The sequence below is a fragment of the Pseudomonas sp. NPDC089408 genome, from assembly GCF_044749445.1.
Lineage (GTDB): Bacteria > Pseudomonadota > Gammaproteobacteria > Pseudomonadales > Pseudomonadaceae > Aquipseudomonas.
Map to the genome: position 1 here is coordinate 1 of NZ_JBIVHY010000029.1, position 49,716 is coordinate 49,716.

Consider the following 49,716-nt stretch of genomic DNA (forward strand, 5'->3'; position numbering starts at 1 on the left):
CCCCCCCCCCCCCCCCCCCCCCCCCCCCCCCCCCCCCCCCCCCCCCCCCCCCCCCCCCCCCCCCCCCCCCCCCCCCCCCCCCCGCTCCTACAGGGGACCGCACACGGTTTAGAAACCGACTGTTGCCGAGAGTAGGTAGGTGCGCGGCGTCGACAAGGTCAACCCCGGCTCGCTGTCATCCGATGCCCCCGCCGAGCTCCAGTAGCGGTCATCCAGCACGTTCTCGACACTGGCACGCAAGGTCACTTCGGTAGCATCCACCTTGAACGCATACCGCGCCCCCACGTCATAGCGTTCCCAGCCATCGATCTGCTTGCTGTTGTTCTGGTCCAGGTACTGCGAACTGGAGTGAATGCCGCGCGCCGTCAGGGTCAGGCCGTTAACCCCGGGCACGTCCCACTCGCCCCCCAGGTTGACGTTGTACTCAGGCGTGGCCGGCGCGCGGTTGCCGTCGTAGGCGCCGCCGACGGTGTCGGTCAGCTCACTGTCGATGTACATCAGCCCACCGAGCACCCGCACGCCCTGGATGGGCTCACCGAACACGCTCAGCTCGATACCGCGGTTGTCACGCTTGCCATTGGGGCCAAACACCCGCGAAGTGGCGTTGGTCTCGTAGGCTGGCTGGCGAATACGGAAGGCGCTGGCCGTAACGGCCAACTGGCCAAAGTCATACTTGGCCCCCACCTCGACCTGGCGGCTGGTGAACGGCGGGAAGATCTGGTCTTCGTTGACCGAGGTCGACGGGGCGATCTTGCCCTGGCTCAAGCCTTCCATGTAGTTGGCGTACAACGACAGCTGGTCAGTGACCTTGAGCAACACTCCGCCTGAAGGCGAGACCTTTTCCTCGTCGTAGGCGGTGTCGCCTTTGACGCCGTCGCTCCAGTCATCCACCTGCACCCGCTGCCAGCGCGCGCCCAGGGTCAGTAACAAGCGGTCGTCGAGAAAGCCCAGGGTGTCGGCCAACGCCACGCCGGAGAAGCGGTTTTCCGTGTACACCTCGGGGTCGATGCGGGTGGGCGTGCCCGGCGTCGGCGTGGTAACCGGGTTGTACAGGTTGCTGGGCGCCGAAGCATAGCGCGCACCGCCGTTGGTGAAGTCCATGTAGAAATAGCTGGCGGCGAGGTTCAGCTCGTGGCTGACCGGCCCGGTGTGAAACCACTTGCGCAGGCCGGCCATGGCGGTACGCACCGACTCGTCGCGGGTGAAATCGCGCGGCTGCACGGTAAAGTCGCCGGCATCGTTGATGATCGACACGTTATGGCGCAAAAAGTCGTGGTTGCTCTTGCGCGCACCGACCGCGCCATAGGCCAGCAGCGACTCGCTGATATCGTACTCGGCATGCAGCGCACCGAAGGTGTCGTTGGTGCGCGCCTTGCTCCAGGCCTGGGCATAGTTGTGGCGCACGTCGCTGGCATCCGGCACCTTAGCATTGGTGCCGATCAGCACGCGCTCCTGTGGCGCATCGGTATCGCGCTCGGTGTGGCCCAGGTCCGCCGACAGGCGCAGGCGCTCGCCCCGAAAATCCAGACCCAGCACGGCCATTTCGCGATCAACGCTCTGATGATCCCATTCGGTGTCACCCGACTGCTTCACCCCATTGAAACGCACGCCAAACGGGTCGCCCTCACCAAAGCGGCGGCCAACGTCCACTGCGCCGCCGGCTTGGCTGCCGGAGGCAAAACTGCCGGTGAATTCGGTAATCGGCCTGTCGCCAGCCCGTTTCGGCTGCACATTGATACCGCCACCCACGCTACCACGCGGCGAAATGCCATTGAGTAGCTGGCTGGGGCCTTTGATGATGTCGACCCGCTCGGCCATTTCCATGTCGATCGAATAGGTCGGCAGGATGCCGTACAGGCCGTTGTAGGCCACGTCGCTGTTGAACAGGCTGAAGCCGCGAATGGTGAACTGCTCAAAGCGCCCACCGGCCGGGTTGGTGGCACGTACCGAAGGGTCACTGGCAATCAGCTCGCCCAGGGTCCGGGCTTGCTGGTTTTTGACTACATCACGCGTGTAGCTGGTGATGCTGAACGGGGTTTCCATGAAGTCACGCGAACCCAGCAGGCCTTGCGCGCCCTGCCGTGCCACCTGGCCACCGGCGTAGGGTGGCGCTTCACCACTGGCGGCGAGGCCGCCGACGATGCTGGTGGGGGCGATCTCCAGGGCGCCACCGGCCTGCGGCGCAGGCACCAGGGTGAAAGCGCCCTCACCCACCGGCAGCAGTTGCAGGCCGCTGCCGCGCAGCAGCTGGGCGAAACCTTCGTCGATGCTGTAAGTGCCGGACAGGCCGTTGCTCTGCCGGCCTTGCACCAATGCCGGGTCCAGCGAAAGGCTGACACCGGCCTGATCGGCAAAATGGGTCAACGCGGCGCCCAGGCTGGCCGGTGCTACCTGAAAGGTGCGGCGCGCGGGCTCATCGGCCCAGGCCGGTGAACACAACAGCAGGCTCATGGCGAACAACGGGTGTGCGGCGCGCGCCAGTGGGCGCAGGCGGCAAGACTTTACTGCAGGCATTGAACAAGGCTCCCCTTTATTTTCTACTACCGGTAATGACCGGCGAGTGAAAAAAAGGGGACAGCCTCACACACGATTTTCTCGCACAGACAGGTTGACCCAGTAACGCGTGCGTGACTGCACTTGCAAAGGCAGGCTGGCAGCCAGCAACGCCAGCACCCGGTCGGTGTCGTCGAGGCGGAAGGTGCCCGTCACCCGCAGGCGCTCCAGCTCCGGCGCCCAACGCAACAGCCCGGGGCGATAGCGGCGCAGTTCGTGCAGCAGCTCACCCAAAGGGCGGTCGTCCAGCCGCAGCACACCTTCGCGCCAGCCCAGCGGCCAGGCGTCCAGCGCGCCCGTAGGGCCGGCGCCGGTCACCTGCAAACGAGCCTGCTGCCCGGCCTGCAACCACATCGCCGGGCCCTTTGACGGCTGCAGCTTGGCTGCCCCATCGACCACCGACACCCGGCAGGCGTCATCGAACAGACGCAGACAGACCTCACCGTCATTGAGTGCCACCTGGCCGAAAGGCAGCTGCACATTCAGGCTCAAGCCAGCAGGCACCTTGACCGCGACTTCGCCGCGCAGCAGGGTCAGGCGTCGGGCGCCAAGGTCGATATCGACCGCGCTGTCAGTGTTCAACTGCACGAAAGTGCCATCGCTCAGCAGCACCTGCCGGCGCTCGCCTACCGAGGTGCTCAGGTCGGCGGTCCAGGCTGGCAGCGGTAGTTCACGGCTGACCAGCCAAGCCGCCGGCAGCAGCGCCGCCACGCCCAGAGCCTGTTTGAGCAGCGCGCGGCGGCCGGCATCCGGGCGGTCGAGGGTGGCCATGGCCAACGCCCCGGGCAAGCCGGAAAAACGCGCACGCAAGCGTGATGCCTTTTGCCAGGCTTCCTCGTGCAGGCTGCTACTGGCCCGCCACTGTGCCAAACGCAGCAAGTCGCTTTCGCTGGCATCGCCAGCGTCCAGCAGCGCCAGCCAATGGGCAGCGGCACGCACCGCTTCGCGGGTTTCGGGGCAGTGCCTGGTCATGCCAGCTCGGCCAACAGGCAATGCTCGTAGGCTTGCGCCATATAGCGTTTGACCGAACGCTCGCAAACGCCCAGGCGCTTGCCGATTTCGGCATAACCCAGGCCCTCAAGCTGGCTCCAGAGAAAGGCCTTGCGCACGGGCACCTTCAGGCCGTCGAGCAGTTCATCCAGTGCTTGCAAGGTTTCCAGCAGTATCCAGCGCTGCTCTGGCGAAGGCACGTGTTGCTCGGGCAGCTGTGCCAGGGCATCCAGGTAGGCTTGTTCCAGGCTACGGCGCTGGTGGAAGTTGCTGAGCAGGCGCTTGCCAACGGTCAGCAGGTAGGCGCGCGGCTCACGAATGTCTGCCAGCGGCTGGGCACTGGCCAGGACGCGCAGGAAGGTATCCTGGCTGAGGTCGGCAGCATCCCAGGCATTGCCCATGCGCCGGCGCAGCCAGTTTTCCAGCCAACTGCGATGCTCCCGATACAGGGCAGGCAGGCTAGGATCGGTTGGCGGCGCGGCGTCGAACATGAGGAGGCCCTGCGGCAGCGTAAATAAGATTAATTCTAATTTACGTGGTACCGCAGAACCAAGCGGTTTGTTACCGGTCAGGCAATTGCCGCGTCTACCAGCACCTGGGCTTCCTGGACCAGGCGCTGCAGGTGCGCCTCGTCGATGAAACTTTCGGCGTAGATCTTGTAGATGTCTTCGGTGCCCGACGGGCGTGCGGCGAACCAGCCATTGGCGGTCATCACTTTCAGCCCGCCGATTGCCTGGCCATTGCCCGGGGCGTGGCTGAGGATTTGCACGATCGGCTCACCGGCCAGTTCGGTCGACTTCACCTGCTCGGGCGCCAGCTTGCTCAGCAGGGCCTTTTGCCGTGCATCGGCCTTGGCCTCGACACGGGTGGCGAACGGCTTGCCCAGTGCTTCGGTCAGGTCGGCGTAGGCCTGGCTCGGGTTGCGCCCGGTGCGGGCGGTCATTTCGGCGGCCAGCAAGGCCGGGATCAGGCCGTCCTTGTCGGTGGCCCAGACCGAGCCATCGCGGCGCAGGAACGAAGCACCGGCACTTTCTTCGCCTCCAAAGCCGAGCGAGCCGTCGAACAGGCCCTGGGCGAAGAACTTGAAGCCCACCGGCACTTCGTACAGCTCACGGCCCAGGCGCTGGGTGACGCGATCAATCAGGCCGCTGGACACCACGGTCTTGCCTACCGCGGCATCGCTGCGCCATTGCGGGCGGTGGCGGTACAGGTAGTCGATAGCCACGGCCAGGTAGTTGTTCGGCTGCAGCAGGCCGTCGGCGGTGACGATGCCGTGGCGGTCGTGGTCCGGGTCGCAGGCAAAGGCCACGTCGAAGCGCTCGCGCAGGCCGATCAGGCCCTGCATGGCGTACGGCGAGGATGGGTCCATGCGGATCTGGCCATCCCAGTCGACGGTCATGAAGCGGAAGGTCGGGTCGACTTCAGTGTTCACCACTTCCAGGTCAAGCTGATAATGCTTGGCAATTGCCGACCAGTAGCGCACCCCTGCCCCGCCCAACGGGTCGACGCCCAGGCGCAGCTTGGCATTGCGGATGACGTCGAAGTCGATGACGTTTTCCAGGTCGGCCACATAGTGGCTGACATAGTCGTGGCGCTGGGTAGTCGAGGCCTGCAGCGCCTGGGCGTGGTCCATGCGCTGGACACCCGCCAGGTTCGCCGCCAGCAGCTCGTTGGCCTTGGCCTCGACCCACTTGGTCACGTCGCTGTCGGCCGGGCCGCCATTGGGCGGGTTGTACTTGAAGCCACCGCTTTGCGGCGGGTTGTGCGACGGGGTGATGACGATGCCATCAGCCAGGCCCTGGGTGCGGCCACGGTTGTAGCAGAGAATGGCGTGGGACACGGCGGGTGTCGGCGTGTATTCGTCATCCTTGGACAGCATCACCTGCACGCCGTTGGCGGCCAGCACTTCCAGGGCGCTGGCGGTGGCCGGTGCCGACAATGCGTGGGTATCGGCGCCGATGAACAGCGGGCCGTCGATGCCTTTTTCCTGGCGGTACAGGCAGATGGCCTGGGTGATGGCCAGCACGTGGTACTCGTTGAAACTCAGTTCAAGCGAAGTGCCCCGGTGCCCCGAGGTGCCGAAGGCCACCCGCTGGGCCGCCACGGCAGCGTCGGGGCGGCCGGTGTAGTAGGCGGTGAGCAGCCGGGGAATGTCGACCAGCACACTGGCCGGAGCCGGCTTGCCTGCCAAAGGACTGAGCGTCATGCAAAAACCTCGAGTTCAACGGATGATGATGTTGGAGCGTGCAGTGTACTGAGAGTTGCAGGGGTGTGCGATGGGCGGCACAAAAGAAACCCCAGACCACGCGAACCCTTGTAGGAGCGGCCTTGTGTCGCGATCGGGGCGCGAAGCGGCCCCACACTTTCAGCTTCGCAGCGAGCCTTGCCGGGGCCGCGCTGCGGCCCTATCGCGACACAAGGCCGCGCCTACAGGGACCGAGCATACCGTTCATATGGAGAATGGCGAGCTAAAGTAGGAGCCATACCCCTGGACAGCGAGACCCCATGGCTTTCCACCGCCTGACACATACCCACCCCCGCCTGAGCCTCGCCGCCGCCGTCGGCCTGCTGGGCGCCTGGCTCATCCCCGCTGGCGACAGCGTGCAGCACATCCTCGCCGGCTGGAACCTGGGCGTGTGGCTGTACCTGCTGCTGGTGTTGTACCTCAGCTACAGCGCCAGCCCGGAAAAAGTGCGCAAGGTCGCCCGGGTCGAAGACGAAAACGCCGGCCTGGTCCTGCTTACCGTGTGCATCGCCGCCATCGCCAGCCTTGCCGCTGTCACCTTGCAACTGGTGTCCAGCCGCGGCCTGCAAGGCAGCGCGCTGGCCCTGCATTACCTCTACACCGGCCTCACCGTGGCCGGCTCATGGCTACTGATCGGCTGCATCTTCAGCCTGCACTACGCCCGGCTGTTCTACACCGGGCAAAACCATAAACCACCGCTGCGCTTCGCCGACGGCGAACGCAACCCCGATTACTGGGACTTCCACTACTTCTCGTTCACCATCAGCGTAGCCGTGCAAACGTCCGACGTTGGCGTTGCCGGGCGGGGCCTGCGGCGGGTGGTGCTGGCGCACTCGCTGGTGGGGTTCGTGTTCAATACGGCGATTTTGGGGTTCACCATCAATATCGCTGCCGGGCTGCTGGGCTGAACGAGCCGTTCGTCTGAAAGCGCTGAGCTACGAGCACCTGAACAACACGGAAAATGACCGAGAAAACAGACGCCATCCTGCGAGGAAAACGTTTGCCATGCCCTTTCCCGAAAAAGCACGGCGATGAGAAGGATGTGACCGTTGTCATGCATTAGTACATTTGTCGTATTTGCAACCGAGAATCGCGCGTGGCAGGTGCTATGTTTACCTTCCCGGCGGCCGCATCGATGTGGCCACCCGCTCACCACGTCCAGGTACGGACAAGGAGGCTGGCATGAACAAGATGACGTTCCCCAACGCCTGCCAGGTGATGCGCTGGCACTTCCACCCGCTGGGCTTCGAGGCCAGCATGGATGCGCCACGCAGCATGGTCGCGCGGCTGTTCGACCGCGCCACCGGTGAAACCGTGCTGGCGATTGCCGGCATCCCCTGCGCGTCAATCATGGCCGCCGCCGATGTAGAACGCATCATCGAGGCCGTCGAGGCGGAGATGGATTGCTTTATCCCCGCCTTTACCTTGCGCGACGCGGTCTAACCTACAGCGGTGTTTGCCTGGCCCATGGCCTGCAGCTTGCCCATGAACTGCTCGGCCGGCACTGGCTGGCCCAGCAGGTAGCCCTGCAGCGAATCACAGCCCAGACGCGTCAGGAAGTCTTGCTGCTTGTCGGTTTCCACCCCTTCGGCAACGATTCGCAGGCCCAGCGCCTGGCCCAGTGCGACGATGGCCGAGACGATCGCCGCATCGTCACTGTCCTGCTCCAGGTCGCGCACAAAGCCGCGGTCGATCTTCAGTTCGTTGGCCGGCAGGCGCTTGAGGTACATCAGGCTGGAGTAGCCGGTACCAAAGTCATCGATGGACAGGTCCACGCCCATGTCGGACAGGCGCTGGAGCACGGCCAGGCTGGCGTCGGCGTCGTGCATGGCGGTGGTTTCGGTGATTTCCAGGGTCAGGCAGTTGGCCGGCAGGCCGTTCTGCTGCAGGGCTCGGGCCACGCTCTCGACCAGCCCGGCGTGGCAGAACTGGATAGCTGACAGGTTCACCGCCATGCGCCAGCCCTGATGGCCCTGGTCCAGCCACTGGCGCATTTGCCGGCAGGCTTCATCCAGCACCCACTCACCAATGGGAATGATCAGCCCGGTCTTTTCCGCCAGGCCAATGAAACGGTCGGGCAGCAACAGGCCTTGCTGCGGGTGCTCCCAGCGCAGCAACGCTTCCGCGCCGATCGGCTGGCAGGCCTGGGCGTCGAACTTGGGCTGGTAGTGCAGGCGGAACTGGCGTTGCTCCAGCGCCTGACGCAGGTCCTGCAGCAGTTGCAGTTGCTGGCGGGCGTTGCTGTTCATCGACACGTCGAAGAAGCTGTAGCCGTTCTTGCCGGCGCTCTTGGCGTGGTACATGGCGGCGTCGGCATTGCGCAGCAGCTCGTGCTGGTCCTGGCCATTGCCTGGGTAGACGACGATGCCCAGGCTCGCCGACAGTTGCAGGTCGTGCTCAGCCACACGGAATGGCCGTGACACCAGGTTGACCTGCTTGACCGCCACATCCATGGCATCGTCCGGCTCTTGCAGTTCCACCAGCAGCACGAATTCGTCGCCACCGATGCGCGCCAAGGTGTCCTGGCTGTGCAGGTGGCCGCGCAGGCGGGCGGCCACGGCCTTGAGCAGCAGGTCGCCAATGTGATGGCCAAAGGCATCGTTGACCGGTTTGAAGCCGTCCAGGTCGATGAACATGAGGGCAAAGCAGCCGCCCTGCTCCGCCACCTTGGCGATGGCCTGCTCGATACGGTCGGCCAGCAAGGTACGGTTAGGCAAGTCCGTCAGGGTGTCGTGCAAGGCCAGTTGAGTGAGTTCCTGGTTGGCCAGGGTCAGCGAACGGGCCAGCTCGGCGGTGCGTGCCTCCAGGCGGGCATCCAGCACCGAGGTCAGCAAGGCCACCGCCAATACCGCCAGGGTGGTGATCAGTACCAGGTAAATCAGGCCATCGCCTTGTAACCCACTGCCCAGCGCGCCACAGAAGCTGCCATCGGGGAAGTTTGCCGCGGCCATGCCGGTGTAATGCATGCCGACGATGGCAAACCCCATTACCACGGCTGCCAAACCGCGTATCTGCCGCACATAAGGGGTGTGCGCACGCAAGCGGAAGGCGATCCACAAGGCCGCCGCCGAGGCCCCTACCGCTATCAGCAATGAGGCGCCGAACAGCGTTGGGTCATAATCGATACCAGGCAGCATGCGCAGCGCAGCCATGCCGGTGTAATGCATGCAGGCAATGCCGGCGCCCATGATCAGCGCGCCAAAGGCCAGCTGTAACGCCGGAAGGCTGGGCTGGCTGACCAGCCACAAGGCAAAGCCTGAGGACAGCACGGCAATCAGCAGTGAAAACGCGGTCAGGGCCAGGTCGTAGCCCAGGTCGATGGGCAGGCTGAAGGCGAGCATGCCGATGAAGTGCATTGACCACACACCAATGCCCATGGCCAACGCACCACCGCCCATCCACAGGTAGGCAGCGCGGCCTTTGGCCGTGGCGATGCGGCCAGTCAGGTCGAGGGCGGTATAGGACGCCAGGATCGCCACGCACAGCGAAATCAACACCAGCGAAGAGGAGTAGCTACCGGTCAGCATGGGAGGTTCCAGCATTGGGACGAGGGTCCCGGAAAAAGCTGACGATTGTACTCAAGCTTTGGCGAAACGCACGGGGTTTTTGCGAATGGGAATGGATCCAATAGTCAGACAGGTATCGGCCTTCACGCGGTCCCTGGAGCGGCCTTGCGTCGCGATCGGGCTGCGAAGCAGCTCCAAATTTTGATTCTCAAGCGTAAACCGCTGGGGCCGCTTTGCGGCTCGATCGGGACGCAAGGCCGCTCCTACAGGGAGTTCGCCGTTGCAGGTTGAATTATTCCTGCTCGGCAAACGCCTGTTCAGCATCCCAGCCACCGCCCAGCGCGGCCACCAACTGCACACTGGCCACCAAGCGCCCTTGCAGCAGGTTCAGCACGCTGCGCTCATTGCTTAGCGCAGTGGTTTGCACGTTGACCACATCCAGGTAGCCAATCAAACCGGCACGGTACTGGTTCTCGGTCAGGCGCAGCGACTCGCGGGCGGCATCCAGGGCCTCCTGGCGCACCACCGCTTCATCGCCATATACCTTCAACTGCACCAGCAGGTTTTCCACTTCCTTGAAGCCGTCCAGCACGGTCTGCCGGTACTGCGCCACGGTCTGGTCATACACTGCCACCGTGCGGTCGACGTCGGCGCTGCGCTTGCCGGCGTCGAACAGGTTCAGCGCCAGTTGTGGGCCTACCGACCAGTAGCGGTTGGGCAGCTCGATCCAGTTGGTGAAACTGCTGCTGGAATAGCCACCGCTCATGCTCAGGCTTAGGTCGGGGAAGTACGCCGCCCGCGATACGCCGATATTGGCGTTGGCCGCCATCACGTTGCGTTCGGCAGAAGCGATGTCGGGGCGCCGTTCCAGCAACTGCGAAGGCAGCGAAACCGGGATTTGCGGCAGCGCCGGAATGTCCTTGCTGTCGGCCAGGGCAAAGTCGGCCGGGGTCTTGCCCAGCAGTACGGCGATGGCGTTCTCGAACTGCGCGCGCTGCCAGATCAAGTCGATCAGGTCGGCCTGGGTGCTTTTCAGCTGGGTACGTGCCTGGGCCACGGCATCCGGGCCGGCGACACCGGCGCGGTACTGGTTTTCGTTCATCCGCAGCGAGCGTTCATAAGCCGCCACGGTGGCCTCCAGCAAGCGCTTCTGCTCGTCGATCACCCGCAGTTGCAGGTAGTTTTGCACCAGCTCCGACTGCTGGCTCAAACGGATAGAGGCAAGGTCGGCGAAGCTGGCTTCGGCGCTGGCCTCGTTGGCATTCAGGGTTTCCCGCAGCTTGCCCCACAGGTCGATTTCCCAGCTCACGCCCAACTGCGCGTTGTAGGTGTTGCGAATACCACTGCTGTTGTTTGACAGGCTTGAGCTGGAACTGCCGGTACCTTGCGCCGAGCGGTTTTTGCTGGCGGTGAGGTCGAGACTGGGGAACAGCGCCGCACGGCTGCTGCGCACCAGCGCCTGGGCCTGACGGTACTGGGCCTCCGATTGCGCCACGGTCTGGTTGCTGCGGTTCAACTCTTCGACCAGCGCATTGAGCCCGCTATCGCCGTAGATTTCCCACCAGGCGCCGCGGGCGATGGCGTCAGACGGCGTGGCCTGGGTCCAACCCTCGGCATGCTTGAACTGCGCCGCCTTGCTGGCAAGCTCGGGGCGATGATAGTCCGGGCTCAGGGTACAGGCACTGAGCAGCGCCACGCACAACCCGGCGCCAAGCAGGCGCGAGCCACGGCCACGGGTCAGCGCTTGCAGGGCACGGTGAAGTGGGGTCTGGGCAAAAGTCATAGCGGGGTTTCCAGGGCGGCGTCGGTGCGCACGCCGCGCCAACGGTTGAAACGGTGGCGCAGGCGGTCGAGGTACAGGTAGACCACCGGCGTCGTATAAAGGGTAAGGACCTGGCTGAACACCAGGCCACCGATGATGGTCAGGCCCAGCGGCTGGCGCATTTCCGCGCCTTCGGCGTGGCTCAGCAGCAGCGGCAAGGCGCCCAGGATGGCCGCCAGGGTGGTCATCAGGATCGGCCGCAGGCGCAGCAGGCAGGCGCGGCGTATCGACTCTTCCGGCGACAGGCCCTGGTGGCGCTCCAGCTGCAGGGCCAGGTCGATCATCAGGATGGCGTTCTTCTTCACCACGCCAATCAACAGGAACAGCCCCAGCAGCGAAATCAGGCTGAACTCGCCACCGGTAACGTACAGCGCCAGCAAGGCACCGACGCCGGCCGAGGGCAGTGTCGAGAGGATGGTCAGCGGGTGAATGTAGCTTTCGTACAAAATGCCCAGCACCAGGTACACCAGCAGCAGCGCCCCGAGGATCATGAACGGCTGGCCCTGCTGGGTCTTGGCGAAGGCATCGGCCGTGCCGCCCAGCTTGGCGATCACTTCCTCAGGCAGGCCAAGCGTGGCCACCGCCCGCTCCACCGCGGCCAAAGCCTGGTCAGGGCTGTAACCCTCGGCGACGTCAAAGGCGATGTCCTCCGAGGCGAACTGGCCTTCATGGCTGACCCGGTCGTTGGCCAGGCTGTTCTCGTAGTGGGCGATAGTCGACAGCGGCACGCGCGCGCCGTCGGCGGTAATCACCTGCACCTGCTCTAGGGTACTTGGGTCCCAGGCGTATTTCGGGTTGATCTCCAGCACCACCTGGTATTGGTTGAGGCTGTCGTAGATGGTGGAGATCTGCCGCTGGCTGTAGGCGTTGTTCAGCACCGTGGTGACCATGTCCATGTCGATGCCCAGGCGCTTGGCCTGGTCGCGGTCGACCACCAGCGTTACCTGCTGGGTGCCGGCACCGTCGCGGGCGTCGATGGCGGTCAGTTGTGGCAAGGCACGCAGGGCCGCAACTACCTTCGGGAACCACTCGCGCAACGCGGTCAGGTCGCCACTTTGCAGGGTGTACAGGTACTGCGACGAGGTCTGGTCGCGCCCGCCCCCACCCAGTTGCAGGTCCTGGTCGGCCATCAGGAACAGCCGCCCGCCCGGCACCTTGGGCATTTCCCTGCGCAGGCGCTCGATCACTTTCTGCGCGTCCAGCTTGCGCTCGCTGATCGGCTTCAGGCGCACCAGCACCATGGCGTTGTTGGTGCCGCTGTTGCCGCCAATGAAGCCGGCAACGCTCTGCACGGCGGGGTCGGCGAGCAAGGCGCGGCGGTAGATTTCCATTTTCGGCTGCATCACGCTGAACGACAGGCCATCATCACCGCGGATAAAGCCCATCAGCTGGCCGGTGTCCTGCTGCGGCATCAGCGTCTTGGGCACCACCACGTACAGGGCAATGTTGATGCCGATGGTGGCCAGCAGGCTCAGCAGGGTCAGGCGCTTGTGGCGCAAGGCCCAGCCCAGGCTGCGGTCATAGGCGTCGACCATGCGCTGGTGCAGCTTGTCGCTCCAGCGCTGCAGGCGGGTCTGCTCGGCCTGGTGTGGCTTGAGCCAGCGGGCGCAGAGCATCGGCGTCAGGGTCAGCGACACCACCAGCGAGACGATGATCGCCGCCGCCAGGGTGATGGAAAACTCCTGGAACAGGTTGCGCACGATGCCACCCATGAACAGGATGGAAACGAACACCGCCACCAGCGACACGTTCATCGACAGCAAGGTAAAGCCCACTTCCTTGGCACCGAGGAAGGCCGCCTTCATCGGCGGCTGGCCGTCCTCGATGTGCCGGGAGATGTTCTCCAGCACCACGATGGCGTCATCCACCACCAGGCCGGTGGCGAGGATCAGCGCCATCAGCGACAGATTGTTGAGCGAGAAGCCACACAGGTACATGACCGCGAAGGTCCCCACCAGCGACACCGGCACCGCCAGGCTTGGGATCAGCGAAGCGCGCAGGCTGCCGAGGAACAGGTAGACCACCAGGATTACCAGCACCACCGCGATCAACAGGGTGTGCTCGGCCTCCTTCAAGCTGGCCTTGATCACGGGCGAGCGGTCCATGGCCACGTTCAGTTGCACGCTGGCGGGCAGCAGCGACTGCAAGGCCGGCAGTTGCGCCTTGATCTGGTCCACCGTCTCGATGATGTTGGCGCCGGTCTGGCGGTTGACCACCAGCAGCACGGCAGCCTGGTCGTTGAAGAAGCCACTGTTGTAGCGGTTCTCGACCCCGTCGGTGATGGTGGCCACGTCGGACAGGCGCAGGATGGTGCCGTTCTGCTGGCGAATCACCACTGGCTCGTAGTCTTTTGCCGTTTCCAGCTGGTCATTGGCGCGCACTTGCCAGTTGCGCTCGGCATCCTCGACAAAGCCCATGGGCCGGCGCTGGTTGGCGTTGGACACGGCAGTGCGCACTTCATCCAGCGACAGGCCGTACTGGTTGAGCAGTTGCGGCTCGACGGCTATCCGTACTGCCGGCAACGAACTGCCGCCGATCTGCACCTCCCCTACCCCGGACACCTGGGCCAGGCTCTGAGACAGGATGGTATCGGCCAGGTCGTACAGCTGGCCTTTCTGCAGCACGTCCGAGGTCAGCGACAGCACCATGATCGGCGCCTGCGACGGGTTGATCTTCTTGTAGGTGGGCATGCTGCGCATGCCGCTGGGCAGCAGGTTGCGGGTGGCGTTGATTGCCGCCTGCACCTCGCGCGCCGCGCCGTCGATGTCACGACCCATCTCGAAACCGATGATCACCCGGGTCGAGCCCTGGTTGGAGCTGCTGGTCAGCGTAGTGACGCCGGCGATGCTGCCCAGCTTGCGCTCCAGTGGCGTGGCCACGGTAGAGGCCATGACCTCGGGGCTGGCGCCAGACAGGTTGGCCGACACCACGATCACCGGGAAGTCCATTTCCGGCAGCGGCGCAACTGGCAGCAGCTTGAAGCTGACACCGCCCAGCAGCATGATCGCCAGGCTCAACAGCATCGTCGCTACCGGGCGACGAATGAAGGGTCCCGACAGGTTCATTTGTAGCTCCAAGCGGTAAGCTGCAAGCTACAAGTGGGAATGTGAACGTGCGCGAACTCAGGGTACACACCCATCAGCTTGCAGCTTGCAGCTTGCAGCTTGAGGCCACTCATGCAAGCTCCTCCGACAAGCCCTGTTTACCAAAACGACGTGCCAGGCGGTCGAAGTACAGGTAGATGACCGGGGTGGTGAACAGGGTCAGTACCTGGCTGACCAGCAGCCCACCGACCATCACCAGGCCCAGCGGCTGGCGCAGCTCGGCACCGGAGCCGGTGGCGAGCATCAGCGGCACTGCGCCAAACAGCGCGGCCAGGGTGGTCATCAGGATCGGCCGGAAGCGCAGCAGCGCCGCCTGGTAGATGGCATCACGCGGGCTCATGCCCTGGTGCCGTTCGGCCTCAAGGGCGAAGTCGATCATCATGATCGCGTTCTTCTTGACGATACCGATCAGCAAAATGATACCGATGATGGCGATCATGCCCAGGTCGTTACCGCTGATGAGCAAGGCCAACAAGGCGCCAACCGCTGCCGATGGCAAAGTCGAGAGAATGGTTACCGGGTGGATGTAGCTTTCGTACAGCACGCCCAGCACGATGTACATGGTCACCACCGCGGCCAGGATCAGCAGCAAGGTGCTCGACAACGAGGCCTGGAAGGCCTCTGCCGCACCCTGGAAGCGGGTCTGCACGCCCAGCGGCATGCCGATGTCCTTTTGTACCTGCTCGATCACCTGCACCGCCTCGCCCAGCGACGCGCCGTGGGCCAGGTTGAAGGACATGGTCACTGCCGGGAACTGGCCAATGTGGGAAATGGCCAGTTGCGCCTGGCGCTGCTCGATACGCGCCAGGGCCGACAGGCGCACCTGGCCGCCATCGGTGGCCTTGACGTGGATCGACTCCAGCGCTTGCGGGCCGATGACCGCTGCATCCTTGGCCTGGAGCACCACGCGGTACTGGCTGGCCTGGGTGTAAATGGTCGAGATCTGCCGCTGGCCAAAGGCGTCGTACAGGGCGTTGGTGATCTGCGCCACGGTAATGCCCAGGCGGCTGGCCATGTCACGGTCGATCACCAGGTACACCTGCAGGCCCTTGTCCTGCAGGTCGCTGGCCACGTCGGCCAGTTCCGGGCGCTGTTGCAGCGCCTGCACCAGCTTGCCGCTCCATTGCGCCAGCAGGTCGGCATCCGGCGACGACAGGCTGAACTGGTACTGGGTACGGCTGACGCGGTCTTCGATGCTAAGGTCCTGCACCGGCTGCATGAACAGGCGGATACCGACCAGCTTGTCGACCTGTGGCTGCAGGCGGCTGATGACTTCGCCGGCAGTGACATCGCGCTCGCCATGGGGCTTGAGGTTGATCAGCAGGCGGCCGCTGTTGAGCGTGGCGTTGTCACCATCCACACCGATGTAGGACGACAGGCTCTGTACCGCCGGGTCCTGCAGGATCACCTTGCTCAGCGCCTGCTGGCGCTCGCTCATGGCGGCGAACGAGGTAGACTGCGGCGCTTCGGAGATGCCCTGGATAACCCCGGTGTCCTGCACCGGGAAGAAGCCCTTGGGCACCACCATGTACAGGAATACCGTCAGCGCCAGGCTCGCCACTGCCACCATCAGGGTCAGTGGCTGGTGCTTGAGTACCCATTGCAGGGCGCTGCCGTAGTGCTTGATCAGCCAATCGATCCAGGCGCCACTGGCGCGGTAGAAGCGGCCTTGTTCTTCTTCCTTGGGTTCACGCTTGAGCAGGCGCGCGCACATCATCGGCGTCAGGGTCAGCGACACCACCAGGGAAATCAGGATAGCCACCGCCAGGGTGATGGCGAATTCGCGGAACAGGCGGCCGACCACGTCGGCCATGAACAGCAGCGGGATCAATACTGCAATCAGCGAGAAGGTCAGCGAAATCAGGGTGAAGCCGATCTGCCGAGCGCCCTTGAGCGCGGCCTGCATGGGCGTCTCGCCCTCTTCGATGTGGCGGGAAATGTTCTCCAGCATGACGATGGCGTCGTCGACCACAAAGCCGGTGGCGATGGTCAGGGCCATCAGCGTCAGGTTGTTGACCGAGAAACCGGCCAGGTACATCACCCCAAAGGTGCCGATCAGCGACAGCGGTACGGCAATCGAGGGAATGAGGGTGGCGCTGAAGCGGCGCAGGAAGACGAAAGTGACCATGACCACCAGGACGATGGCGATCAACAGTTCATGCTGCACGTCCTTCACTGCGGCGCGAATGGTCTGGGTGCGGTCGGTGAGTACCGAGACGTCAAGGCCGGCTGGCAGGTTGTCGGTGATCGACGGCAGCAGGTCCTTGATGCGGTCGACCACTTCGATCACGTTGGCGCCGGGTTGGCGCTGGATGTTCAGCAGTACGGCGTGGTTTTCGTTGGCCCAGGCGGCCAGGCGCTCGTTCTCCGCGCCGTCGACGATTTCTGCCACGTCCTTCAGGCGCAACGGTGCACCGTTGTTGTAGGCCAGGATCAGGTTGGCGTATTCCTCGGGGGAACGCAGCTGGTCGTTGGCATCGAGCATCGACACACGGGTCGGGCCGTCGAAGTTGCCCTTGGGCTGGTTGACGTTGGAGGCGCCGATCAAGGTGCGCACGTCATCCAGGTTCAGGCCGTTGGCCGCCAGGGCATCGACGTTGACCTTGATCCGCACTGCCTGGCGCTGGCCACCGGCAATGCTGACCATGCCCACGCCACTGATCTGTGCGAGCTTCTGCGCCACGCGGGTGTCGACCAGGTCGTTGAGTTTGGGCAGCGGCATGGTCTTGCTGGAGATGGCCAGGGTCAGCACCGGGGTATCGGCGGGGTTGACCTTGTTGTACACCGGTGGCGCCGGCAGGTCGCTGGGCAACAGGTTGCTGGCGGCGTTGATCGCGGCCTGCACCTGTTGCTCGGCCACGTCCATGTTCATGTCGAGGTTGAAGCGCAGGGTCAGCACCGACGCACCGCCGGAGCTGGTCGAGGCCATTTGTTCCAGGCCGGGCATCTGGCCGAACTGGCGTTCCAGCGGCGCGGTGACGGCGCTGGTCATTACCTGCGGGCTGGCGCCAGGGTACAAGGTCATGACGCGGATGGTCGGGTAATCCACCTGTGGCAAGGCGGACACCGGCAGCAGCTTGTAGGCGATCAGGCCGGCCAGGACGATGGCCAGCATGCTCAGCGTGGTGGCGACCGGCCGCAGGATGAACAGGCGCGAGAGGTTCATGCGCCCGCCTTGCCTGCTGCTTCACCGGTTTGCGCAGAGCCCTTGGCATCCTGGCCTTGCAGGTGCTGGCCGGGGGTGGTCGGCACTTGCGAGCTGTCTTCGACCACTTCCACCTTGGTGCCTTCACGCAGGCGGTCGGTGCCTTCCAGCACCAGGCGGTCGCCGGCCTTCAGGCCGTCGAGGATGACACTGTTCTCGCCATCGCTGGCGCCGACCTTGAGCTTGCGCACGTTGACCGTGTTCTCGGCGTTGACCACGTAGGCGAAGGTGCCGTCGTTGCCGAACTGGATGGCCGCTGCCGGGGCCATGACCACTTGTTTGAGGGTATCGGCCAGCAAGCGCACATTGACGAACTGGTTGGGGAACAGCGCCTGGTCCTTGTTCTCGAAGCGGCCCTTGAACTTCAGGGTGCCGGTGGTGGTGTCGATCTGGTTGTCGATGCTACCCAGCACACCGCTGGACTGCAGCTTGCTGTCGCTGCGGTCCCACGCCTCGACCGGCAGGCTGGCACCACTGCGGTAGCGTTCCAGCACGGTGCTCAGTTCGGTCTCCGGCAAGGTGAAGGCGACGCTGATCGGCTCGGTCTGGGTAATCACCACCAGGGCGGTAGTGTCGTTGGCAGCCACCAGGTTACCCAGGTCTAGTTGGCGCAGGCCCACACGGCCATTGATTGGCGCGCGTATTTTGGTGAAGTCCAGATTGAGACGGGCGTCGTTGACCTGTGCCTGGTTGGTCTTGACCAGGCCCTGGAACTGCGCCACCTGCGCTTCAGCGGTGTCGAGGGTTTGCTTGGCGATGCTGTCTTCCGCGAACAGGCCTTTGTAACGGGCCAGGTCGACCTGGGCGTTTTTCAGTTGTGCCTGGTTCTGCGCCAGCGTGCCTTCTGCTTGCTGCAAGGCGATCTGGTAGGTACGTGGGTCGATTTCAGCGAGCAGGTCGCCAGCCTTGACCTGCTGGCCTTCCTTGAAGTGAATTTTCACCAGTTCGCCAGCCACGCGGCTGCGCACGTTGACCGTGTTGGTCGCCGTGACCGTGCCCAGGGCTTTGTAATACAGCGGGAAGTCGCCAACCTTTACCGGTTCGACGCGTACCGGCACCGGGTCGGTGGAGCCGCCGAAGCCCGGGCGGCCGCCCATGCCCATGCCTTTACCGCCGCGCCCGCCACTGGCTTCTTTATGCACAGGCGTCGCTGCAGGCCACAGCCACCAGGCGAGGGCCGCCACCAGCAGCAGGATCAGCAGGCCGACGAGCCAGCGACGGGGGGAACGGGAATTGGACGCTTGCATGGGTTGAACGAACCTTGTTCGGAATGACGACTTGGGAGGGTGAACGATAAGCACTGGCATCGTTTTAGCAAAGAGGCTTTACCAGAGGTTTACCTTTGCCTGACGTTGCCAAGACACGGAATTTTAAATGAAAACGGCCCGGAACGTGTTCCGGGCCGTTACAGGGTGTTGCTTGGAGCGGCGGAGGACTAAAAGGTTTCCGTTGCCTGTGCTGGCCTCTTCGCGGCGGTTCGACGCCTCGATAAACCCGCTCCTACAACGAGCGCACAATGTTCAGGACATGTAATCACGTCGTAGGAGCGGGTTTACCCGCGAAGAGGCCGGTACAGGCTACAGATACCCGCCCTGCCCCAACGCAACCCTTACTTCAGTACAGCCAGCGCCGCATCGTAGTTCGGCTCGTCAGCAATTTCGCCAACCAGCTCGCTGTGCAGCACCTTGTCATTCTCGTCCAGCACCACCACGGCGCGGGCGGCCAGGCCGGCCAGCGGGCCGTCGGCGATGGCTACGCCGTAGCTTTCGAGGAACTCGCGGCCACGCAGGGTCGACAGGTTCTTCACGTTTTCCAGGCCTTCGGCGCCGCAGAAGCGGGCTTGGGCGAACGGCAGGTCAGCCGAGATGCACAGCACCACAGTGTTGGCCACATCGTTGGCCTGGGCGTTGAACTTGCGCACCGAGGTAGCGCAGGTCGGAGTGTCGACGCTTGGGAAGATGTTCAGCACCTTGCGCTTGCCGGCGTAGTCTTTCAGCGACTTGTCAGCCAGGCCTTCACCTACCAGGGAGAAAGCCGGAGCCTGGGCGCCGGCCTGTGGCAGGTTGCCGTTAACCTGAACCGGGTTGCCTTTGAGAGTCACTTGAGCCATGACGAAATCCTTATGCGAGGTTTGAAAAGGATACTGAGTTAAGCATGAAGGCGACCGGGTGCCTATGGGGCAGGTGAAATTGTTGTAATACCTGACAACACTTGTGGACAAAAAAATGCCCGGGTGGCGACAAGCGACCCGGGCATCCCTTATGGAAGGCAGCGTATCAGCCTAGCAGGCCGTACACCACGGAGGTCAACGCAACCAGGCCAACCACCACCACGAACACGTTGGACGCTGCACCGCTGTACTTACGCATCGACGGTACACGGCGAATGGCGTACATCGGCATCAGGAACAGCAGCACCGCCAGAATCGGGCCGCCCAGCGACTCGATCATGCCGAGGATGCTCGGGTTCAGGGTGGCGACGATCCAGCACACCACTAGCATCAGCGCGGCAACCACGCGGTCCAGGGCCTTGGCACCCGGGCGCGCGCCGGTCTTGGCGATAATGCCCTTCAGGCCTTCGCTGGCGCCGATGTAGTGGCCCAGGAACGACTTGGCGATGGCCACGAAGGCGATCAGCGGCGCGGCGAACGCGATGGTCGGGTTGCTGAAGTGGTTGGCCAGGTACGACAGGATCGACAGGTTCTGTGCCTTGGCTTCCGCCAGCTGGGCGCTGCTCAGGGTGAGCACGCAGCTGAACACGAAGAACAGCACCATCACCACCATCAGCAAGTGGGCACGGCGCAGGATCTGGCCGCTGCGCTCGTCGGCGTGCTCGCCGTAACGGCGCTTCTGGTCAACGGCAAAGGCTGAGATGATCGGCGAGTGGTTGAAGGAAAACACCATGACCGGAATGGCCAGCCACAGGGTGTGCAGGAAGGCCGAAGCCGGCGGCACCTGGGTAGCGCTGTCGAGGATGCCGCCGGTCCAATGCGGCACCAGATACAGGCCCAGCAGCGCCAGGGCAACGATGAACGGGTACACCAGCAGGCTCATGACCTTGACCGTGGCCTGCTCGCCGCAGCGCACGATGGCCAGCAGGCCGAGGATCAGCACGAACGACAGGATGATGCGTGGCGGCGGCTGCAGGTGCAGCTGGTGCTCGATGAAGCTGGACACCGTGTTGGTCAGTGCCACGCTGTAGATCAGCAGGATCGGGAAGATGGCGAAGAAGTACAGCACGGTGATCGCGGCACCGGCGTTGCTGCCGAAGTGCTCCTTGACCACCTCGGTGATGTCGCCGCCATTGCGCCCGGACAGGACGAAACGGGTCAGCCCGCGGTGGGCGAAATAGGTCATCGGGAAGGCCAGCACGGCCAGGATCAGCAGCGGCCAGAAGCCGCCAAGGCCGGCGTTGATCGGCAGGAACAGCGTTCCGGCGCCGATGGCTGTGCCGAACAGGCCCAGCATCCAGGTGGTGTCGTGACGCGCCCAGCTGCCGAGGGTGGCGGGGGTCGATTCTGCAAAGCGTTGCTCAACGCTTGGGGCCTGCTCATTCATTCCGGGTGAAGCTCCACTCGCAAGACTGCAACAGGCTGAGAATGGCGAAATAGTGCTATCGCCCAACTCAACCGGAAAAGAGGGGCCGGATTGTGCACGGAAAGGTTGCACTTGCGAAGCCCTTTTCCGAGGGGCGGTTGCACTTGTCTTTACAAGCGAAAAAAATCGCGGGTGTTGCGCGGTACATGTAGGAGCGGCCTTGTGTCGCGATCGGGGTGCGAAGCGCCCCGACATTGCAGCTTCGCCGCGAATATTGCTGGGGCCGCTTTGCGGCCCTTTCGCGACACAAGGCCGCTCCTACAATGACCGCGTCACCGCCGGAGGGGCCGCGCAGGGCCCCAGGAGGGTTACTTCTGAACGGCAGCGAACGCTTCGGCAACCCGTTGCAGGTTGGCCGGGCGCAGGCCGGACATGCAGACGCGGCCGCTGTCGATCAGGTACACGCCGAACTCGTCACGCAGGCGGCGCACCTGCTCAACGCTGAAGCCGGTGTAGCTGAACATGCCGCGCTGGCGCAGGAGGAACTGGAAGTCCTGACCTGGCAGCAGCACGGCCAGGGCATCGACCAGCGCTTGGCGCATGTCGAGGATACGCTTGCGCATCACTTCGACTTCCTCGGCCCACTGGGCATTCAGGCCGGCATCGCCGAGCACGCCAGCCACCAGCTGGGCACCGAAGTTGGGCGGGCTGGAGTAGTTGCGGCGTACGGTGGCCTTGAGCTGGCCGAGCACGCTCTGCGCGGTGGCGTCGTCATCGCAGACCACCGACAGGCCGCCTACGCGTTCACCATACAGCGAGAAGATTTTCGAGAACGAGTTGCTGACCAGGCACGGCACGCCGGCGCGGGCCATTTCGCGGATGGCGTAGGCGTCTTCCACCAGGCCTTCGGCAAAGCCCTGGTAGGCGATGTCGAGGAACGGGATAAGTTGGCGGGCCTTGACCACTTCAACCACTTGTTGCCACTGGTGTTGTTCCAAGTCGGCGCCGGTGGGGTTGTGGCAGCAGGGGTGCAGCAGCACCACGCTGTTGGCCGGCAGGTTCTGCAGGGTGGCCAGCATGCCGTCGAAGTCGACGCCACGGGTGGCCTGGTCGAAGTACGGGTAGGTGTGCACCTTGAAACCGGCACCTTCGAAGATGGCGCGGTGGTTGTCCCAGGTCGGGTTGCTGACCCAGACTTCGGACTGCGGGAAGTAGCGCTTGAGGAAGTCGGCACCGACTTTCAGCGCGCCGGAGCCGCCCACGGTCTGTACGGTGGCAACACGGCCGCCGGTCACCGCCGGGTGGTCGGCACCGAACAGCAGCGCCTGGATCGCCTGGCGATAGCTGGCCAGGCCTTCCATCGGCAGGTACAGGGAGGCTTCATGGTCCTGACCGGCGATGCGTTTTTCTACCGCATCCACCGCCGCCAGTTGCGGCACCACGCCGGCCTCATCGTAATACAGGCCGATACTCAGGTTGACCTTGTCGGCGCGCGGGTCGGCCTTGAAGGTTTCCATCAACGAGAGGATCGGGTCGCCGGCATAGGCATCGACATGTTTGAACACAGCGTGCAGCTCCTTGGATCAGGACGGTACGAAAAGTCAGCCCTGAGCATACCCGGAGAGCGGGCTCAGGAACATCCACTATTGTGCAAGGTTGTCTATGCAACATTGCATGGCTGGGGATTTGTGCTGGGCTCTTCGCGGGTAAACCCGCTCCTACAACGAGAGCACAATGTTCAGGGCATGGGATCACGTTGTAGGAGCGGGTTTACCCGCGAAAGGGCCGGGTCAGCCAAGCAACTCTTTCAGGCCCTGCAACTCCTGCTCGGTCACCGCCACCCCCTCCTCTTCTGCCACCTCTCGCTCACGATAGCGCCGCTCACCCGGCATGCGCGTCAGCCCCACCGCCTGCATCTGCTCCACCAGCGCGCGGCTACGCTGGGCAAAGCGCTCGCCCTCGGCCTTGCTCGGGTCGATGACGATGATCAACTGCCCGGTCCACGGCGTCTTCGCCCCCGGATGCCCGGACCAGTCGAACTCCCAGGAGAAATTACCGCCAGTCAGCGCTGCTGCCAGCAACTCGACCATCATCGATAGCGCCGAGCCCTTGTGCCCGCCAAATGGCAGCAAAGCGCCCCCTTCCAGAATCGCCTTGGGCTCGGTGGACGGCTCACCATTGGCATCCACGCCCATGCCTTCCGGCAACTGCTGGCCGGCACGCGCGGCAATCTGTACGTCGCCGTGGGCCATGGCGCTGGTGGCCATGTCGAAGACGATCGGGTCATGTTCAGCGCAAGGCGCCGCAAAGGCGATCGGGTTGGTACCAAACAGCGGCTTGCGTGCCCCATGGGGCACTACGCAGGTCATGCTGTTGACCACGCTCAGTGCCACCAGGCCTTCATCGGCGAAGGGCTCCACATCCGGCCAAAGCGCCGCGAAGTGGTGCGAGTTATGGATCGCCAGCACGGCAATACCGGCATTGCGGGCCTTGGCTACCAGCAGGGCGCGGGCCGCAGCCAACGCTGGCTGGGCAAAGCCGCCGGCAGCGTCGACTGAAACATAGCCGGCAGCCACATCGCTGACTGTTGGCGTGGCCTTGCCATCGACCCAGCCGCTGGCCAGGGTCGAAACATAGCCGGGCATGCGGAACACCCCATGGCTGTGGGCGCCATCACGCTGGGCGCTGGCGCAGTTGTAGGCCAGCACCCGGGCCACGCTGTCGCTGCAACCATGGCGCTGGAAAATGGCCTGCAACAGGCCCTGCAGCTCGGTGAAAGGCACGCGCACGACGGTGCTGGTGGACGGTGCGGACATCTGAAGCTCCTTGTTGATTTTGGAGTGGCTGCAGCGTTGCAACGACAAAAACTTTCCTGCATGTGACAGCAATCTGTCAATTGTTGACTTGATGACAGAAAACATTCATTTTCTTCCCAAGCCTTACCTGGAGCCGCAGCATGAGCCAACCGATCAAGCAACGCCTGGAAAACAGCCTCGAAGGGGCCGCTGCCTCGGGCCGCAAGATCGCCACCTACATGCTCGCCAACCTGCACGAATTGCCGTTCCAGACATCGGCCAGCATTGCAGCCAAGCTGGGCGTCAGCGAATCCAGTGTCGGGCGCTTCTGCCGCTCACTGGGTTATGCCCATCTCAAGGCACTTAAGCAAGACCTGCAGAACGACCTGGGCGATGGCCCATGGCTGGTCGGTGACCGCTTGCAGGACTACCGCCAGAGTCAGGACGCCAGCGACAACGGTGGCAGCCTGGAACTGGAAATCGCCGCCCTGGTGCGCGTGCACGAATACCGCCAGAGCCCGGCCTGGCACAGCGTGGCGCAACGCCTGGCGAGCAAGCCGCGGGTGTTTGTCGCCGGCTTTCAGACCGAGCGCGGCGTCGCCATGTGCATGAGCCACCTGCTGCAGTACCTGCGCGATGGCGTGCAACGGGTCGACCTCAGTGCCGGGCACTTCGGCGAAGTGCTGCTAGGCCGCGCCGAAGACAGCGCCCTGGTGGTGTTCGAGGCACGCCGCTACTCCCGCCACGCCCTGATGCTGTGCCAGAAGGCGCGCGCGGCTGGCATTGCGGTCACCCTGGTGACCGATACCTTCTGTGACTGGGCCGATGCCAATGCCGACGAGGTGTTCCGCATCCCCACCGAGTTCAATCTGTTCTGGGAATCCACCTCGGCGATGCTGTCCTGGGTGCACCTGATGGTCAACGAGGTCTGCAAGAAGCTCGGACCGGATGTTGAAAAACGCTTGGAAGCGACTGCCGCTCTACATAACGAATTCGTCGGCTACACCTCGTGGTCGGCGGGCAAACAACAATAGCAAGAGTGCAATGAGGTGCGAGATGAACAAGTCCATGGCCTTGGTGGGTGCGTGCGCCCTGCTGCTGGCGGGTGCCGCCAGTGCCGAAACCCTGCGCTTCGCCACCGAGGGTGCCTACCCGCCCTTCAACTACGTCGATGCCAATAACCAGTTGCACGGCTTCGACATCGATATCACCCATGCCCTGTGTGAACAGATGAAAGTCGAGTGCACGCTGGTGGCCCAGGACTGGGAAGGCATCATCCCGGCGCTGATGGCGCGCAAATACGACGCAGTGGTGGCGTCGATGATCGACACCGAAGAGCGGCGCAAGAAAATCGCCTTCACCGACCATTACTACCGCACCCCGCTGACCGTTGCTGTGGCCAAGGACAGCAAGATCGACAGCGCCCAGACGGACTTTGTCGGCTACACCGTCGGCGCCCAGTCGTCGTCCACCCAGGCCATCTATGCCGAAGATGTGTACGGCAAGGCCGGTGCCGACGTGAAGCTGTACCCGACCATGGACGAAGCCAACGCCGACCTTGCCGCCGGCCGCCTGGACGGGGTGATTGCCGACAAGTTCCCGCTGCACGAGTGGATGAGCAAGAACGGCGGCGACTGCTGCAAGATCCTCGGCGACGTGGCCGAGACCAAGGCCGATGCCGCCATTGCCGTACGCAAGGACGATGAAGCCCTGCGCCAGCGCCTGAATACCGCGCTGCAACAGATCGTGGCCAACGGCACCTACCAGAAGATCGCCAGCAAGTACTTTGCTTTCGATATCTACAACTGACCTTCTGGAAACTGCGCAATCCCTGTAGGAGCGGCCTTGTTTCGCGATAGGGTCGCAAAGCGGCCCCCTGCAATCTGTGCCGCGGCATACATTCTGGGGCTGCTCCGCACCCCAATCGCGACACAAGGCCGCTCCTACAAAGAGACCGCGTTGCCCATCTTAGGGGTTCGTCATGCTCGATCAATTGTCCTTGCTGTCCTTCGCCAGCGGAGGCTGGGGCCAGGCGCTGCTGGCCGGCGCGCTGGTTACCGTTTCGCTGGCCCTGGCCTGCCTGCCCATCGGCCTGCCACTGGGCCTGCTGGTCGCCCTGGCGGCGCGCTCGCGCAAACGCCTGCCACGGGCCTGGGCCACCACCTTCTCCACCGTGTTCCGCGGCCTGCCAGAACTGCTGACGCTGCTGATCATCTATTACGGCTGCCAGATCGCCGCGCAGAAGATCCTTGCCGCCGTGGGCTATGAAGGTGAGTTCCTGATCAACACTTTCCTCGCTGCCATGGTCGCCTTCAGCCTGGTGTTTGCCGCGTTCTCCAGCGAAATCTGGCTGGCGGCCTTCAAGACCCTGCCCAAGGGCCAGCTGGAAGCCTGCTCGGCACTGGGCCTGAGCAAGCGCACCGGCTTTTTCAAGGTTGTGCTGCCACAACTGACCCGCATCGCCCTGCCCGGTCTGTCCAACAACTGGCTGTCGCTGCTCAAGGACACTTCGCTGGTGTCGACCATTTCGCTGGTCGACCTGATGCGCCAGACCAACCTGGCGGTCAGCGTGACCAAAGAGCCAATGTTCTTCTATGGCGTCGCCTGCCTGGGCTACCTGCTGTTCGCCGCGCTGTCAGGGCGCGTGTTCGCCTACATCGAGCGACGCAGTAACCGCCACCTGCAAGGAGCACGCGCATGAGCCTCGATCAACTGCTGGCACTGGTGCTCGACCCCGACCTGCTGGAGCGCTACGGCCCGCGCTTCCTTGACGGCCTGCTGGTAACCGCCAAGCTGGTGGCCATTTCCTTCAGCCTGGGGGCGGTGCTCGGCCTGTTACTGGCCCTGGCGCGCATGTCGCGCAGCGTGCTGCTGCAGCGCATGGCCGCTGGCTACGTGTATTTCTTCCGTGGCTCGCCGCTGCTGGCCCAACTGTTTCTGCTGTACTACGGCCTGGGCTCGCTGAAAGGCTTTTGGCAGGACGTCGGCCTGTGGTGGTTCTTCCGCGAGGCGTGGTTCTGCACCTTGCTGGCGTTCACCCTGAACACCGCGGCCTACCAGGCCGAGATCTTCCGCGGCAGCCTGATGGCCGTTGCCCCAGGCCAGCATGAAGCGGCGCGGGCACTGAACCTCAAGCGTTCGACCACCTTCTTCAAGGTGATCCTGCCGCAGTCGCTGCTGGTAGCGATTGGCCCGCTGGGCAACGAACTGATCCTGATGATCAAGGCCAGCGCGATTGCTTCGCTGGTGACCATCTACGACCTGATGGGCGTGACCAAACTGGCCTTCTCGCGCAGCTTCGACTTCCAGATCTACCTGTGGGCCGCCGTGCTCTACCTGGTGATCGTCGAGCTGGTGCGGCGCCTGCTGAAACACCTGGAAGCCCGCCTGGGCCGCCACCTGAACTGACCGAAGGATACGTTCCATGCATTGCCAGACCCTTGTCCTCGGCGCCGGCATCGTCGGCGTCAGCACCGCCCTGCACCTGCAGGCCCGCGGGCGCCAGGTAACCCTGATCGACCGCGATGAACCGGGCAGCGGCACCAGCCACGGCAACGCCGGGCTGATCGAGCGCTCCAGCGTTATCCCCTATGCCTTCCCGCGGCAATTCGGTGCGCTGCTGCGCTACGGCCTGAACCGCCAGCCTGATGTGCGCTACAACCTCGCGCACCTGCCCAAGGCCGCCCCCTGGTTGTGGCGCTACTGGCGTCAGTCGGCCCCCGGGCGCCTGGCCGGCGCTGCCGCCGACATGCTGCCGCTGGTGCAACGCTGCGTCGAAGAACACGACGCATTGATTGCGGCGGCTGGCCTTGAAGGGCTGGTGCAGGCCAAAGGCTGGATCGAGGTATTCCGCGACCCGGCGCTGTTCGAGCAGGCCAAGGTCGATGCCAAGGGCCTGAGCCGCTACGGCCTGCAGTTCGAGATTCTGGAATGCGGGCAACTGCAGGCCCGTGAGCATCAGCTGGACGCCACCGTGGTCGGCGGCATTCACTGGCTTGACCCAAAGACCGTGAACAACCCCGGCGCCCTCACCCGCGGCTATGCGGCCCTGTTCCAGCAACGCGGCGGGCAATTCCTGCATGGTGATGCACGCAGCCTGCGCCAGGTAGACGGCAAATGGCAGGTCGACAGCCGCCGTGGCCCGATTACTGCCGACGACGTCGTGGCCTGCCTTGGCCCGCAGTCGGCCGACCTGTTCAGCGGCTTGGGTTATCAGATCCCGCTGGCGATCAAGCGCGGCTACCACATGCACTACAGCACCCGTGACGGCGCGCAGCTGGAGCACTCGATCTGCGACACCCAGGGCGGCTACGTGCTGGCGCCGATGGCGCGCGGTGTGCGCCTGACCACAGGCATCGAGTTCGACACCGCCAGCGCACCGGGCAACCAGATTCAACTGGGCCGCTGCGAAGCCTTGGCGCGCAAGCTGTTCCCGGCCCTGGGTGAACGCCTGGACGACACGCCATGGTTGGGCCGCCGCCCGTGCCTGCCCGACATGCGCCCGGTGATCGGCCCGGCGCCGCGCCACCCGGGGCTGTGGTTCAACTTCGGCCATGCCCATCACGGCCTCACCCTGGGCCCGGTCAGCGGCCGCCTGCTGGCCGAGTTGGTCACCGGCGAACGCCCCTTCACCGACCCCGCGCCCTACAGCGCGACCCGTTTCGACTGAACCCACGCGGGAGAACAACAAGATGACCGCATCACTGAGCCTTGCCACCCTTGCCCCCGAACCCGACCCGCGCCCGGTGCTGATCCGCATCGAAGGCCTGAACAAGCACTACGGCGCGTTCCACGTGCTGCGCGACATCGACTTGCAGGTGCGCGAAGGCGAACGCATCGTGCTGTGCGGGCCGTCCGGCTCGGGCAAGTCGACGCTGATCCGCTGCATCAACCGCCTGGAAATCGCCCAACAGGGCAGTATCCAGGTAGACGGCATCGACCTGGCGGCCACCAGCCGCGAGGCGGCGCAGGTGCGCAGCGACATCGGCATGGTGTTCCAGCACTTCAACCTGTTCCCGCACATGAGCGTGCTCGACAACTGCCTGCTGGCCCCTACCAGCGTGCGCGGGCTGTCGCGCAAGGACGCCGAGGAGCGGGCGCGCATGTACCTGAAGAAGGTGGGCATCGAAAGCCAGGCGCACAAATACCCCAGCCAGCTTTCCGGTGGCCAGCAGCAGCGCGTGGCGATTGCCCGGGCACTGTGCATGAAGCCGCGGATCATGCTGTTTGACGAACCGACTTCGGCGTTGGACCCGGAAATGGTCGCCGAGGTGCTGGATGTGCTGGTGCAACTGGCCGGCACGGGCATGACCATGCTCTGCGTTACCCATGAAATGGGCTTTGCCCGGCAGGTGGCCGAGCGGGTCTTGTTCCTTGAAGGCGGGCAGATCATCGAGGACAGCCCGCCGCAGGTGTTCTTCAACCAGCCGCGGACCGAACGGGCCAAGGGGTTCCTGGCGCAGATACTGCACTGAAACCTGTGCCGGCCTCTTCGCGGCGGTTCATCGAAGCGTCGAACCGCCGCGAAGAGGCCAGCACAGGCACCTCTTCATTGCACCGCTGCAAACACCCAACTGCATCGTTAAATATTATTGACCTTACCCCCCGCCAAACCCACGCCGCCACAGGCCCGCATCGGTTTAACGCCCCATAAATCGGCGCATTCCCCGCTATAAAGCCCGCTTGCGTCGTTTGACATATCGAACGGCTCTGGCAAGCTATCTACAGGCCCCGACCGGAATCGTCACCTCGACGAGCCGGCAGTGCTCGGGGCTACAGGCAGCACTCAAGGCCCCGCGCCGTGCGCCTGCACAACAACGACAGGCTGAACCTGTCCCAAGGTGACATATGTCCAACAGCAACATTGGCAACAAGCAACCTTCCCTGCGCAAACCCGTCGTCCTGATGACCATGGGCAGCCAAGAGCGCAAAGGCCATGACTATCAGGTCATGACCCACAAATACATTACCCCGCTGGTCGAGTTCTCCGATTGCGTCCCGGTGCTGGTGCCCACCTGCTGTGGCACTGAAGACCTCGAGACCTATCTGGACATGGCCGACGGTGTCTACCTGACCGGCGCTGGCAGCAACATCGACCCAGCCCTTTACGGCCAGGAAAACCAGACCCCAGGCAAAGGCCAGGACCAGAACCGCGACCTGTTCGATATTCCGCTGGTCAAGGCGGCGCTCCAGCGTGGCCTGCCTATCTTCGGTATCTGCCGTGGCATGCAGGAAATCAACGTGGCGCTGGGTGGCGACATCTACCAGAAGGTCTACGCCGAGCCAGGTTTCAACGACCACCGGGAAAACCCGGAAGACCCGGTCGAGGTGCAGTACGCACAGGTACACAGCGTGAAGATCAAGCCGGGCAGCTGGCTGCGTGACACCCTGGGTACCGACGAGATCCGCGTCAACTCGCTGCATGGCCAGGGCCTGCACAAGCTTGGCGCCGGCATCGAGGCCATCGCCCACGCCGAAGATGGCCTGGTCGAAGCCATTCACGCCCCAAGCATCTCGCCGTTCCTGTTCGCCGTGCAGTGGCACCCCGAGTGGCAAGCCGCGAAGAACCCGGATTCGATCAGGATCTTCCAGGCATTCGGCGATGCCTGCCGCGCCCAGGTACGCAAGGCGCAGGTCAAGCGCGCTGCCTGACGCTCAGTTTCCTCTGCTTTGATCGCGGGGCGGCGCAAGGCCGCCCCCGTTTCCCCGGTCACCCTCTGCTGGTCCCAGAACACTTCCCGAGGAATCGGGCGGCGGGCTTGTGCCTGTCTCCGCGATCGTTTTTTGACTTTCCCCCTCAAGAGATACGATGACTTCTAGGTGTTAGTCGTCAGATCTTCTGCGCCTGTGAGATCGAGCGCCGCCCGCGCGGCGCTTCGCGGCACAAGGCCGCTCCCACATCTGTTTCGGGCCAGTCCATCCTGGACATCCACCTCTGTCCGCCTTGTTTGTTCCCTTCGATATCGAGGGTTGCACACCTGCTGTTCCTCAATCTCCTGCCGTGCACCAAGGGTGCGCGCGCCTATGCCACAGGAACATTTGGCCCGAAACAGATGTGGGAGCGGCCTTGTGCCGCGAAGCGCCGCGCGGGCGGCGCTCGATATCTGCACCCACACAAACCTTGAACCGATCACCTGTGCGCCCACACAAAAATTTTCGGCAAGGGGACTAGTCATCGTACAAGTTGTACGATAACTTACCTCCAACGCAAGACAACACCCTTCACCCAAGCGCCACAGGATGCCAACAACAATGAATCCACAAGAACTTAAATCCATCCTCTCCCACGGCCTGCTGTCTTTCCCGGTCACCGACTTCAATGCCCAGGGCGACTTCAACCAGGCTGGCTATATCAAGCGCCTGGAATGGCTGGCCCCGTATGGCGCCAGCGCCCTGTTCGCCGCCGGTGGCACCGGTGAGTTCTTCTCCCTGGCCGCCAGTGAATACAGCCAGGTCATCAAGACCGCCGTCGACACCTGCGCCACCTCGGTACCGATCCTCGCCGGCGTGGGTGGTTCCACCCGCCAGGCCATCGAATATGCACAAGAAGCCGAGCGCCTGGGTGCCAAGGGCCTGCTGCTGCTGCCGCACTACCTGACCGAAGCCAGCCAGGACGGTGTTGCCGCCCACGTTGAAGCCGTGTGCAAATCGGTAAAGATCGGCGTGGTGGTGTACAACCGCAACGTCTGCCGCCTGAACGCCGACCTGCTGGAGAAACTGGCCGAACGCTGCCCTAACCTGATCGGCTACAAGGACGGCCTGGGTGATATCGAGCTGATGGTGTCGATCCGTCGCCGCCTGGGCGATCGCTTCAGCTACCTGGGTGGCCTGCCAACCGCCGAAGTGTATGCTGCTGCCTACAAGGCCCTGGGCGTACCGGTCTATTCCTCGGCGGTGTTCAACTTCGTGCCGAAGACTGCCATGGACTTCTACAACGCCATCGCCCGCGACGACCACGCTGCCGTGGCCAAGCTGATCGACGATTTCTTCCTGCCATACCTGGACATCCGCAACCGCAAGGCTGGCTATGCCGTTAGCATCGTCAAGGCCGGCGCCAAGCTTGCCGGTTACGACGCAGGCCCGGTGCGTACCCCGCTGACCGACCTCACCGCCGAAGAGTACGAAATGCTCGCCGCGCTGATGGACAAGATGGGCCCGCAGTAAGCGCTGCCTGCGGCCTGCCACATGCCGCGCCCGGAGTGGGCCTGCCCCACTCCGGTTACAATTCGTCAGCCCGCACAAAAATAACTAGTGGGAGTACAACCAGCATGCAAGCGACTAAAAAGACGCATGTGCGCTACCTGATCCTGTCCATGCTGTTTCTGGTGACCACGATCAACTATGCCGACCGCGCTACCATCGCCATCGCAGGCTCCAGCCTGCAGAAAGACCTCGGCATTGACGCCGTAACCCTTGGTTATATCTTCTCCGCCTTTGGGTGGGCTTACGTGGCTGGCCAGATTCCTGGTGGCTGGCTGCTCGATCGCTTCGGTTCCAAGAACGTCTACGCCTTCAGCATCTTCACCTGGTCGCTGTTCACCCTGTTGCAGGGCTTTGTCGGCGGGCTTCCGGTAGCTTGGGCAGTCGTGACCCTGTTCACCCTGCGTTTCCTCGTCGGCTTTGCCGAAGCCCCGTCGTTCCCGGGTAACGCCCGTATCGTCGCGGCCTGGTTCCCGACCCAGGAACGTGGCACCGCCTCGGCCATCTTCAACTCGGCGCAATACTTTGCCACGGCACTGTTCGCACCGATCATGGGCTGGATCGTGTTCAGCTTCGGCTGGGAACACGTGTTCGTGGTGATGGGTGCACTGGGCATCATCTTCTCGATGGTGTGGCTGAAGACCATCTACAACCCGCGCCAGCACCCGCGCATCAGCCAGGACGAACTTGAACATATCGAGCAGAACGGCGGCCTGGTCGACATGGACCAGAAGCGCGGCAACGATGGCCCGAAATGGGGGTACATCAAGCAACTGCTGACCAGCCGCATGCTGCTGGGCGTGTACCTGGGCCAGTACTGCATCAACGCCATCACCTACTTCTTCCTCACCTGGTTCCCGGTGTACCTGGTGCAGGAACGCGGCATGACCATCCTGAAGGCCGGCTTCATCGCCTCGCTGCCGGCGGTATGCGGCTTTATCGGCGGCGTGCTGGGTGGGGTGATCTCGGACTGGCTGCTGCGCCGTGGCAACTCGCTGACGTTTTCGCGCAAGCTGCCGATTGTCTGCGGCCTGATGTTGTCGACCACCATGGTGTTCTGCAACTACGTCGACGCCGAGTGGATGGTGGTCGGTTTCATGACCCTGGCCTTCTTCGGCAAAGGCATCGGCGCGCTGGGCTGGGCGGTAGTGGCAGACACCTCGCCGAAGCAGATCGCCGGCCTGTCGGGCGGGCTGTTCAACACCTTCGGCAACATCGCCTCGATTACCACGCCTATCGTCATCGGCTACATCATCAGCGCCACCGGCTCGTTCAAGTGGGCACTGGTCTATGTAGGCGCCAACGCCCTGGTAGCGGTGTTCAGCTACCTGGTGATCGTCGGCCCGATCAAGCGTATCGAACTGCGCGACGACCCAAAGCCACAGCCTGAGCCTGCCGCCAACGGCGAACTGGCCAGCTCGCGTCACTGAGTGAACACGCCCGCGCCGGCTCGTCCGGTGCGGGCGGATGTACAAAAAGCCTGAGAACCTGACAAGTAGGGCCCAAACATGCAGTTGATCGAACATTCCGACTCGCCCCGCTACGTCCGCCTGCACGACGACGACAACGTTGTGGTAGTGGTCAACGACGGCGGCCTGGGCGAAGGCGCCCGCTTTGCCGACGGCCTGACCCTGGTCGAAGGCGTGCCGCAAAGCCACAAGGTTGCCACCGTGACCATCGCCAAGGGCGAGCCGGTGCGCCGTTACGGGCAAATCATCGGTTATGCACTGGAAGACCTGCGCCAGGGTAGTTGGGTACAGGAAAGCCAGCTGGCCATGCCTGCTGCCCCAGAGCTGGACAGCCTGCCGCGCTGCGATGCCGTGCCGCAGCCACTGCCGCCACTGGAAGGCTTCACCTTCGAAGGCTACCGCAACGCCGACGGCACGGTCGGCACGCGCAATATCCTCGGCATCACCACCACCGTGCAGTGCGTGACCGGCGTGCTGGAACACGCGGTCAAGCGCATCCGCAGCGAACTGCTGCCAAAATACCCCAACGTCGATGACGTGGTAGCCATCACCCACAGCTACGGCTGCGGCGTGGCCATCAACGCCCGCGACGCCTATATCCCGATCCGCACCGTGCGCAACCTGGCGCGCAACCCCAACCTGGGCGGCGAAGCGCTGGTCATCAGCCTCGGTTGCGAAAAGCTGCAGGCCGGCCAGGTGATGCACGACAACGACCCGTCGGTAGATCTCAGCGACCCGTGGCTGTACCGCCTGCAGGACGCCAGCCTGGGCTTTGTGGAAATGATCGAGCAGATCATGGAGCTGGCTGAAACCCGCCTGAAGAAACTCGACCAGCGTCGCCGCGAAAGCGTGCCGGCCAGCGAGCTGATCCTCGGCATGCAATGCGGTGGCAGCGACGCCTTTTCAGGCATTACCGCCAACCCGGCGCTGGGGTATGCCGCCGACCTGCTGGTGCGTGCCGGTGCCACCGTACTGTTCTCGGAAGTGACCGAGGTTCGCGACGCCATCTACATGCTGACTTCGCGCGCGGAAAACCAGGCGGTGGCCGACGCGCTGGTACGCGAAATGGACTGGTACGACCGCTACCTGCAGCAAGGCGCCGCCGACCGCAGCGCCAACACCACGCCGGGCAACAAGAAAGGCGGCCTGTCGAACATCGTCGAAAAGTCGCTGGGCTCGATCGTCAAGTCCGGCAGTGGTGCCATCCAGGGCGTACTCGGCCCGGGCGAGCGGGTCAACCGCAAAGGCCTGATCTTCTGCGCGACCCCGGCCAGCGACTTTGTCTGCGGCACCCTGCAGCTGGCTGCCGGCATGAACCTGCACGTGTTCACCACTGGCCGCGGCACGCCATACGGCCTGGCCATGGCGCCGGTGGTCAAGGTGTGCACCCGCAGTGAACTGGCCCAGCGCTGGCCCGACCTGATCGACATCGACGCCGGGCGCATCGCCAGCGGCCGCTCGAGCATCGAGGAGCTGGGCTGGGAGCTGTTCCACTACTACCTGGACGTGGCCAGCGGCCGCAAGCAGACCTGGGCCGAGCAGCACCGGCTGCATAACGACATCACCCTGTTCAACCCGGCACCGATTACCTGATGCCGGGGGCTTCACGGGCTGTAGCGCTCCCTGTGTAGGAGCGGGTTCACCCGCGAACACCGGCAAAGCCGGTGCCATGCACCGCGTTGCCGGCTTCGCAGGTGAACCCGCTCCTACACAGGGAGCGCAGGCACCGTCAGAATTTCTCTCACCCCTACAGGAGCACCCCATGCCTGAAATCCTCGGCCACAACTTCATCGCCGGCCAGCGCAGTGCCGCTGGCGCACAGCGCCTGCAGAGCCTGGACGCCAGCACCGGCGAAGCCCTGCCTTACAGCTTTGCCCAGGCCACCGAAAGCGAAGTGGACCAGGCCGCCAAGGCCGCTGCCAGCGCCTTCGCCGAATTCCGTGCGCTGGCCCCGGCGCGCCGCGCCGAGTTCCTCGATGCCATCGCCGCCGAGCTGGACGAACTGGACGATGCTTTCGTCGCCATCGTCTGCCGTGAAACCGCCCTGCCCGCTGCCCGTATCCAGGGCGAGCGCGGCCGCACCAGCGGCCAGATGCGCCTGTTCGCCCAGGTGCTGCGCCGTGGCGACTACCTGGGTGCGCGCATTGACCTGGCTCTGCCTGAGCGCCAACCGCTGCCCCGCGTAGACCTGCGCCAGATGCGCATTGGCGTCGGCCCGGTCGCGGTGTTCGGAGCCAGCAACTTCCCGCTGGCCTTCTCCACTGCCGGTGGCGATACCGCTGCTGCACTGGCCGCCGGTTGCCCGGTCGTGTTCAAGGCGCACAGCGGCCACATGGCCACTGCCGACCTGGTTGGCTGCGCCATCGTGCGTGCCGCCGAGCGTACCGGCATGCCCAAAGGTGTGTTCAACATGGTGTTCGGTGGCGGCGTGGGCGAGTGGCTGGTCAAGCACCCGGCCATCCAGGCGGTTGGTTTCACCGGTTCGCTGAAAGGCGGCGATGCCCTGTGCCGCATGGCCGCCGAGCGCCCCCAGCCGATCCCGGTGTTCGCCGAGATGTCCAGCATCAACCCGGTGATCATCCTGCCCGGCGCACTGGCCAAGCGTGGCGAGGCCATTGCCCGTGAGCTGGCCGGGTCGGTGTGCATGGGTGCCGGGCAATTCTGCACCAACCCGGGCCTGGTGATCGGCCTGCAATCGCCACAGTACAGCCAGCTACTGAGCGAGCTGGGCCAACACCTGGACCAACAGGCCGGCCAGACCATGCTCAATGCCGGCGGCCTGCGCAGCTACGTGGGTGGGCTGGCGCATCTGCACGGTCATGCCGGTATCGAGCACTTGGCCGGCCAGGCTCAGGAAGGCAGCCAGGCCCGTGCCCAGTTGTTCAAGGCCGATGCCCGTTTGCTGATCGAGGCTGATCCGTTGCTGCAGGAAGAGGTATTCGGCCCCACCACCGTGGCCGTGGAAGTGCAGGACAACGATCAATTGCGCGCCGCATTGCTCGGCCTGCGTGGCCAGTTGACCGCTACCCTGATCGGCGAGCCTGAGGACCTTGAGGCCTTCGCCTGGCTTGTGCCACTGCTGGAAGAGAAAGTCGGGCGGATTCTGGTCAATGGTTACCCGACCGGTGTGGAAGTGTGTGACGCCATGGTCCACGGCGGCCCGTATCCGGCGACCTCCGATGCACGTGGCACCTCGGTCGGCACCCTGGCCATCGACCGCTTCCTGCGCCCGGTATGCTACCAGAACTACCCTCAGGCGCTGCTGCCTGAGGCGCTGCGCGACGGCAACCCGCTGGGGCTGCGGCGGTTGGTGAATGGGCAGTGGAGTGATGCGGCGATCTGAGTACGAAAAAGGCTCTGCACACAGGGCCTTTTTTTGTCGAGGCATGCGGCGCCTGTGAGATCGAGCGCCGCGCGGGCGGCGCTCGATTTATGCCTCACCGCAATAGTCACGGCATGAACCCCTAGGCCCAACCTCAGGCCCCTTGCGCCTCAGCCTCTTCATGCGCCTGGCGCAAGCGCTCGCGGCTATTGCTCAGGTGCATGCGCATGGCCATCTTCGCCCCTTCACTGTCACGCCGGGCGATGGCTTCGTAGATCGCTTCATGCTCATGCATCAACCGGCCCATGTAATGTGCCTGGTCATCATGCGCCAACCGCGCAGAATTCAGCCGGGTACGCGGGATGATGCTGGTCCCCAGATGGTTGATGATATCGGCGAAGTAGTGGTTGCCACTGGCCTGGGCGATGCGCAGGTGGAACTGGAAGTCCGCCGACACCGCATCGGTGGCGTGCGCTGCACCTTCGTTGAGCTCGTCCAGCGCCGCACGCATGCCGGCCAGCGCTTCATCACTGCGCCGCTGTGCCGCCAGGCCGGCCGATTCGATCTCCAGGGCAATGCGCAACTCCAGCACCGCCAGCACTTCACGCAGGGTGACCACGGTCGCCGGGTCGATACGGAAGCCCCCGGTAGCCGGCGCATCCAGCACGAAGGTACCGATGCCATGACGGGTCTCGACCTGCCCGGCGGCCTGCAGCCGCGAGATCGCCTCACGCACCACCGTGCGGCTGACGCCCTCTTCGGCCATGATCTGCGATTCGGTCGGCAGCTTGTCGCCGCGCTTGAGCTGGCCACTGCGAATACGCTCGGTCAGCACCGTGACCAGTTCCTGGGCCAGACTGCGCGGCTTGCGCCGGGTCCTTGCCTGTACCTGCTGCTCTGTCATTGCCCTGTATTTCACCTTGGAAGACAGCGCTCATCATAGCGCAAGCAGTTGTACGATCACATACTCTCGGTGCGGTATTTATCAACCACCCCGAGGTGCCGGGCACGCCCGCGCTGGCCGGCCATCACGGCGTTGCGCATGGCCATGACCTGAGGGCAAATTGCTGGCCCCCAACCGCTGAAAGCGAAGGCAAACTCCGTTTTTCTTCAAATGCTTAGGACAGCAACATGCGCGTACTTCTAGCAACGACGACCGGCTGCCTGCTGGCCACGCTCGCTTTCGGCGCCCAGGCCAGGGCACTGAGCCAGAACGACCGCCACACCTGCGGCTGGGGTGCACAGATAGCCAGTGAAGCCCAACAGGCCAAGCTATCCGGGGTAACCCTGTATGCCACACGCAAAAAGCTACAGGTGCGCAAATTCCCCAAGCCATGGATGCGCATGACGGCGTTCGGGATTACCGAGCAGACGTACAACAGCCGTTCAAGGCTGAAGCCTGCGGCGATCAAGCAGACTTACTATGAACAGTGTGTGCAGCATGCGGTAGCAAAACGATAACTTCTTATTCTTCATGTAGTTAAACAAAATACTTAAAGTCAGTCGGTAACGAGCGCATCAGGGGCGCCAAGGGGCGCCGGCCTTGAAGCGCGCTTCCAGCCAGGCTTTGAACGCCGCCAATGCGGCCGTGTTGAGACGCGCGGTGGGCCGTACCAGGTAAATGCCCGCCGCAACGTCCAATTGCCATTGCGGCAGCACCCGCACTAAGCGGCCACTGGCCAGATCCTCGCCCATCAGCCAATCACCCCCGGCCAGAATCCCTACACCACGGCGCGCCGCTTCCAGCAGCGCTTCGTTGTCGTTGCTTCGCAGGCTGCCCGCCACTTTCACGCTCACCTGGTGCCCGGCACTCATCAGTCGCCATTCAGGAAACGAACGTAAGCCACTGAAACCCAAGCAGTTATGACTAGTCAAATCGACAGGTTTGGCAGGCATTCCCTGCCGGGCCAGGTACTCAGGCGACGCACACAGGATTCGCACGTGTTCGCACAACTTGCCGGCCACCAACCGATTGTCTGCCAGCTCACCGATACGGATGGCGGCATCGAACCCTTCGCCAATCAGGTCGACAAAGCGGTCTGCATACTCAGCCTCCACCGTCACCTGCGGGTAAGCCAGCACGAAATCTGCCAGCATCCCGCTCAGCCAACGCCGGCCCATGGCCCCCGGCAACGCCAGGCGCAAGCGCCCGCGCACCGTAACGGCCCCTTCTGTAGCTTCCTGCTCCGCTTCGGCAATCAGCCGGTTAGCCTCGCGCACCTTGGCCACCAACCGCTCGCCCTCATCGGTAAAGCGCAGTTGCCGTGTGCTGCGTTCCACCAAGCGAATACCCAGGCGCGCCTCCAGTGCGCTCAGGCGCTTCGACAGCACCGTGGGGTGGCGCTCCAGTTGCCGCCCGGCAGCAGCAAACGAGCCCTGCTCATGCAAGGCCAGCAACGTGGCAAGTTCATCGGCGCGGCGGCTGTCGAAGGCATCCATGGCAAGGCTCGGCAGTGGGATGGGGTGTCAGGCAGTGAGGACCAGCGCGCCCTCCGACAGCCCCAATTCCAGGTCCCCGTGGGCCCTAGCCGCTTCGGCCAGCGGGTAGCGACGCCAGACCCTTGGCTGGATGATACCTTCAGCGACCGCTGCCAGCACATCGGCGGCGCGCTGCTGGTATTCCTTATCTGTGCGGGTGTGCGCCGCCAGCGACGGCCGGGTCAGGTACAGCGAGCCCTTGGCATTGAGCGTGGCGACCTCGATGGCCGCCGGTGCACCGGAGGTGCCGCCGAACGACACCAGCAGACCACGCACCCGCAGGCTGTCCAGCGAGGCCTCCAACGACACCCTGCCCACGCAGTCGTACACCACGTCTACCCCCTGCCCCTGGGTCAGCTCGCGCACCTGGCTGGCCAAGGTTGCCGCGTCAAACACCCGTACATGATGGCAGCCCGCTGCCAGTGCCCGCGCCACGCTTTGCGGGCGCGAAACCACACCGATCACCGTCGCCCCCAAGTGACGCGCCCAAGGCGCCATCAGTTGGCCCAAGGCACCGGCCGCGCCGTACAGCAGGACCTGGGTGCCCGGCCCAACGGCATAGGTGGTTTTCAACAGGTACTGCGCCGTGATGCCCTTGAACAGCACCGCTGCGGCGGCCTCGTCATCCAAATGTGGCGGCAGCCTGACCAGGCGCTCGGCCGGGAACAAGCGGCCACTGGCGTAGGCACCGACTGGCCCCATCGCATAAGCGACCCGGTCGCCCACCTGCACACTGTGTACCCCTTCGCCAATCGCCGTAACCCGGCCTGCACCTTCCAGGCCCAGGCCGGACGGCAAAGCCAGCGGTGCGCCGCCCTTGCGTTGCAACACGTCCAGCGGGTTCACGCCCATGGCGGTCTGCTCCAGCCAGACCTGGCCCGGCCCTGGAGGCTGTACTTGTACGTGTTCAAGCTGCATGACATCGGCGGTGCCGGTGCTGTCGAGAATGATGCGGGTTGCCATGATCGAATCCTGCTGGATGGGTGTTCCAGTCAGGTTAATCAGGTAGATAAAACTGAACAATCAGGCGGGATGCAGATGATTCCTGCACCCCTTGCAGCTATCAGCCTCAGCAGCCGGTCAACACCGCAGGGCGTCGCTCACCCGCAAAAAACAGCGGTCGCAGGCGCACGCCAATCAGGTTGCCGGCATAGGCCGCCACCAGCCACAACCAGCCATGCACGCTACCCGAGGCGATGCCGCTGAAGTACGCACCAATGTTGCAGCCATAGGCCAGGCGCGAACCGTAGCCCAGCAGCAGGCCGCCGATCACCGCCGCTACCAGCGACGGCAGCGGGATCTTCAGGCTTGGCGCAAAACGCCCGGCCAGGCCAGCCGCCAGCAGCGCGCCGAGCACGATGCCCAGGTCCATGACCGTGGTGATGTCCTGCCACAGCGGCGCGGCCAGGGCCTTGGCATTGGCCGGTGCCTGCCAGAATACCCAGCTGCCGACCTCCACACCCAGGCTGTTGAGGACCTTCGCGCCCCACAAGGCGAACGCCGAAGTAATGCCCCATGGCCGCCCTGCCAGCGCCAGCGTCGCGTAGTTCAGCAGCGCCAGGGCGATGGCGCCCCACAGCAACGGCCAAGGGCCACGCAAGAAGCGGCGCAGGCCCTGGTGCGCGCTGTCAACCGGCGCTTCCAGCGTGCCATGCCGGCGCTTTTCCAGCACCACGGTGGCCCAGGCGATCAGGCCGAACACGGCCAGGCTCACCAGCAGTGCTGGGCCTACGCCCCAGGCCTGCACGATCGAGGTGGCCGGGAATGACGGCAAGGCGAACCACCAGTCGGCATGATGGGTCGCGCTGACCGAGCCGATGATGAAGAACAACAGGGTTACCAGCATGCGCGCATTACCGCCGCCCACGGTGAATAGCGTACCCGAGGCACAGCCACCACCCAGTTGCATGCCGATGCCGAATATGAACGCGCCAAACACCACCGAAACACCGGCCGGGGCCACCAGGCCGGTAACCGGGTTGCCGAACAGGCTCCCTGCCGACAGCGCCGGGAAGAACAGCAGAACGGCCAGCGCCAGCATGACCATTTGCGCGCGCAGGCCCGCGCCACGGCGCTCATTGATAAACACCCGCCAGGCCGATGTGAAACCGAACGCGGCGTGGTACAGGGTCAGGCCAAGTGCAGCGCCGACCAGTAGCAGCAAGACCTGCTTGAAGCCGGCATTGAGGTTGAGGAACCCGGCACCCGCCAGCAGCAAGGCCAGGGCGATCAGGGGCGCGCCGAGGCGACGCGGTTCAGGTGTGGCAGTTGCAGAAAGACCCATCGTATTACTCGGATACCAGTGAAACGGGTGGGGAGTATACCCCCTACAGCCAGCACGGTCCCTGTAGGAGCGGCTTTAGCCGCGAACACCGGCGCAGCCGGTGCCATGCACCGCGTTGAATTCTTCGCGGCTAAAGCCGCTCCTACAGGGACCGCGTAAAGCAAAGTATTTGATAGGCTGATCAATACCAGCAAAAGTGCCCAAGGCCATTCACCCCATGGATGAACTGCGCAAGATCGACCTCAACCTGCTGCTCGCCCTGCATGCCCTGCTCAGCGAAAAGCACGTGACCCGCGCCGCACTGCGCCTGCACCGCAGCCAACCCGCGGTCAGCCATGCCTTGGCACAACTGCGTAAACACTTCGACGACCCTTTGCTGGTACGCCAAGGCGGCAGCATGGTCCTCACCACTCGTGCCCAGGCGCTGGCCCAACCGCTGCAGGATGCCCTCGGCAACCTCAACAACCTGCTGTCGGCCCCACAATTTGAGCCAGCCATGGCCCAACGCCGGTTCCGTCTGTCGCTGTCCGATTACTCCTCGCGCATCATCCTGCCACCCCTGCTGCGCCACGTGCGTCAGGTTGCGCCCGGAATCGACCTGGCCGTCAGCCAGGCCAGCCGCGAAACCATGATGGCGCAGTTGCTCGACGGCGAACTGGACCTGGCCATGGGGCTATTCCCCGATCTACCGCAGGACATTACTGCCCAGCCGCTGTTCTCCGACAGCTTCGTCAGCGTGGCCGACCGCCAAGTGCTGCCTGCCAGCGGCGGGCTGGCCCTGGATGACTGGCTGGCACGCCCGCACGTATTGATGGCCATGCGCCCCGACGCTTTCGATGAAATCGAGCGGGCGCTGGCCGCCCAAGGCTTGCGCCGCCGTATCGCCCTGGCCTTGCCACACTGGAGCGCAGCCGTCGAGGTGCTGGCCGGTACCGATCTGGTCCTGACAGTGGCCAGTCGCGCAGTGGGATCGTTGCACCAGCACCCCACTCTGCGCCAGTTCACTCCGCCATTGGCCGTTCCTTCGTTCGATTACCAGCAGGCCTGGCACAGCCGCAAGGACAGCGACCCTGGGCACCACTGGCTACGCGAAACCGTGTGGGCCTGTAGCCAGCCGGGGCGCTGATCAGCCTCCAGGCTGTTTCGCGGCCACTGCGGTGCTGGCCGGCGCCGGTGTCGCCCAGCCCCCTTGCACCAACAACACCCCACACAAGATCAGCGCCACGCCTGCCAGCCGGGCGAGGTTGAGCGGTTTGCCGCCCAGCCCCATCAGCCCGAAGTGGTCGGCGAGTACTGCCGTGATGATTTGCCCCGCCACTACCAACACCAGAAAACCCGCTGCGCCCAGTTTAGGCGTAAGCGCCGCCGCGCCGGCCACGTACATTGCCCCCAGTACCCCGCCAACCCACAGCCACCAGGGCCCCTGCAAGGCCTTGCTCACATCTGGCACTGGCACCCGGAGTATCAGCAGCGCAGCAATCACCACCAGCGAGCTCACCGCCAGCGAAGTGAACGCACCCCACAACCAATGCCCCAGCGCTCGCCCGACAGCGGCATTACCCGCGGCCTGGAACGGCAGTACCGCCCCCGCAAGCAACGCCAGGGCAAAGGGAAGTGCCAAAAGGCACAGGGTTTTGCTGAACATGGCATTCCTCCTTCCATTCGACCGTTCAAGCAAGCTTCTGAAATTCCCGGTACTTATGGAAATCGAAAATATGCACGCGCGTTATTCGCCATACGGATGGCCTATACAGAGACAGCAGATAGGCTAGGATGCTCTGGCCAAAGCGGCGCCGGCCATGTCCAACGACGAAACTAATCCTTATGTGATGGAACACACATTTCCGATACGGTGCGCAGCTGGGCGGCCTTTGCCCAGGCACAACTGTCATGCACGCAGGAACTCGAACCGAACACATCAGCGCACTCAAACAGGCGCCGGAAGTGGCCGAGCCGCTGCTGGTACCGCGCCTGGCCGAAGCTGACAAGTACGCTCAAGACTCGGTCGCCAATTGGCTGAACGACGCCAGCAAGACCCGGCCGGACTGGGTAATCCAGCTGTTCAATCAGCATCCGCCGTCATGCAAGGCATCACGGCGGATCCATACCCGGGCAACCCGTAGCCTGCCCCTGTAGAGGCTCAGCGCGAGGTTTCGACGCGCAGCACTTCGGTGTAGATCGCATCGACCGTCTGGCCGACTTTGAGATTCTGCATGCGGGCCTGCAGGTCAGGGTTCTCGACCTTGACCACCTGCAGCTTGCCTTCCGGCGGCAGCAGGCTTACCTCATGCGTCTTGAGGTCGATCTTCTTGATCTGCGAAGTCACCCTGACCTGGCGGAACGCCTCGCCGCCCGGGTTGGGGTTTTCTGCTGTGGCACGGATGGTACCGGACTCTTCGGTCGCCTTCGGCGCCCCGCCAACGTCAGTGTTGAGCACGTAGGCCACGGCACGGGTGACATAGATGTCGACCTGGTCACCGACCTTCAGGTTGGGCAGCGTCTTGGCTTTCTCGGTCAGCTGGAACGTCACATCCTTCTTGTCATCCGGGCCCTTCACCGTGACCTGGCGGTTGGCCAGGTCGATAGCAGTGACTTGCGTGGTGACGTGGCTTTCCAGCGCTTCGCTGCCAATGGGGATATCGGCAGCCTGCACCGCAAAGCTGGCTGTAGAAGCCAGCGTGGCAAGGGCGACAGCACGAGCGAGAGTACGAATCGGGTTCATAGGCCTGCTTCCATGTGATCAAGTCCGAATAGGCGCGTGAAATGCTCACGCGCTAACAAGCATAGCCATTGCCGGCTACCTTGCCGGCCCTTCCTCTACGTCGTATTTCGTCGTCTTTTCGCCTCCCAGAGCCTTGTAATAGCAAATGCGAAGTCTTTACACTTGCTTTACATTTACAAATCACCTATTCGTGACCTTCAAAAACAACAAAGAGTCACCTGTAATGGCAAAAAGGTCTGTTGCCCCAGCATCCATTTCCATGCTGGGCCTGCTGGTTGTGCCTGCTGTTCACGCTGCCGTTCAAACCCAGGCGCAAGGTTCCCTCGCCCTCCCCGCCACCGCCGTCACCAGTGCCTACGAGCAGCCAAGCTACAAGGCCACTGAAAGCCGTAGCGCCATGAAGATCGACGCGCCGTTGCGCGATATCCCGCAAACCGTCAACGTCGTCCCTGAAAGCGTGATCAAGGACCAAGGCGCGCAGTCGATGGAAGCCGTGCTGAAAAATGTGCCCGGCATTGGCCTGTCCAACGGCGACGGCCAGCGCGACCAGGTGACCATCCGCGGTTTCAGCGCCATTGGTGACATGTACATTGATGGCGTGCGTGACGACGCCCTGTACTTCCGCGACCTGTCCAACGTCGAGCGGGTCGAAGTCATCAAGGGCCCGGCTGCCGTGCTGTATGGTCGTGGCTCTTCCGGCGGGCTGATCAACAGCATCAGCAAGAAGCCAAGCTTCACGCCCAAGCGCGAGGTCGGCATGAGCGTTGACAGCGAAGGCAAGCGCCGCACCCAGTTCGACAGCGGTTGGGCCGACCCGCAAGGCAACCAGGCCTACCGCGTGACCGGGGCCTTCGAAGACAGCGACACCTTCCGCGACGATGGCTACATCGACCGCAAGGCCATTGCGCCGACGGCCTACTTCCGCCTGTCCGACGACCTGGAACTGAACCTGGGCGCCACCTACCTGTACGACAAACGCCTGATCGACTTCGGCATCCCGGCGCTGGGCAACCGCCCGGTGGATGTGGACCGCGACAAACGTTTTGGCTCGGGTGACGCCGACCAGGACTACGCCCGCAGCGAGGTATTCTCGCTGACCGCCAGCCTGGACTACCGCATCAACGACAACTTCACCCTGACCAACACCAGCCGTTACTACCGCTACGACCTGGACCGCAACAACACCTTGGCCGACAGCAGCCCGACGCGCTTCGTCACTGCACCCAATGGCGAACTGCTGGTCAAGCTCAACCGCGGCAACGTCGCCCGCGACGAATACGGTGTATTCAACCAGACCGAACTCAAGCAACAGGCGCAGTTGGTCGGCCTGCAGCACAACCTGTTGTATGGCGTGGAAGTAGGCTTCCAGGACAAGTACCAGCGCGTATTCAGCCAGAACAACGTAGCCCAGGTGCCGGTGTACCGCGACGCCCTGGTGCCGGTACCGGAGCATGCCGCCAACCTGTCGTCCAAGGGCACCAACTTCCAGCAGACCACCGGCCTGTACCTGCAGGACATGATCGAGCTGAACGAACACTGGAAGGCGCTGGTGGGTGTGCGTTACGACATCTTTGGCCAGGAGTACGACGACGACCGTGTACAGAATGTCGACCTCGACCGCACTGACAAGACCTGGAGCCCACGTGCCGGCCTGGTCTATCAACCCGATGCAATCCAGTCCTACTACGTGTCGGTCAGCCGCAGCTACCAGCCTTCGGGTGAAGTGTTCGCAGTCAGTCCAACCAACCAGCACCTGGAGCCGGAAGAAACCACCAACTACGAAATCGGCGCCAAGTGGGACCTGCTCGACAGCCGCCTGTCGCTGACCGCCGCAGTGTTCCGCCTTGAACGCACCAACATGAAGACCGCCGACCCGGCCAACCCGAACCTGACCGTGCTGGCGGGCGAGCAGCGTACCGATGGGTTCGAAGCCACCGTCAGCGGGCAGCTCACGGACAAGTGGCAGATCTATGCGGGTTATGCCTATCTGGACGCCGAAATCACCAAGTCCAACAGCAAGACCAACGGCGTGGACAACGAAGGCCAGACTCCCACCCTGACGCCGCGCAACAGCGCCAACGTCTGGCTGGTGCGTACCCTGACCCCACAATGGCGCGTTGCTGCGGGTGCCAACTACGTCGACGAGCGCTACACCGCACTCGACAACGTGGTGGTAATGCCCGGCTACACCACCTTCGACGCCGCGCTGCTGTACAGCGTGCCGCAGTGGGACGCCGCGCTGCGCCTGAAGAACGTGTTCGACCGCGACTACTACGCCTCGGCGCACGGTTCGGTGGACCTGGTTACCCCAGGGGCACCGCGCACGCTGGAGGCCAGCTTCAACTACCGCTTCTAATCTTGCGCTGCCTGGACAGGCCTCATCGACGGCAAGCCAGCGATAGGGCCAGCCCAGGCAACACACTGCGTTTTCCGCCACGGCGCTCAACGGTTACGCGTCACCCGCCAAACCGTATTGGCCAAATCATCGGCAATAATCAGCGCCCCACGCGGGTCCACCGTCACCCCCACTGGCCGCCCTCGGGTCTTGCCATCCTCACTACGAAAGCCCGTGGCAAAGTCGATCGGCTCCCCCGCCGGTTTGCCATTGCTGAACGGCACAAAGATCACCTTGTACCCCACCGGGTTGGGTCGGTTCCAGCTGCCGTGCTCACCCACGAATACGCCGTCGGCGAAACGCTCGCCCATGGCCGCGAGCGAGAAGTCGACACCCAATGCCGCCACATGCGAGCCCAGGCTGTAGTCCGGCTTGATCGCCGCCGCTACCTTGTCCGGGTTCTGCGGCCGCACCCGCTCATCCACGTTTTGCCCCCAGTAGCTATACGGCCAGCCATAGAACCCACCTTCACGTACAGAAGTGAGATAGTCCGGCACTAGGTCAGGCCCCAGTTCATCGCGCTCGTTGACGACCGTCCACAGCTGCCCGGTCTGCGGCTGGATAGTGAGAGCCGTCGGGTTGCGCAGGCCAGTGGCATAAGGCCGGTGCGCGCCGGTTTCTGCATCCACCTGCCACACCATGGCCCGGTCAATCTCCACTTCCAGCCCGCGCTCGGTGATGTTGCTGTTCGAACCGATGCCCACATACAAGTAGCGACCGTCCTCGCTAACTGTCAGTGCCTTGGTCCAGTGATGGTTGATCTCCGCCGGCAAGTCGGTGACCTTGGTTGGCGGGCCGTCGGCCTGGGTCTGGCCTTCTTTATAGTCAAAGCGCACCAGCGCATCCTGGTTGGCCACATACAGCTTGCCGTTGGCAAAGGCCAGGCCGTAGGGCGCGTTGAGGTTTTCTGCGAACACGGTCTGCACCTCATAGGTGCCATCGCCGTCAGCATCACGCAGCAAGGTCAGGCGGTTGCCGCCCTTGACCTGGGTGTTGCCCTTGGCCTTGATCTGGCTGGCGATCACGTCTTTGGGCTTGAGCTTTGCCGCACTGCCACCCCTGCCCTCGGCCACCAGGATGTCGCCGTTGGGCAGCACCAGGCTCTGCCGCGGAATCTTCAGGTTGGTGGCGATGGCCGTGACACTGAAGCCCTCAGGCACCGTCGGCGTCTGCTCCCCCCAGGCAACCGGCTGAGCAATCTTCATGCTCGGCAGCAGACCGCGCTGCGGCTCGGGCAACTTCGGGTCCGGCCCGTGGGCCTGGGTTGGCTCGCCATCGCCACCACAGGCGCTCAGCAACAGCGCCATGCTCAACAGGCTCAATGCATGCAAAGGCTTCATGCCGCACCTCCTGCACGCAGGTTACTCAAGCCGGTCCAGGCAGCGGCTACCGCGAGCACGGTCACGATCACCGACAGCACCAGCCCCGACGGCATCACCGCCCAGGCATCCTTTGCGTGTTCGAAGGCATTAATCAACCCAAGCACCCAGGTCACCAGCAGCAGCACGAAGTACAACGTCGGTCGCCCACCCTTGCGCTCGGCGCGGATCAGGTTGGCCAGCGCGAACAACAGCGCCAGGCCGCAGAACACCAGGCCACCTGCGATCAACCAGGCGGCGAAGTTGCTCCACTGGATCTGGTAGCTGTTGTAGTAGGCGATGTCGCTCAACAGTGCGCCGAGGAACAACGGCACACCGCCGGCCAGCAACAACGCGTGCAGTGGGCTGGGCGTACAACGGTAGAGGGTACGGTCAGATGCGGTCACGGTGCCTCCTTTTCATTCAGTGACCCAGGCTGATGGGCTTTTGCCATCAGACGAGCGCAGGGTGCGCCTAGCAAAGGAGCCCCTTGACGACGCGATAGTTCACCGCTTCGCTGGAATGAAATATCCTGCAAGGCATTAGTCTCGCAGACTGTCGCTGTTCCTTGTGGGAGCGGGTTCACCCGCGAAGGGCGCGACACGGTGCATGGCACCGGCTATGCCGGTGTTCGCGAGTGAACTTGCGCCTATACGAGGCCGCGTTACTGATACGAAGGAGACAACACATGAGCAGCAAACCGATCCGCCCATACAGGCCTTGGGCGCTGACCACCCTGCTCGCCCTCAGCCTGGCGCTCACCGCAGGCTGCTCCAGCAAAGCCGGCAAGGCCCGTTATGCCACGCCTACGGTGGGTTCCAACTGCTTCGCCAAAGCCGTCCCCACCACCGGCGAAGGCGGCCTGGCCTGGGGCAATACTCTGAGCATTGCCCGGCAGAAATCCATGAACAACTGCATACGCTACGCCAGCCGCTCTGGTGGCGCGCCGAGAACTTGTCAAGTAGTAATGGCCAAGTGTAAAAACTGAATGTAGATAAGGAGAGCAATAAGAAAGAAATTTCCTACAAATAAATTTCAACTTTCAACAGATGAAATTCACATTCACAACCACGCAAAATAACTCAAATAAAATCTTACACTTTCTGCCTCGACCCTAACGTAAAAAACGAGGCATCGTCTTTCAATCGAAAGCCGACAAGCGCATAACGCTCTCAGCACACACGCAAGCTTTACGCTTCGGCGCGAAGCGCATTACAAAAGCCAAATTTCAGCAACGCCGAATAAGTTTCAGCCGATCACTATTTCAGTCTTGTTAGCACTGGAACAGGCCACTTTACGCCTGAATTTCGAAGAGCCTGTTCTTTGAGCAAGGAGCTCGCATGAGCAACGCCTCCGTCAGCAGCGCCACCTCCGGCCCCGCCTGCAGTGCACGTATCCCCATACTGCCGGTGCGCTATGCCATCGTGCCGCGCACCGGCGCCATGCCCGCCTGCCGCTATGCCGGTTCAGGTTTCAACCTCGAGCAGGGCTTCAGGGCGCTGCAACATTCCGCCTACACCCTGCGCGCGCTGCGCCTGGGCTATGTCTATGTGTTCATGAAAGGCTCGCTGGGCGAACGGCTGGTCATTCACGAATACGTTGGCGCAGGCCGTTATAAAGAACTGCTCTACCGCGGGTTGGAGGACTACCACCTGCGGGACCGTTACCTGTCCAGCGGCACCATGGGCTGGGTGTGGGCCGACACCTGCCCCGATACCGCCAGTGAAGTGTGG

Annotated in this window: 39 protein-coding genes and 1 pseudogene; 19 read left to right on the forward strand and 21 right to left on the reverse strand. The window is 63.6% G+C overall.

Annotated elements, in window-relative coordinates:
* Positions 1 to 108: 108 nt before the first annotated feature.
* The 4 genes from ACIP02_RS26585 to pgm form a co-directional block, all read right to left on the reverse strand.
* On the reverse strand, positions 109 to 2,514 hold the full coding sequence (locus ACIP02_RS26585) for a TonB-dependent siderophore receptor (RefSeq protein ID WP_400622695.1): 2,406 nt from the start codon (positions 2,512 to 2,514) through the stop codon (positions 109 to 111).
* Positions 2,515 to 2,580: 66 nt separating this feature from the next.
* Positions 2,581 to 3,525 carry a FecR domain-containing protein gene (locus tag ACIP02_RS26590; RefSeq protein ID WP_400622697.1) on the reverse strand — a complete coding sequence of 315 codons (945 nt, stop codon included), beginning with the start codon at positions 3,523 to 3,525 and terminating at the stop codon, positions 2,581 to 2,583.
* A complete protein-coding gene (locus ACIP02_RS26595) occupies positions 3,522 to 4,034 on the reverse strand; it encodes a sigma-70 family RNA polymerase sigma factor (protein ID WP_400622699.1) in 513 nt (170 codons plus the stop codon). Before ACIP02_RS26595 ends, ACIP02_RS26590 begins: the two co-directional genes overlap by 4 nt.
* 77 nt (positions 4,035 to 4,111) lie before the next feature.
* Positions 4,112 to 5,749: a phosphoglucomutase (alpha-D-glucose-1,6-bisphosphate-dependent) gene (gene pgm, locus ACIP02_RS26600; protein ID WP_400622701.1), complete on the reverse strand. Its 1,638-nt coding sequence runs from the start codon at positions 5,747 to 5,749 to the stop codon at positions 4,112 to 4,114.
* Positions 5,750 to 6,048: 299 nt separating this feature from the next.
* Here pgm and ACIP02_RS26605 point away from each other — a divergent pair, with 299 nt between their 5' ends.
* Together ACIP02_RS26605 and ACIP02_RS26610 are read left to right on the forward strand one after the other, a co-directional pair.
* Positions 6,049 to 6,696: a DUF1345 domain-containing protein gene (locus ACIP02_RS26605; RefSeq protein WP_400622702.1), complete on the forward strand. Its 648-nt coding sequence runs from the start codon at positions 6,049 to 6,051 to the stop codon at positions 6,694 to 6,696.
* A 274-nt stretch (positions 6,697 to 6,970) separates the two neighbouring features.
* Positions 6,971 to 7,231, forward strand: coding sequence for a DUF1652 domain-containing protein (locus tag ACIP02_RS26610; protein ID WP_400622704.1), 261 nt, complete (start codon positions 6,971 to 6,973; stop codon positions 7,229 to 7,231).
* On the opposite strand, the gene ACIP02_RS26615 is transcribed toward ACIP02_RS26610, so the two are convergent.
* From ACIP02_RS26615 to ACIP02_RS26655, 9 genes are all read right to left on the reverse strand, one after another.
* Positions 7,228 to 9,315: a putative bifunctional diguanylate cyclase/phosphodiesterase gene (locus ACIP02_RS26615; protein WP_400622706.1), complete on the reverse strand. Its 2,088-nt coding sequence runs from the start codon at positions 9,313 to 9,315 to the stop codon at positions 7,228 to 7,230. The genes ACIP02_RS26610 and ACIP02_RS26615 overlap by 4 nt on opposite strands.
* A 271-nt stretch (positions 9,316 to 9,586) precedes the next feature.
* Positions 9,587 to 11,077: an efflux transporter outer membrane subunit gene (locus ACIP02_RS26620; RefSeq protein WP_400622708.1), complete on the reverse strand. Its 1,491-nt coding sequence runs from the start codon at positions 11,075 to 11,077 to the stop codon at positions 9,587 to 9,589.
* Positions 11,074 to 14,181: an efflux RND transporter permease subunit gene (locus ACIP02_RS26625; protein WP_400622710.1), complete on the reverse strand. Its 3,108-nt coding sequence runs from the start codon at positions 14,179 to 14,181 to the stop codon at positions 11,074 to 11,076. The genes ACIP02_RS26620 and ACIP02_RS26625 overlap by 4 nt, the downstream gene beginning before the upstream one ends.
* A gap of 109 nt (positions 14,182 to 14,290) precedes the next feature.
* Positions 14,291 to 17,386 carry an MdtB/MuxB family multidrug efflux RND transporter permease subunit gene (locus ACIP02_RS26630; RefSeq protein WP_400622712.1) on the reverse strand — a complete coding sequence of 1,032 codons (3,096 nt, stop codon included), beginning with the start codon at positions 17,384 to 17,386 and terminating at the stop codon, positions 14,291 to 14,293.
* Positions 17,383 to 18,672, reverse strand: a complete 1,290-nt coding sequence (locus ACIP02_RS26635; protein WP_400622714.1) for an MdtA/MuxA family multidrug efflux RND transporter periplasmic adaptor subunit — start codon at positions 18,670 to 18,672, stop codon at positions 17,383 to 17,385. The genes ACIP02_RS26630 and ACIP02_RS26635 overlap by 4 nt, the downstream gene beginning before the upstream one ends.
* A 362-nt stretch (positions 18,673 to 19,034) precedes the next feature.
* The gene (gene tpx / locus ACIP02_RS26640) at positions 19,035 to 19,535 is read right to left on the reverse strand and encodes a thiol peroxidase (RefSeq protein ID WP_400622716.1); all 501 of its coding nucleotides are present in this window, start codon (positions 19,533 to 19,535) and stop codon (positions 19,035 to 19,037) included.
* A 166-nt stretch (positions 19,536 to 19,701) separates the two neighbouring features.
* Positions 19,702 to 20,982: a serine/threonine transporter gene (locus ACIP02_RS26645; RefSeq protein ID WP_400622718.1), complete on the reverse strand. Its 1,281-nt coding sequence runs from the start codon at positions 20,980 to 20,982 to the stop codon at positions 19,702 to 19,704.
* 347 nt (positions 20,983 to 21,329) lie between these two features.
* Complete coding sequence (locus ACIP02_RS26650; RefSeq protein ID WP_400622720.1) at positions 21,330 to 22,526, reverse strand: aromatic amino acid transaminase; 1,197 nt, start codon at positions 22,524 to 22,526, stop codon at positions 21,330 to 21,332.
* A gap of 225 nt (positions 22,527 to 22,751) precedes the next feature.
* On the reverse strand, positions 22,752 to 23,777 hold the full coding sequence (locus tag ACIP02_RS26655) for an Ldh family oxidoreductase (protein ID WP_400622722.1): 1,026 nt from the start codon (positions 23,775 to 23,777) through the stop codon (positions 22,752 to 22,754).
* Positions 23,778 to 23,917: 140 nt separating this feature from the next.
* Between ACIP02_RS26655 and ACIP02_RS26660 the strand changes: the two genes are divergently transcribed.
* The 11 genes from ACIP02_RS26660 (at position 23,918) to ACIP02_RS26710 (ending at position 36,767) form a co-directional block, all read left to right on the forward strand.
* Complete coding sequence (locus ACIP02_RS26660) at positions 23,918 to 24,790, forward strand: MurR/RpiR family transcriptional regulator (RefSeq protein ID WP_400622724.1); 873 nt, start codon at positions 23,918 to 23,920, stop codon at positions 24,788 to 24,790.
* 22 nt (positions 24,791 to 24,812) lie between these two features.
* Positions 24,813 to 25,565, forward strand: a complete 753-nt coding sequence (locus ACIP02_RS26665) for a transporter substrate-binding domain-containing protein (protein ID WP_201205438.1) — start codon at positions 24,813 to 24,815, stop codon at positions 25,563 to 25,565.
* Between the two features lie 172 nt (positions 25,566 to 25,737).
* The gene (locus tag ACIP02_RS26670) at positions 25,738 to 26,457 is read left to right on the forward strand and encodes an ABC transporter permease (protein WP_400622726.1); all 720 of its coding nucleotides are present in this window, start codon (positions 25,738 to 25,740) and stop codon (positions 26,455 to 26,457) included.
* Positions 26,454 to 27,164: an ABC transporter permease gene (locus ACIP02_RS26675; RefSeq protein WP_400622728.1), complete on the forward strand. Its 711-nt coding sequence runs from the start codon at positions 26,454 to 26,456 to the stop codon at positions 27,162 to 27,164. The genes ACIP02_RS26670 and ACIP02_RS26675 overlap by 4 nt, the downstream gene beginning before the upstream one ends.
* A gap of 16 nt (positions 27,165 to 27,180) precedes the next feature.
* Positions 27,181 to 28,425 carry an FAD-dependent oxidoreductase gene (locus ACIP02_RS26680; protein ID WP_400622730.1) on the forward strand — a complete coding sequence of 415 codons (1,245 nt, stop codon included), beginning with the start codon at positions 27,181 to 27,183 and terminating at the stop codon, positions 28,423 to 28,425.
* A gap of 22 nt (positions 28,426 to 28,447) precedes the next feature.
* Positions 28,448 to 29,230, forward strand: a complete 783-nt coding sequence (locus ACIP02_RS26685) for an amino acid ABC transporter ATP-binding protein (protein WP_400622732.1) — start codon at positions 28,448 to 28,450, stop codon at positions 29,228 to 29,230.
* A gap of 373 nt (positions 29,231 to 29,603) precedes the next feature.
* On the forward strand, positions 29,604 to 30,407 hold the full coding sequence (locus ACIP02_RS26690) for a gamma-glutamyl-gamma-aminobutyrate hydrolase family protein (RefSeq protein WP_400622734.1): 804 nt from the start codon (positions 29,604 to 29,606) through the stop codon (positions 30,405 to 30,407).
* 600 nt (positions 30,408 to 31,007) lie between these two features.
* Positions 31,008 to 31,919: a 5-dehydro-4-deoxyglucarate dehydratase gene (gene kdgD / locus ACIP02_RS26695; RefSeq protein WP_201204802.1), complete on the forward strand. Its 912-nt coding sequence runs from the start codon at positions 31,008 to 31,010 to the stop codon at positions 31,917 to 31,919.
* A 104-nt stretch (positions 31,920 to 32,023) separates the two neighbouring features.
* The gene (locus tag ACIP02_RS26700) at positions 32,024 to 33,385 is read left to right on the forward strand and encodes an MFS transporter (RefSeq protein WP_400622736.1); all 1,362 of its coding nucleotides are present in this window, start codon (positions 32,024 to 32,026) and stop codon (positions 33,383 to 33,385) included.
* A 78-nt stretch (positions 33,386 to 33,463) separates the two neighbouring features.
* Entirely contained in the window at positions 33,464 to 35,017 is a 1,554-nt protein-coding gene (gene garD / locus ACIP02_RS26705; protein WP_201204825.1) for a galactarate dehydratase, read from the forward strand.
* A gap of 169 nt (positions 35,018 to 35,186) precedes the next feature.
* Entirely contained in the window at positions 35,187 to 36,767 is a 1,581-nt protein-coding gene (locus tag ACIP02_RS26710) for an aldehyde dehydrogenase (NADP(+)) (protein WP_400622739.1), read from the forward strand.
* Positions 36,768 to 36,900: 133 nt separating this feature from the next.
* On the opposite strand, the gene ACIP02_RS26715 is transcribed toward ACIP02_RS26710, so the two are convergent.
* Positions 36,901 to 37,650: a FadR/GntR family transcriptional regulator gene (locus ACIP02_RS26715; RefSeq protein ID WP_400622741.1), complete on the reverse strand. Its 750-nt coding sequence runs from the start codon at positions 37,648 to 37,650 to the stop codon at positions 36,901 to 36,903.
* A gap of 227 nt (positions 37,651 to 37,877) precedes the next feature.
* Between ACIP02_RS26715 and ACIP02_RS26720 the strand changes: the two genes are divergently transcribed.
* Entirely contained in the window at positions 37,878 to 38,207 is a 330-nt protein-coding gene (locus ACIP02_RS26720; protein ID WP_201204830.1) for a hypothetical protein, read from the forward strand.
* Positions 38,208 to 38,264: 57 nt separating this feature from the next.
* On the opposite strand, the gene ACIP02_RS26725 is transcribed toward ACIP02_RS26720, so the two are convergent.
* From ACIP02_RS26725 to ACIP02_RS26735, 3 genes are all read right to left on the reverse strand, one after another.
* Complete coding sequence (locus ACIP02_RS26725) at positions 38,265 to 39,185, reverse strand: LysR family transcriptional regulator (protein ID WP_400622743.1); 921 nt, start codon at positions 39,183 to 39,185, stop codon at positions 38,265 to 38,267.
* Positions 39,186 to 39,212: 27 nt separating this feature from the next.
* Complete coding sequence (locus tag ACIP02_RS26730; RefSeq protein WP_400622745.1) at positions 39,213 to 40,187, reverse strand: quinone oxidoreductase family protein; 975 nt, start codon at positions 40,185 to 40,187, stop codon at positions 39,213 to 39,215.
* Positions 40,188 to 40,293: 106 nt separating this feature from the next.
* A complete protein-coding gene (locus ACIP02_RS26735) occupies positions 40,294 to 41,508 on the reverse strand; it encodes a YeeE/YedE family protein (protein WP_400622747.1) in 1,215 nt (404 codons plus the stop codon).
* A gap of 217 nt (positions 41,509 to 41,725) precedes the next feature.
* Here ACIP02_RS26735 and ACIP02_RS26740 point away from each other — a divergent pair, with 217 nt between their 5' ends.
* On the forward strand, positions 41,726 to 42,634 hold the full coding sequence (locus ACIP02_RS26740; RefSeq protein ID WP_400622749.1) for a LysR family transcriptional regulator: 909 nt from the start codon (positions 41,726 to 41,728) through the stop codon (positions 42,632 to 42,634).
* Here ACIP02_RS26740 and ACIP02_RS26745 read toward each other — a convergent pair whose 3' ends face one another.
* Positions 42,635 to 43,153 carry a DMT family transporter gene (locus ACIP02_RS26745; protein ID WP_400622751.1) on the reverse strand — a complete coding sequence of 173 codons (519 nt, stop codon included), beginning with the start codon at positions 43,151 to 43,153 and terminating at the stop codon, positions 42,635 to 42,637.
* Positions 43,154 to 43,407: 254 nt separating this feature from the next.
* On the opposite strand from ACIP02_RS26745, the pseudogene ACIP02_RS26750 reads away from it, so the two are divergent.
* A pseudogene (locus ACIP02_RS26750) lies at positions 43,408 to 43,644 on the forward strand (hypothetical protein); the annotation flags it as partial.
* 4 nt (positions 43,645 to 43,648) lie between these two features.
* On the opposite strand, the gene ACIP02_RS26755 reads toward ACIP02_RS26750, so the two are convergent.
* Positions 43,649 to 44,230 carry a hypothetical protein gene (locus ACIP02_RS26755; protein ID WP_400622753.1) on the reverse strand — a complete coding sequence of 194 codons (582 nt, stop codon included), beginning with the start codon at positions 44,228 to 44,230 and terminating at the stop codon, positions 43,649 to 43,651.
* A 223-nt stretch (positions 44,231 to 44,453) separates the two neighbouring features.
* Here ACIP02_RS26755 and ACIP02_RS26760 point away from each other — a divergent pair, with 223 nt between their 5' ends.
* On the forward strand, positions 44,454 to 46,586 hold the full coding sequence (locus ACIP02_RS26760) for a TonB-dependent receptor (protein ID WP_400622755.1): 2,133 nt from the start codon (positions 44,454 to 44,456) through the stop codon (positions 46,584 to 46,586).
* Between the two features lie 86 nt (positions 46,587 to 46,672).
* On the opposite strand, the gene ACIP02_RS26765 is transcribed toward ACIP02_RS26760, so the two are convergent.
* Together ACIP02_RS26765 and ACIP02_RS26770 are read right to left on the reverse strand one after the other, a co-directional pair.
* Positions 46,673 to 47,965, reverse strand: coding sequence for a PQQ-dependent sugar dehydrogenase (locus ACIP02_RS26765; protein WP_400622757.1), 1,293 nt, complete (start codon positions 47,963 to 47,965; stop codon positions 46,673 to 46,675).
* A complete protein-coding gene (locus ACIP02_RS26770) occupies positions 47,962 to 48,390 on the reverse strand; it encodes a DUF2231 domain-containing protein (protein ID WP_400622759.1) in 429 nt (142 codons plus the stop codon). Before ACIP02_RS26770 ends, ACIP02_RS26765 begins: the two co-directional genes overlap by 4 nt.
* Positions 48,391 to 48,671: 281 nt before the next feature.
* Between ACIP02_RS26770 and ACIP02_RS26775 the strand changes: the two genes are divergently transcribed.
* Positions 48,672 to 48,971 (forward strand): hypothetical protein, encoded by a 300-nt coding sequence (locus ACIP02_RS26775; RefSeq protein ID WP_400622761.1) that lies wholly within the window; start codon positions 48,672 to 48,674, stop codon positions 48,969 to 48,971.
* 352 nt (positions 48,972 to 49,323) lie between these two features.
* The coding region (locus ACIP02_RS26780) for a toxin VasX (RefSeq protein ID WP_400622762.1) at positions 49,324 to 49,716 on the forward strand (393 nt) is incomplete at its 3' end.

Coding starts and splice junctions, on each gene's coding strand:
- ACIP02_RS26585 (WP_400622695.1), bottom strand. CDS start 2,514: ATGCCTGCAGTAAAGTCTTGCCGCCTGCGCCCACTGGCGCGCGCCGCA.
- ACIP02_RS26590 (WP_400622697.1), bottom strand. CDS start 3,525: ATGACCAGGCACTGCCCCGAAACCCGCGAAGCGGTGCGTGCCGCTGCC.
- ACIP02_RS26595 (WP_400622699.1), bottom strand. CDS start 4,034: ATGTTCGACGCCGCGCCGCCAACCGATCCTAGCCTGCCTGCCCTGTAT.
- pgm (WP_400622701.1), bottom strand. CDS start 5,749: ATGACGCTCAGTCCTTTGGCAGGCAAGCCGGCTCCGGCCAGTGTGCTG.
- ACIP02_RS26605 (WP_400622702.1), top strand. CDS start 6,049: ATGGCTTTCCACCGCCTGACACATACCCACCCCCGCCTGAGCCTCGCC.
- ACIP02_RS26610 (WP_400622704.1), top strand. CDS start 6,971: ATGAACAAGATGACGTTCCCCAACGCCTGCCAGGTGATGCGCTGGCAC.
- ACIP02_RS26615 (WP_400622706.1), bottom strand. CDS start 9,315: ATGCTGACCGGTAGCTACTCCTCTTCGCTGGTGTTGATTTCGCTGTGC.
- ACIP02_RS26620 (WP_400622708.1), bottom strand. CDS start 11,077: ATGACTTTTGCCCAGACCCCACTTCACCGTGCCCTGCAAGCGCTGACC.
- ACIP02_RS26625 (WP_400622710.1), bottom strand. CDS start 14,181: ATGAACCTGTCGGGACCCTTCATTCGTCGCCCGGTAGCGACGATGCTG.
- ACIP02_RS26630 (WP_400622712.1), bottom strand. CDS start 17,386: ATGAACCTCTCGCGCCTGTTCATCCTGCGGCCGGTCGCCACCACGCTG.
- ACIP02_RS26635 (WP_400622714.1), bottom strand. CDS start 18,672: ATGCAAGCGTCCAATTCCCGTTCCCCCCGTCGCTGGCTCGTCGGCCTG.
- tpx (WP_400622716.1), bottom strand. CDS start 19,535: ATGGCTCAAGTGACTCTCAAAGGCAACCCGGTTCAGGTTAACGGCAAC.
- ACIP02_RS26645 (WP_400622718.1), bottom strand. CDS start 20,982: ATGAATGAGCAGGCCCCAAGCGTTGAGCAACGCTTTGCAGAATCGACC.
- ACIP02_RS26655 (WP_400622722.1), bottom strand. CDS start 23,777: ATGTCCGCACCGTCCACCAGCACCGTCGTGCGCGTGCCTTTCACCGAG.
- ACIP02_RS26660 (WP_400622724.1), top strand. CDS start 23,918: ATGAGCCAACCGATCAAGCAACGCCTGGAAAACAGCCTCGAAGGGGCC.
- ACIP02_RS26665 (WP_201205438.1), top strand. CDS start 24,813: ATGAACAAGTCCATGGCCTTGGTGGGTGCGTGCGCCCTGCTGCTGGCG.
- ACIP02_RS26670 (WP_400622726.1), top strand. CDS start 25,738: ATGCTCGATCAATTGTCCTTGCTGTCCTTCGCCAGCGGAGGCTGGGGC.
- ACIP02_RS26675 (WP_400622728.1), top strand. CDS start 26,454: ATGAGCCTCGATCAACTGCTGGCACTGGTGCTCGACCCCGACCTGCTG.
- ACIP02_RS26680 (WP_400622730.1), top strand. CDS start 27,181: ATGCATTGCCAGACCCTTGTCCTCGGCGCCGGCATCGTCGGCGTCAGC.
- ACIP02_RS26685 (WP_400622732.1), top strand. CDS start 28,448: ATGACCGCATCACTGAGCCTTGCCACCCTTGCCCCCGAACCCGACCCG.
- ACIP02_RS26690 (WP_400622734.1), top strand. CDS start 29,604: ATGTCCAACAGCAACATTGGCAACAAGCAACCTTCCCTGCGCAAACCC.
- kdgD (WP_201204802.1), top strand. CDS start 31,008: ATGAATCCACAAGAACTTAAATCCATCCTCTCCCACGGCCTGCTGTCT.
- ACIP02_RS26700 (WP_400622736.1), top strand. CDS start 32,024: ATGCAAGCGACTAAAAAGACGCATGTGCGCTACCTGATCCTGTCCATG.
- garD (WP_201204825.1), top strand. CDS start 33,464: ATGCAGTTGATCGAACATTCCGACTCGCCCCGCTACGTCCGCCTGCAC.
- ACIP02_RS26710 (WP_400622739.1), top strand. CDS start 35,187: ATGCCTGAAATCCTCGGCCACAACTTCATCGCCGGCCAGCGCAGTGCC.
- ACIP02_RS26715 (WP_400622741.1), bottom strand. CDS start 37,650: ATGACAGAGCAGCAGGTACAGGCAAGGACCCGGCGCAAGCCGCGCAGT.
- ACIP02_RS26720 (WP_201204830.1), top strand. CDS start 37,878: ATGCGCGTACTTCTAGCAACGACGACCGGCTGCCTGCTGGCCACGCTC.
- ACIP02_RS26725 (WP_400622743.1), bottom strand. CDS start 39,185: ATGGATGCCTTCGACAGCCGCCGCGCCGATGAACTTGCCACGTTGCTG.
- ACIP02_RS26730 (WP_400622745.1), bottom strand. CDS start 40,187: ATGGCAACCCGCATCATTCTCGACAGCACCGGCACCGCCGATGTCATG.
- ACIP02_RS26735 (WP_400622747.1), bottom strand. CDS start 41,508: ATGGGTCTTTCTGCAACTGCCACACCTGAACCGCGTCGCCTCGGCGCG.
- ACIP02_RS26740 (WP_400622749.1), top strand. CDS start 41,726: ATGGATGAACTGCGCAAGATCGACCTCAACCTGCTGCTCGCCCTGCAT.
- ACIP02_RS26745 (WP_400622751.1), bottom strand. CDS start 43,153: ATGTTCAGCAAAACCCTGTGCCTTTTGGCACTTCCCTTTGCCCTGGCG.
- ACIP02_RS26755 (WP_400622753.1), bottom strand. CDS start 44,230: ATGAACCCGATTCGTACTCTCGCTCGTGCTGTCGCCCTTGCCACGCTG.
- ACIP02_RS26760 (WP_400622755.1), top strand. CDS start 44,454: ATGGCAAAAAGGTCTGTTGCCCCAGCATCCATTTCCATGCTGGGCCTG.
- ACIP02_RS26765 (WP_400622757.1), bottom strand. CDS start 47,965: ATGAAGCCTTTGCATGCATTGAGCCTGTTGAGCATGGCGCTGTTGCTG.
- ACIP02_RS26775 (WP_400622761.1), top strand. CDS start 48,672: ATGAGCAGCAAACCGATCCGCCCATACAGGCCTTGGGCGCTGACCACC.